The organism is Myxococcales bacterium (assembly GCA_016712525.1).
Lineage (GTDB): Bacteria > Myxococcota_A > Polyangia > Polyangiales > Polyangiaceae > JAAFHV01.
Genome location: JADJQX010000007.1, coordinates 1318191 through 1374357, shown reverse-complemented (window position 1 = coordinate 1374357; position 56167 = coordinate 1318191). Strand labels below are relative to the sequence as shown.

The following is a 56167-nucleotide window of genomic DNA, read 5'->3' as shown; positions in this document are numbered from 1 at the left end:
CACGATCGCGCCCGCGTACACGATGAGCTGGATCGCCGCGAGGAACTGCGCGTGGAGCGCGAGGAAGAGCCCCGCGATGTTCAAGATCATGAGCAAGAGGCCCATGGCGCCGCGGATGGGGTTCTTCGCAGCGACCGTGGCGATCGCTCCGATGACCGCCATGGTGGCGCAGATCCAGAAGTAGGCTTGTCCGAGATTCACGGGTGGTCCTTGGTTCCGAGGTTCGGTCCGCGTTGCGGGGCCGAGGGGCGGTGGCGTCGAGTCATTCGGCGGCTTGAGCGTGGGAAGGCAGGAAGCTCTCGCCCTCCACGACGAGGGTGGCGCGCTTGCCGGCCTTCGGGTCGCGGACGTAGGCCTCGAAGTCCTTACGGAACTTCTTCAGGAAGCCGAGCGCCGGCATCGCCGTGCCCTCGCCGAACGCGCAGATGGTGTTGCCCATGATGTTGTTGGCGACCTCGTGGAGCGTGTCGAGCTCCTGCATGGTGCACGTACCGTTCATGAGCTTCTCGCAGATGCGGAGCAGCCAGCCGGAGCCCTCGCGGCACGGCGTGCACTGGCCGCACGACTCGTGGCGGTAAAACTGCATGAGGTTGTGCATCGCGGCGACCGGGCTCGTCCCCTCGGCCATGACCGTGATGCAGCAGGTCCCCAGCATGGTGCCGAGGCCGCGCGCCGTGTCGACGCCCATGGGCACGTCGAGGATGCTCTTGCCGTGGTACTCGTGGAGCGGCGATTTCTCGTCCGGGGCGTTCACGAGCTCGTCGGCGCGGAGCACGGGGGTCGACGAGCCGCCGGGGATGATGGCCCAGAGCGGCTTGTCGCCGAGCACACCGCCGCCGATGTCGTAGATGAGCTCTCGAAGGGTCGGTCCGACCGCGAGCTCGACGACGCCCGGCTTCTTCACGTGACCGTTCACGCCGTAGAGGCGAACGCCGCCGTCCCCGATGTGGTGGAGGGCCGACTGCTTCGAGAACTCCTCGCAGCCCATGAGAAATGCGCTCGGGACCACGCCGATCGTCTCGAGGTTGTTCACCGTGGTGGGGCAGCCGAACGCGCCGACCTGGGCGGGGAAGGGGGGCTTCAGGCGAGGCTCGCCGCGGCGGCCCTCGAGCGAGTTCAAGAGCGAGGTCTCTTCGCCGCAGATGTAGGCGCCGGCTCCCGTGTGCACGTGAACGTCGACCGCGTAGTCTTTTCCGAAGGGCTTCGCGCCGAGGTACCCCTTCGCGCGTGCTTCCTTGATGGCGTCGTTCAGGCGGGCCTTCGACAGGTGGAGCTCGTCGCGGACGTAGATGTAGGCCGTGTGGGCGCCGATCCCGTAGCACCCGATGATGCACCCCTCGATGACCGCGTGAGGGTTCTGCTCCATGAGCGTGCGGTCTTTGTGGGTGCCGGGCTCGCCTTCGTCGGCGTTCAAGACGAGGTAGGCGGGCTTCGTCGGGTGGGGCCGCATGAAGCTCCACTTGATCCCCATGGGGAAGCCTGCGCCGCCACGACCGCGGATGTTGGCCTTCTTGGCCTCGTCCACGACCTGCTCGCGGGTCATCGAGGTGAGGACCTTCTTCGCGGCCTCGTAACCGCGGGCCTCACGCTCGTACACGGCCAACGTGTGGCCGTCTTTGATTCCGTAGACTTTCGTGAGTAGATTCGTGTGCTTGAGCATCGATGTCTCCGGTAGTTTCGAGGTGCTCAGCGACGGAGACCGTCGAGAATCGCGTCCACTTTTTCGGGCGTGAGGTTCTCGTGGTAGTCCTTGTCGACCTGAATCATCGGCGCGGTCCCGCAGCTCGCCAGGCACTCGGCCGTCCGTAGGGTGATGGCGCCGTCCGGCGTAGTCTCCCCCGCGTGGATGCCGAGCTTTTTCTCGCAGTGGTGCAGGAGCTCGCCGGCGCCGCGGAGGGCGCAGGGGAGGGTGCGGCAGACCCAGACCTGGTGCTTGCCGACCGGCTTCTGGTTGAAGAGCGTGTAGAACGTGACGACGCCCTGCACGTGGGCCATCGGGAGCTCGAGACGGGATGCAACGAAGGCCATCACGTCCTCGGAAACCCAGCCGTTTTGCTCTTGGCAGAGGTGCAGGAGCGGGATGCACGCCGCCATTTTGTTCGGGTAGCGGCCGAGGATATCGGTGAGGGTCTGTTCGCGTTCGGGGCTGAGCTCGAAGGGCATAACGTTGGGATGTCCTGGCGGCGGGTCGGGTGGTGGGACCGCGGGCGCGGGGCCGGGGCGGTGCCGAGGAGGCGGCGTGCGAAAGCCCCCTAAAAACCGCGCGAACGCTAGGCGGGTGCGATGCACCCTGTCAAGCAGGGATAGCGGCCCGAAGTGGCGGGAATCGCGCAACGAATGCGCGACGCGAAACGGCCGCGCTTCGGGCCACGAAACCCAAAAGAAGGCAATGGACTTGAGATTGAAGAAGCCCGGGGGATATCCTCCCGTCCGCGCCGGATGTCCGCATCCGTCACGTTTGCCTTTCACGGGCACGGGGCAGCCTTCTCTCGGAGGCCCCCGCGCCGTTTCGTCTCCCTTCTTTCGGAGGATCGATGTTCTGCCCCAACTGCGGGAATCAAAACGCGGAAGCAGCTCAGACGTGCGTCAAGTGTGGGTTCGCCCTGAAGGGATCCGCGGCACCGAAGTTCAAGGGCACGATGCTCATGATGAACGCGGAGCAAGGGGGCGCTCAGCCTCCCGCGGCTGGCGGCGCCGGTGCCGTCGGTGCGGCTCCCCGTCCGGCTGCCCCATCGAAGCTGAAGGGCACGATGGTCGGCGTCGCCCCGCCCTCGTTCGGTGCGGCGCCCGCGCCTCCGGAGGCCCCGCTCGACTTCGGCGCACCCCCCGCGGCACCGCCGTTCGCTCCGGCGCCCGAAGCGCCGGCCTTCGGCGGTCCGCCGCCCCCCGCCCCATCGCCGGACTTCGCCTTCGGGGCCACGGCGGTCGCCCCCGCGGGGATGGGTGATCCGAGCTTCGGTCAGCCGCCTCCGCCCGCCCCGATGGGAGATCCCGGTTTTGGCGCGCCCGCGCCTCAGGCCGGTTTTGGCGCGCCCGCGCCTCAGGCCGGGTTCGGTGCGCCAGCGCCTCAGGCCGGGTTCGGTGCGCCGGCGCCTCAGGCCGGGTTCGGCGCCCCTGACCCGATGGGAGGCGCTCCGATGGGAGGCGCTCCGATGGGAGGCGCTCCGATGGGAGGCGCTCCGATGATGGGAGGCGCTCCGATGGGCGGTCCTCCCATGGGAGGCGCCCCGATGGGTCCTCCGATGGGCGGTCCTCCGATGATGGGGGGCGCTCCGATGGGAGGGGGTGCCGGCGGAGACGTCAACACGACGCTCCCCCTCATCCTCGGCATCCTCTCGTGCTTCTGCTGCGGCATCAGCTTCGTGCTGGGCGTCGTCGCCATCGTGTTCACGCAGCAGGCGAAGAGCGCGAAGGCGTCGGGCGACATGGCGACCGCCCAACAGAAGGCGAAGCTCGCCACGATCCTCGGCGGCGTCGGCATCGGCATCGGCGTCCTCGTCGACCTCGGCTACTCGATCTCGATGCGCATGTGACGGCGCTCCGCGGCGCTCGGTCTCCGTTTCTCACGAACGGGACCGAGCGTCGGCGCGTGCCCGAGCCAGCTCGGCACGCCGAGCGACCGCGTGAAAACGGCCCACGACGTTCGGCCGCGCAAGCGCGTTTGCCTGCCGCGAACCGAAACGTGCGGGCCGAAACGAGGCCGACGCAGAGTCGTCGGCCTCGTTTCGTATTCGCGCTCAGACGTTGAAGCGGAAGTGCACGACGTCGCCGTCGCGCATCACGTACTCTTTGCCTTCGATCGCGAGCTTGCCGGCGTCGCGGCACTTGGCTTCGCTCCCGAGGCGAACGAGGTCCTCCCACCACATGACCTCGGCCTTGATGAAGCCCTTCTCGAAGTCCGTGTGGATGACGCCCGCGGCTTGAGGCGCCTTCGCCCCGACCTTGGTCGTCCAGGCCCGCACTTCGACCTTCCCGGCCGTGAAAAAGGTCAATAGATTGAGGAGTTTGTAGCCAGCGCGGATCACCGCGTTCAGGCCCGGCTCCGAGAGTCCGGCGGCCTCGAGGAACGCGGGGCGGTCGGCCGGCTCGAGCTGCGCGATCTGCTCCTCGAGGGCCGCGCACACGGCGACGATGGGCGCACCCTCCGACTCGGCGTGAGCCTTGAGCGCGCGGTAGTGCGCGTTCTTCTCGAGGTTCGCCTCTCCGAGGGACGCCTCGTCGACGTTGGCCACGTAGAACGCGGGCTTCGCCGTGAGGAGCTGCATCTCGCGCATGACCGTGGCCGTGTCGTTGTGCTCGGGGAGCACGAACGTGCGCGCCGGCTTGCCCTCGTCGAGGTGCTTGGCGAGGGGCTCGCAGATCTCGACCGCGAGCTTCTCGATGGCGCTTCCGCCCTTGAGCATCTTCTTCGCGCGCTCGAGGCGCTTCTGCACGGTCTCGAGGTCTTTCAGGCAAAGCTCGGTCGTGACCGTGAGGATGTCGCTCACCGGGTCGACGCGGTTCTCGACGTGGACCACGTTCGCGTCCTCGAAGCACCGCGCGACCTGGACGATCGCGTCGACCTCGCGGATGTGCGAAAGAAACTGGTTGCCGAGGCCCTCGCCTTTGGACGCCCCCCGCACGAGCCCCGCGATGTCGACGAAGTTCACGTGCGTGGGCACGATCTTCTCGGCGTGGATCACCGTGTCGAGCGCGGCGAGGCGCGGGTCGGGGACGACGACGACCCCGACGTTCGGCTCGATCGTGCAAAACGGGTAGTTTGCCGCCTCGGCCTTCGCCGACGACAGCGAGTTGAAGAGGGTGGACTTGCCCACGTTGGGGAGGCCGACGATGCCGACGGAGAGCGCCATGGGGGCGGGCGACTACCACGCCGCAGGCGCCATGACAACGCGCGCGGACACGGGCGTGCTCTGCCGACCTCGGGCGCGGTCGGGCAGGGCGCCGAGGCACGATTCTCGCCCCGCGCCACCGCGGGCGCCTTGATTTTTTCCGCGCGACGCAAGAAGAGAGAGCCGTGGCGACGGTAGGCGCGGTGCGTCCGGCATGGTTCGGTGGTCCCGAGGGGCGCGTGCATCTTGCACGCTTGTCCGTGTGTGCCGTGCTCGGTGTCGTGGCGGCGTTCCTCGCGGTGCCGCCTCGGGCGTCGAAGTCGGGGCCGGCGACGCCGACGCCCACCGTCTTGCTCGACAAGAAGCCGCTCCCGCTCGACGACGACGAGAAGACGCTCGAGGCCGCGCGATCGATCGCGCGTGACTACGTGTCGCAGCCGCTCACGATCAAGGTCGAAGGCGGTCGGTCCATCTCCCGGCCTCGGTCGGAGCTTGGCGCGCGCGTGGATCCTGCGCGGCTCTCGGCGATCGTGGCGCAGCTCCGCGATCCGCGCTCGGCGATGCGTCGCGCCCACGACGCCGTCGCGAGGGGCAGGGCGCTCGAGCTCCCGCTCCCGGTCAGCGTCGACGCCACGCGCGCCGAGGCGGCCCTCCTCACGGTGAAGGACGAGCTCGATCACGCTCCCCTCGACGCGCGCCTCGACTTCAAGACGCGCAAGGTGCTCCCCGACGCACCGGGCCAGCGTGTCGACGTGCACGCCACGCTGGCGCGCCTCGACGCGGCGATCTCCAAGGGGGAGGGCGAGATCGCGGCCGTGGTCGAGACGATCCCGGCGTCGCGCACCGCCGAGCAAATCCGAGAGGTCCGCTACGACGACGTGCTCGGCTACTTTACGACGAAGTACGCCCGCGACAACGCCCACGAGGCGCGGACCTTCAACCTCCGCATCGCCGCGTCGAAGCTCGACGGCCACGTGCTCATGCCCGGCGAGACGTTCGACTTCAACCAGATCGTCGGCCCGCGCGACGAGGCCAACGGGTACAAGGTGGCCACGGTCATCTCGCAGGGCGAGCTCGTGGACGGCATGGGCGGCGGCACCTGCCAGATCTCGGGCACCCTCCATGGGGCGGCGTTCTTCGCGGGGCTCGAGGTCGTCGATCGCAGGCCGCACACGCGCCCGAGCGGCTACATCAAGATGGGCATGGACTCGACCGTCGTTTACCCGACGATCACGCTCAAGTTGCGGAATCCATTCCCATTTCCGGTGGTGTTTCACGAGGTCGTCGAGAACGGCGAGGTCCGCGCCGAGATCCTCGGCCCACCCCGCACGAGGGACGTCACCTTCTTCCGGAAGGTGAACCAAGCGACCCCGTTCAAAGAGAAAGAGATCCCCGACGCGAAGATCCCGAAGGGCGAGCGCGTGCTCGTCCAGCGTGGCATCCCCGGGTTCTACGTCACGCGCTACCGCATCGTTCGCGACGGGCCGTTCGCCGCGCGCGAGAAGACGATCGACTCGTACCCTCCGACGACGCAGATCTGGCGCGTCGGCACGGGCGAGCCCGACAAGAGCTTCGAAGCGAAGGACGACTCCCACGCCGAGTACGTGGCCGACGAGCTCCTCACGATCACGCAAGGTCCGAGCGCGAGGCCGGGCTCGAGCGAGCGCGGAGGTGCTACGGTCGAGTCACGCGTGCCGGGCAAGTACGGCTCGTACGGGTGGACCGTGCGCGAGGGGTTCACCCAGGAGATCAAGCCGCGCGAGGGAAAAAAACGTGAGCCGAAAGACCCCGACAACCCAGGCGTCGACTGACCTCGGGTGGCTCGCCGCGCTCGCCGTGGTCGCGTCGACCGTGTTTCCCGGCTGCGCCTCGTACTACCAAAAGACCACCTTGGGCGACGTGGTGGTGCACACCATCACGCACGACCACGCGAACATGCACGTCGTGGTCGAGAAGGGCTCGGCCTTCGCGGTCGACTCGGGGCTCAAGGGCACGGCGACGTCGATGGAGATCGACCTTCGGGCCATCGGAGTCCCCCCCGAGTCGCTCAAGGCCATCGTGCTCACGCACGGGCACCACGACCACGCCGGCGGCGCCCGCTACTTCCAGCAAAAGTACAGGACCCGCATCGTCGCCGGTCGCGCCGATCTCGGCATGCTTCGCAGCGGGAAGAACGACCGGAGCTGCCCCGTGGGCGCGATCGCGCGCTTTCGCTACGAGACCGATTTCGTGCAGACGTTCGACCCCGTCGAGCCCGACGTCCTCGTCGACGGGCCGATGTCGCTCTCCGAGATCACGGGCACGAACGCGCGCATCGTGCCGGTGGGCAGCCACACTCCAGGGTCGCTCGCGGTCGTCGTGGGGAGGGCGGCGCTCGTCGGGGATCTGTTCCGCGGGGGCATCGTCGGGGACGGCGCCGAGGTGCATTTCTACATGTGCGACCTCGAGGGAAATCGCCGCACCATCCAGTCGCTGCTCGTGCGCGAAGCGGCCTCGGTCGACACGTTCTTTCCGGGGCATTTCGGCCCCATCCCGCGCGCCGAGGTCGTCGACACGTTCGTCTCGTCGCCCCCGTGAGCGTCAACGTTTAGGTCGAACGACCTATTTCGTCGCGGCGTCGCGAGCGCTCGCGTCGGCGACATTCGGGCCGGCGTCGCGAGGGCCGAGCGGGAAGGGCGGCGGGAGGTCGTGGCTCGGCATCGGCGGGGGAAGGAGCACCCCGGCGTCTTGGAAGGCCTCGATGGTGACGGGCTTGCCACCGGAGACGAGCTTGCCTTCGACGGTCACCTTCTCGAAGTACGCGAACACGCAGGCGCGCTTGTCGGCGACGTCGAGCGTGGACTTCACGCCGAGCGTGATCTTCTTGTTCTTGTCGGCGGTCTCGACGATGTCGAACGTGGCCGGCATGGGGCACTGCTCGACGGCCACGCCCGCAGGCGCGGGGAGAGTCTTGGCGCGGCAGGTGAGGTCGTTGTTGGGGAACGAGATCTTGCGCTCGCCCATCGAGCCCGACTGGAGCGCGTGCCCGTAGCACTCGATGGCGTCGCCCGTATCGAACCGCATGGCGACGTCCGTGTCGCTCCGAGGCTCGAGGGTGATCGTGCATTGACGCGTCCAGGTCGAGTCGGCTCGCCCACCCCCGCGGTAGGCGCCCTTGAACGTGCACGTGGCCGTGTAGGTGCCCGACAGGGGCTCTGGCTTGGAGCACGCGGCGAGCGCGAGCGTGGCGAGGACAGGGAGGATCGAGCGGGCGAGCGAGGAATTCATGGGTCGGGGAGGCCAAGGCGCGGTCGACACGCCGCGCGGCGCAAAGGACGCTACCATACGCCGCGTGTCCGCACTTCAAGGTCGAACCGTCGTTCTCGGGGTCACAGGAAGCATCGCCGCGTACAAGGCCGTGGAGGTGGCGCGCCTCCTTCGGAAGGCCGGCGCGAAGGTCGTCCCGGTGCTCACGCGGTCGGCCGAACGTTTCGTCGGAGCGGTGACGTTCTCGGGAATCACCGGACGAGCCGTGCACACCGACATGTGGGATGCGGGGGTTTCGGGCGAGCTCCACGTCATGCTCGCCGACGAGGCCGACGCGGTCCTCGTGGTGCCCGCCACGGCCGATTTCCTCTCGCGCCTCTCGCAGGGCCGCGCCGACGACCTGCTCTCCGCGGTGGTCCTGTCCGCGCGAGGCCCCGTGCTCGTGGCGCCCGCGATGCACCCGCGGATGTGGGCGCACCCCGCGACACGACGAAACGTGCGCACGCTCGCCCTCGACGGCAGAGTCGAGCTCGTGGGGCCCGTCGTCGGCGAGGTGGCCTCGGGCGACGTCGGGGAGGGACGCATGGCCGAGCCCGGGGACGTCGTGTCCGCGCTCGCGCGCGCGCTGGGGCCACGGGATCTCGACGGGCGGCACGTCGTGGTCACGGCCGGTCCGACCCACGAGCCGATCGATCCCGTGCGTTTCCTCGGGAATCGATCGAGCGGAAAAATGGGGTTCGCCATCGCATCGGAAGCCGCCCGCCGCGGCGCTCGCGTGACCTTGATCGCCGGGCCGACCGCCGAGCCGAGCCCCGCGAACGTGACGCGGGTCGACGTGACCACGGCGTTCGAAATGGGCCGTGCGCTCGGCGACGTGCTCGGACCCGAGGCGCTCGGCGCCGACCTCCTCGTCATGGCCGCGGCCGTGGCCGACTTTCGCCCGGCCGAGCCGAAGACGGAGAAGATCAAAAAAGCCGCCGGCGAGGGCGCCCCCGACCTCGCGCTCGTTCGCAACCCCGACCTCCTCGCGGCGATCGGCGCCACGCGCGCGGCGGAAGGTGCGGCGCTCGTGGGGTTCGCCCTCGAGACGGGCTCCGACGACGCCGTGCTCGCCTACGCCCGTAAGAAGCTCCACGAGAAGCGCGTGGACCTCGTCGTGGCGAACCGCGCCGACGAGGCTCTCGGGGGAGAATCGTCGCGCGTGGCGTTCGTGTCCGAAGCGGGCGCGTCCTGGTTGCCCCATGGGGAGAAGACGCACCTCGCGCGCGCGATCGTCGACGCCGCGAAGGTAGCGATCGAGGCGCGTCGGCGGTGACGAGCCTGCGAGAGGGCCCGTCGCGCGTGGGGTCGCTCGCTGCTCACGGTCGGGCGAGGCGCGCGAGCTCTTCGGCGAGGGTGGCGATCTCTCCGCGGAGGGCCACGGCGTGCGCGCCGGCGTCGAGGTAGCGAGCCACCCTGAGCTTCGGCGCGTCACACACGAGGATCGGGATTTTCGCGGTCTTCGGTGACTCGGCGAGGGCCCTCAGAATGGACACGACGTCGAGGCCCGGCAGCTGCGCGTCGAGCACGAGCGCGCCCGGGGGATCCGACGCCACGGCGAGGAGCGCCCCCGCGCCCGAGGTGGTCACCTCGAGGTCGACGTCGAGCGCCCGAAGCGCGCGCCGCAGGGGACGCACGTCGAGGTTCTGGCGCTTCGCGACGAGCACGGTGAGCTCACGGCCCGAAGCGAGCTTGGGCACGGGCAGACCTTCGGCGTCGCAGAACTTCGCGATCGCGTCGACCCGCACCCGGTGTTGCCCCCCCGGCGTGCGCACCCCCGGGAGCCGGCCCGTGCGGATCCACTCGGTCACAGTGCGCGAGCTTACGCCCCACGCGTTCGCGAGCACGATCGGCCGAATCAACCACGCCACGGCATGACGCTAGCTCACTTTCGCGCGCGCGTGGGCGTGCCGCTCACGGGCCGTCGACTACACGCACCTCGACGCGCACGACGCCGTCGCGGATCATCCCGAGGCGCTCGGCCGCGGCGCGCGAGAGATCGATGATCCGCGTCTGCTCTTTGCCGAACGGCCCTCGATCGTTGATGCGCACGCGCACCGTCGTGCCGGTGTCTACCCGTCGCACCTCGACCCACGTGCCGAGCTTGAGCGTGCGGTGCGCCGCCGTCATGCGGCGCGGATCGAAGATCTCCCCGCTCGCCGTCTTGTTCCCTGCGAGGCGGTCGCCGTACCACGTGGCGAGCCCCACCTCGTGCGGCCGCGCGTCGCGTGTGGCGCTCGCCTGATTCGCGAAGTCGAGATCCCCTCGGCTCGTCGTCGAGCTCGCCCGGAGGCTCGACGGATCGGTCGGCGGGTGGAACCCCGCGGTCTCCCGGGGAGCGCAACCCCAGGCCGACACGAAGGACAACGCGACGAGGTACGGGACGCGGCTTCGCATGCCCCGGACCTTAGCAGGGCGGCCCCCGCAGCCACCGTAACGCCCGCCCACGCGACAGGCTCCGAGCGTAACACCAGCGTAACGAACGGCCCCGCTGTTACGCCCTTGTTACGCCGGTACGGCGTTACGGCACACGACCAAGATCCTTTGATTTCATGCACTTATGGAAGGACGTCGTTTGGCACGGTGGGTGCTTAAGGGTGGTCACCGCGTCACTGCGACGCTTCGGAGGATGTCACGATGGCTCACGCGAAAACCCCCTGCACGCTGGACATGTTCTCGACCGACGAGGAGCTCGTGGCCGGGCTCGTGGCCAAAGACGCGGGCGCGTGGCGCGAGGTCCAGACCCGCTACGGCCGCATGATCACCCGCTGCATCGCGAAGGTCACCCGCCGCTTCGCGTCGCGCGTCGCCGAAGAGGACGTTCGCGAGATCGAGGCGACGTTCATGGTGTCGCTCTTCGCGAACGACATGCACAAGATCCGCTCCTTCGACCGCACGCGCGGTCACCGCTTCTCGAGCTGGCTCGGCATGCTCGCCATCAACTGCGCCTACGATCACCTCCGCAACGTGAAGCGCGAGCCCCTCAAGGAGACCATCGGGGAAGACTTCGAGCTCGCGGCCGACGCCGAGTGCCCCTTCGAGGCGGCCTCCAAGGGCCAGCAGGCTCGCATCGCGGCCGAGTCGCTCGCTGGCTTCAGCGAGAAGGACCGCACCTTCGCCGAGCTCTACTTCGTCGAGGGGCTCGCCCCCGAGGCCGTCGCTCGCGAGATGAACATCAGCGTCAAGACGGTCTACTCGAAGCGCCACAAGATCCAGGCTCGCCTCCAGGCGGCCCTCGCCGACCTCGCGGCCTGAGCCGACGGCCTCCCCCGAAACGAACGAAGCCCGGGCTCCTCCCCCGGGCTTCTTTCGTTTCGAAGGGGCGCGACCGGCGTCAGCCGATGGGCTCGACGTCCTCGCGGAACGTGCGCCCGCCCTCGACGTACGCGAGCACGGAGCCCTTCACCCACGCGACGTCCGACTCGGTGAGGGTCCGCACGACGCGGGCCGGCCGCCCCATCACGAGGCTCATGGGCGGGATCTTGGTGCGAGGCGTGACGAGCGAGCCCGCCCCGATGACGACGTCGTCACCCACCTCGGCCCCGTCGAGCACCGTGCTCCCCATGCCGACGAGCACCCGGTCTCCGATGGTGCAGCCGTGCACGAGCGCCATGTGCCCGACCGTGCAATCGTCGCCGATCGAGACGCCGTGCGAGCCCCCGGTCACGTGCACGACCGAGCCGTCTTGGATGTTGGTGCGCGCGCCGATGCGGATGGGCTCGAGGTCGGCGCGCACGGTCACCGAGAACCAAATGCTCGCGTCGTCGCCGAGGGTCACGTCGCCGATGACGGCGGCGTTGGGTGCAACATACACGCGTTCGCCGAGCGACGGACGGCGGTCTTTGTAGCGGTAGAGCATGGGTCAGTGACCTTCGGGGGCGAGGGGCAAGAGCCTCCGGCGCTTCTCGGGCGCCTTTCGTGGGGGCACGGCGCGGAGGCGGGCCAGGGCATCCGCCGTGGGCGTGCCCGCGAGGGAGTGTTTGTAGGCGCGATCGACGATCACCTCGACGACCTCGCCGACCGGCGAGAGCCCCTCGGGCACCTCGACGTGCACGATGAAGCTCTGCTCGGTCCGCCCCTCGAACGTTCCGGATTTGCCCTTGCTGGCGCCGTGCAGGAGGACCTTCTGCGTCGTGCCGACGAGGCGCGAGAGGTGTGCCCGTCCGAGCTCCTCGGTGACCTCGAAGAGCCGGGCGAGCCTCGACGACTTCTCCTCCTCGGACACGTCGTCCCCGAGCTTGAGGGCCGGGGTGCCGGGGCGCGGCGAGTACTTGAAGGCGAAGACCTGCGTGAAATCGACCTCGCGGATGAGCGAGAGCGTCGCCTCGAAGTCTTCTTCGGTCTCGCCCGGGAAGCCCACGATCACGTCGGTCGAGAGGGTGAGAGGCTCCCCCTGGGTGGCTCGAGCGTCGCGCAGGGCGAACACGCGCGCCACGTACTCTTCGCGGGTGTAGCGCCGGATCATGCGCCGGAGCATGCGGTTCGAGCCCGACTGGACGGGCATGTGCACGTGGCGCGCGAGCACCCCGAGATCGCGGTGAGCCGCGACGAGCGACGCCGTGGCGTGCCGCGGGTGGGGGCTCGTGTACCGGAGGCGGACGAGCCCTGGTACGTCACGCGCAATGGCTCGTAAAAGCTCAGGAAATTGGGATTCGTCCGGGTCGTCGCTCGCGGGCGGGGGCAGCTCGGGATCCCGAAAGCTGTCGACCGTCTGCCCGAGGAGCGTCACCTCGCGGGCGCCCGCCGCGACCCAACGCGCGACCTCGGCCACGATCTCCGACGACGGGCGGTAGCGCTCGGGGCCGCGCGTCGTGGGGACGATGCAGAACGAACACCGTTCGTCGCACCCCTTCATGGTCGTGACGAACGCCGAGACCGGCGCCTCGCCCCCGCGCGGCTCGGCGGCGAGGAACCGAGGGGCGTCGAGATCGAACACGGTGCGCGCGACACGCACGCCGCCCGAGGCGTGATCGAGCACGAGCGCGGGGAGCTCGGCGATGTTGTCCGGGCCGATCACGATGTCGACGTAGGGCATCCGCGCGAGGATCTTCTCGCCCTCTTGTTGCGCCACGCAGCCGGCCACGGCGACGCACAGATCCGGGCGGCGGGCCTTCAGCGGGGCGAGCTTCCCGGCCTCGCTGCGCAGCTTCTGCTCGGCGCGCTCGCGCACGCTGCACGTGTTGAAGACCACGAGGTCGGCGCTCTCGACGTCGTCCGAGGGCGACCATCCGTGCGCGCGGAGGGTCTCCTCCATGCGATCGGAGTCGTGGACGTTCATCTGGCACCCGAACGTTTGGACGACGTAGCGGCCGGACATGACGCGCGGTGTCTAGCACTCCTCGGAGCAAGTGCCGGCGAATTGTCCGCACCCGCTTCCGCGAGGCGGTATGCTGCGCGCCCCGGAGCCCCCATGAACGTCGTCTCTTCGGCCGTCGGGCCGGCCCGCCTCACCTCTGCGCTCGGCCTCGCTCTCGCTCTCGCCCTAGCGGCGGTCGCCTGCAAGAAGGACCCTCCCGTCGACTCCTCGCCGAAAGACGCCGCCCCCACGACGGGGAAGGCCGGCGTCGTGGCGTCGTGCGACATGACCACGGTCGTCGGTAGCTGCAACGAGTACGCGAAGCTCTCCATGGGCCTCGAGAAGGGCCTCTGCCAAGGCCTCAAAGGCACGTTCGCCGAGGGAGCCCAGGCCGGGTGCCCGACGAAGGACGAGGTGGGCCGCTGTACGATGAGCGACGGCGAGGTGCGCCACTACTACGGTCTCGCCGTCGGAGCCCACGGCTTCACCGCCGCGGATGCCGAGAAAGATTGCGTCTCTTCCCCCGAAATCGGGGGGAAGTTTTCGCCTGCTGCCCCGTAACGAGGTGCGGCGCCGTCGCGCCGTTTCGAGAGAGGAAGATCGCCCGTGAAGAAGCTGTCGCTGCTTGGTCTCGTGATGCTCGTGGGTCTCGCCACCACCGCGTGTGGCAAAAAAGATGGCGCCGCCGGCGGCGACGGGGGTGGCGGCGGGGAGAGCGCGGGCGGCGGTGCCGTCAAGGCGAGCTGCGAGCTCGCCAACAAGTGCACCGAGTTCACCAAGGGGGGCCTCGGCCTCGATCTCCAGAAGGGCCTCTGCGAGGGCCTGAAGGACCCGAACCACAAGTCGGAGTGGCGCGACGGAAAGCCGTGCGACCGGGCGAAGGCCTTGGGCACGTGCGCGATCGCCGAGTCGGGCGAGACCGAGTACTACTACCCGAAGACCGACGCCGACGAGATCTTCGGCTACGGCACCTTCGACGACGCCAAGAAAGACTGCGAGAGCGATCTCGTGAAGGGCAAGTTCACCCCGACGGCGAACTTCAAGTTCCCGCCGATGAAGGTGAAGGGCGTCTGCACGAGCGCCAAGTTCAAGACCTGCGAAGAGGCCCTCGCGCTCCACGGCGGCATCATGAAGTCGAACTGCGAGGGCAGCGAAGGCAAGTGGGCCGAAGGCGAGGGCAAGTGCCCGACCGAGAACGTCATCGGGACGTGCGAGGCCGACGACGGCAAGATCTTCTACGCAGCCGGCTACGGCTACGAAAAGCCTGCGCCCTACGTCACGGTCAAGAAGAAGGCCGAGGACGACTGCAAGACGCACGGCGACAAGGCGAAGTACACCGAGATGCCCGGCGCGGCCGACATGAAGCCGGCCGGCGCGGCGGCCGCCCCCGCAAAGGGTGCGCCCGCGAAGAAGAAGTAAGCTCTCCTTACTTCTCGTAAACCTCGACGCGGCGCGGGTTTTTCCCGTGCCGCGTCGGCATTTTTCGCTAGCCTTAGGTCCGCCATGCCCAAGTTCGAAACCCTCGTCGACATCTTCGAAAACTCGATCGCCACCTACCCGGAGAACGATCTCTTCGGCACGAAGAAGAACGGGGTATGGGTCTGGACCACCTACCTCGAGTTCGGCAAGCAGGTCGACGCCGCGCGCGCCGGGCTCGCCGCGCTCGGCATCGTGCGCGGGGATCGCGTCGCGATCGTGTCGAACAACCGGGTCGAGTGGGCCGTGCTCGCGTACGCCTGCTACGGGCTCGGCGCGGCCTTCGTGCCGATGTACGAAGCGCAGCTCGCCAAAGAGTGGGAGTTCATCACGAGGGACTGCGCCGCGAAGGTGCTCGTCTGCGCGACCGACGCGATCGTCGAGAAGGCCAAGTCGTTCGTCGGTGATCTCCCGGCCCTCACCCACGTCGTCAGCCTCGATCCGGCCACCAAGGCGAGCGACGACGGCAAGATCGTCCCGTACAAGTCGCTGCTCAACGCCGACAAGAAGGTCCCGTCGATCCGCCCGTCGAAGGACGACATCGCCGGCTTCATCTACACGAGCGGGACGACCGGCAACCCCAAAGGCGTCCGCCTCTCGCACTACAACATCGCGAGCAACGTGAGCGCGGTGCACGACAAATTCCCGATGAGCGCCGCCGACCGGTCGCTCTCGTTCCTCCCGTGGGCGCACGTCTTCGGGCAGACGTGCGAGCTCCACGCGCTCTTCTCGATGGGCGCGTGCCTCGCGCTCTGCGAGTCGGTCGACAAGATCATCGACAACCTCGCCGAGACGCAGCCCACGCTCCTCATGAGCGTGCCTCGAATCTTCAACCGCATCTACGCGGGTGTGCAAAAGCAGATCTCCGAGCGCCCCGGCTTCGTGCAGGGCATGGTCAAGGCGGCGCTCGCCGCGCGAAACAAGCAGCGCGCGGGCGAGGAGCTCGGCCTCCAAGAAGGGCTCGTGCTCGCCCTCACGGACAAGGTCGTCTTCTCCAAGGTGCGCGCGCGGTTCGGCGGTCGCCTGCGGTACGCCTTCTCGGGTGGCGCGGCGATCTCGAAGGACGTCGCCGAGTTCATCGACGGCCTCGGCATCACGGTCTACGAGGGGTACGGCCTCACCGAGACGAGCCCCATCGTCTGCGCGAACTACCCCGGCGCGCGCAAGATCGGCAGCGTCGGAAAGCCCCTCCCGGGCATCACGGTGAGCCTCTCGCCCGAGAACGAGCTCATCGTGCACGGGCCCAACATCATGAAGGGCTACCACGACCGCGAAGAAGAGAACCGCGCCGTCTTCACCGAAGACGGGGGCTTCCGCACGGGCGACATGGCCCGCGTGGACGACGAGGGCTTCATCTTCATCACGGGCCGTATCAAGGAGCAGTACAAGCTCGAGAACGGCAAGTACGTGGTCCCCACGCCCATCGAAGAGCAGCTCAAGCTCTCGCCGTTCGTGCTGAACGTCATGGTCTACGGGGACAACCGCCCGTACAACGTGGGCCTCGTCGTGGCGAACGTCGCCGCGGTGCGCGCGTGGGGCCAAGAGCACGGCGTCTCCGAGAGCGACGACGAGAAGCTCCTCGCGCTGCCCAAGGTGCGCGAGCTCTTCAAATCGGATCTCGAAAAGTACGCCGATAAGTTCAAAGGTTTCGAGGGGATAAAGGATTTTGCCCTCATCTCCGAGGACTTCACGACCGACAACGGCATGCTCACCCCGAGCCTCAAGCTGAAGCGCCGCGCGGTGCTCGCGAAGTGGCAGTCGGTGATCGACGGCATCTACGCCAAGAAGAAGAGCAAAGAGGGCGCGTCGGCCTCGGCCTGATCGGGTCGGGCCCCGCCCGCGGGGACCTGCATTCGTGGGGCACGCGGAGGGCGTGCCTGCGCGGCGGTCATCGTCCCCGGCCGAGCCTCGTTCGCCGGCCGAGCGCGACCAGGAGGACCCACGCCGCGAGGGTGAGCATGGCGCCGCCGTTGGCCGCGCGCGGCCCTTCGGTGCATCCGCTCTCCGCGCCGTCGCTCGAGGGAAGGGGAGGTGTCGCCGCGTCGACCGGGCCCGCGTCGGGGCGGGCGACGGTGGGGCCGACACACCGACCGGCGCGGCAGACGAAGGGGGCGCACGCCGTGTCGTCGGCGCAGGCCGTCCCGAGCGCGCGGCAGCCGTCGTCGGGCACACACTGGAGATCCCCGGCCTCGGTGGTGGGCCGGCAGGTGTGCCCAGGTCCGCACGGGTGAGCGGTGTCGCACGCGCGGGTACACACGAGCCCATCCCCGACGTCCGTGCAGCGCGCCGCGCCTCCGGCGTTCTCGCACGCGCCGGGCTCGCGGAGGCAGCCGACGCAGGCCGCGCGCGGTGTGCCTCGTCGCTCGCACCGCCCGGCGAAACACGAGAAGTCGACGGGGCAGGGCACCTCGGGGCAGCCTGCCGCGCCTCGCCCCGCGTAGAGCGCGCAGACCCCGGCCTCGTCGTCCGCCTCGAGCGTGCGCGCGCGGAGCCCCGAGATCGCCGCGGCCATCGTCGCCGTCGTGTCGGTCGTGTGCCCGAGCCCGAGCACGTGCCCGAGCTCGTGGACGAGCACCGAGCGAAGATCGACCGCGCCGTCGCGCCCGTCGGTGGCGAACGTATGGTCGACTCCGTTGACGTGAACGTCGGCGTCGAGGAGAGCTCCCCGCCCGTCCACCTCGACCACGGTCTGCGCGAGGGCGCGCGGCACCAGCTCCGCTGGCCATGAGCCGTCGTGAAAGACCACGTGCGCTCTGCCGTCGCCGGTCTTCGGGGCGGCGTCGCGCTCGCTCACGACCTCGAATCGAAACCCGGTGCAGGGCACCTCGGACCACGTGCGCGCGGCCACGCCCACCTCGGCCTCGGCCCGCGGTCCGTCGAGCGGGCCGAACGGGACGCCCACGACGAGCCTCACCCCCCCTGAAGCCCACGTCCCGTCGGGGACCTGGCGCGTATACGCCCGCGGCGACGAGGCCGAGCTCGCCACGACGACGATGGGAGGCGGGAGATCCAAGGCATCCATGGCGGCGCGAACGGCCCTCCGAAGGCCGTCGCGAGTGCTAGCCTAGCGCGCCACGATGCGTGTCGCCGCCGTTCAGCTCTCGAGCCAGTCGAGCCTTGCCCACAACCTCGAGCACGTCACGCATTGGGTCGGCCTCGCGGCTCGCTCGGGCGCCGAGCTCGTCGTCCTCCCGGAGAACTTCGCGTACTTCGGCGAAGAGGCCGAAAAGTGCGCCCTCGCCGAGTCGATCGAGGACGGCACGGGGCCCATCGTGTCGACGCTCGTGTCTCTCGCGCGTACCCACGGGGTCGCCATCGTCGGCGGGGGCATGCCCGAAAAGAGCGCCCACCCGGACCGCCCCTACAACACCTCGGTGTTCGTCGGTCGTGATGGGCAAGTACTCGGAAAGTATAGAAAAATCCACCTTTTTGACGTGGCCCTGGCCGACGGGACCGAGCTCCGTGAGAGCCGCGCCACGCTCGCCGGCGACGAGGTCTCGGTCACCCCGTTCGGCGACCGTCGCGTCGGCATGACGGTCTGCTACGATCTGCGCTTCCCCGAGCTCTATCGGAAGCTCGTCGACGCCGGGGCCGAGCTCGTGACGGTGCCCGCGGCCTTCACGCTCACGACCGGAAAAGACCACTGGCACGTGCTCCTCCGCGCACGGGCCATCGAGCACCAGGTGTTCGTGGTCGCGGCCGCGCAACACGGCACGCACCCGAAGGGGCGGCGTACGTACGGCAAGAGCCTCGTCGCCGACCCATGGGGCGACGTGATCGCGCAAGCGGGGGAGGGCCCGGGCCTCGCGATGGCCACGCTCGACTTCGACTACCTGGCTCGCGTGAGGCGGGAGCTGCCCTGCCTCACCCACCGGCGTCTCTGAGGGAGGCGGAGGCCCTCGCGTTACGCCGGGTTCGGTCAGGGGGCCTTCGAGCCGTACTTGGTCTTGTACGGGGCCTTGTACTCGTCGTGGCAGCCCTTGCACGTGGCCTTGGCGCCGGCGAGGTCGCCCGCCTTCGCGGCTGCTTCCCCCTTGTCCGACAGGGCCGCCCACTTCGTGTACTCGGCCTTGCCGTAGGCCTTCGTCTTGGCGAGGAGCGGGGCCATGGCCTTCGTGTCCTCGGCCGAGGTCGCGGCGCCGAGCTTCTTCATGAGGTCCTTGAGCTCGGCGTTCGGAGCCGCGGAGGCCGTGGGGGCGAAGGCAAAGGCCGAAGCGGCGGCGAGGGTGAGCGCCGCGAGGAAGGTCCGAGAGGTCGTCATGCCCGGATCGTACGCAATACGCGCGGGATGGTTACGCCCTTTGGCGCCAAATCAGCGTTCGGCGCGAGAGAACGGTGGCCCGGGCGGGAGGCCGTCAGGGATCGCCACGTCGGCGCAGGTGATCCCGCGCGACGTCGGCCCACGGGCCGGACGGCTCGAGCTCGAGGTAGCGGCGCCAGTGTGTCTTCGCGCGTCCGCTCTCGCTCATGCTCTCGAGCGCCATGGCGAGGTTGAAGTGCGCGTCCGAAAACTTCGGATCGGCCTGGATCGCGCGCTGAAAATACGGCACGGCGCGCGCGGCGTGGCCACGCTCGAGCATCACGTAGCCGAGGTTGTAGTGGGCCTCGGGCTGGCGCTCGTCGAGCTCGAGGGCCTTCCGGTAGAGCTGCTCCGCGCCGGCCTCGTCGCCGCGCCGGAAGCGAATGTTGCCGAGGTTCGTGTAGGCGATGGAGAGCTTCGGATCGAGCTCGATGGCCTTCTTGTAGAGCGCTTCGGCCTCGTCGTACGAGCGCGGGTCCTCGTCGAGCGCGCTCGCGCGGACGTAGAGATCGTAGGCCGTGCGCGATCGGCTCTTCGCCGTCTCGGGGCGCAGCACGCGGACCACGTCGTCGCGGAGCGCGTTGACCTGGAAATCGAGGATCATTTGGCCGGTGACCGGCTCGAACGCGCCCCCATCGGAGCGCACGACGACCCGCGCTCCGTCGCTCACGATGCGGAGCTCTTGGAGGGGACGCGTCACCCTCGGCAAGGTGTTCCGCAGCGCCCCGATCGCCTTGGCGACGTCCCGGATCGTGACGTGGCTTCGCAGCAGCTCCGTCGTGGCTCGCAGGGCGATGAGATCCTGGAAGGTGTAGGCGCGCGCCCGCCCTCGCACGCCGGAGGGCGACACGATCCCGTTGCGGTCGAGCGAGCGGAGAAACCTCGGCTCGAGCCCGAGCAGCTTCTCGACCTCGCGCGCCGTGAACACGTCGGCGAGGGGCTCGGTCCCGTGGGCGGTCTCGTGGAGCTCGCTCGGGGGGCTCTCCTGTCGCGACTGTCGCGGCTCGGGCTCGCCCTCGCGGACGCGGCCACCACCCTTGCCGAACTGCACTCGGATGATCTCGGCCGTCGGCGGCGTCTGCTTCGGAGGTTCGTTCTTGCGGGGCATGGGGAAGGGCGGGGTCACGGCGACGGCTCGGAGGCGGAAGGCCGGCGACCCGGGCTCTCTATCAAGGCTGCCTCGACCTCCACGTCAACCCTCAGGCCCCGCGGATGGGGCAAAAAACGTAGCTCGCACTGGACGGGCCCGAGAGAGGCCGGGGCCCGGGACTGGGCCTCGTTCCGCGCGAGCCGCGTCGCGCGGAGCCTCGCGTGGAGGTCGCGCGCGGCGAGGTCGTGGGGGGCGAACGGCGCGGTCGCCTCGGGCGGGAGCGGGACGATGAGGCTCGTCGAGCCGTACCACCGTCGCCGGCCGCCCTCGTCGCGCACAGCGCCTTCGCTCACCGAATCGGCCGCGTCGAACGCTCGGCGCCAGACGGCGTCGCTCGTGCGGACCGAGCTCGTGTGGAGCACGAGCTTCGTCGTGGCTTTCGCGAGCCCGGGCCCCGCGGGGAGGCTTGGCCGGGTCACGTCTTCGGGGCGCACCATCGTCACGGGCCGATCGTGGACGGATCGTGCCCGTTCGGGAAACTTTCTGTCCTACTTTTTCCCACCTTGTGCGCCGTTGCAGGTCAACGCCGCGCCGAGCTCGTTGGACGTGACGACCTTGTCGCCGTTGGCGTCCGAGAAGGCGACGTTCGACTCGCAGAGCGTCTCTTTGCCCTCGATGGTGATGCCACCCGCGACGCGGTTCGCGACGAGCTTCGCGTTGTTGCCGTTGATGACGAGCTTCCCGAAGATGGTGCACTCGGCGATGACGACGTTGTTGCCGTTGACGGTCACGTCGCCGAGGACGTCCGACAGCACCAGCGTGCCGTTGTTGCCGTTGATGGTGACGTCCTTCTGGACCGTGGTGCCGCGCATCGAGAAGTTGTTTCCTCCTGCGGTCACGCTCCCGCCGATGACCGACAACCCTGCGCCCTGGCCGTAGACCGTGACGTTGTTCCCGTTCGCCGACACGTTGCCGGTGATGTCGGCGCCGTCGGCCGTCCCGTCGAGGGTCACGACGCCCCCGTTCTCCTTCGCGAGATCGACGTCGCCCTGCGCGTCCTTCGGAGGTGTGCCCTCGGCGAGCGGCGGGTAGCACACGATCTCGACGACGTTGCCCTTGGAGTCGACGATGACGTCGGCGCGCGCGCCCTCGCCGCACTTGTCCTGAGGCTTCACGCACGAGGCGCCGACCTGGATGCAGTCTTGGCCGTCGGGGGTCACGAACACGGCGCGCTTGCCGTCGCCCACGACGACCGTGCGATCGCTCGCGCCGGTGTAAGCGTCCCCGAGGTCCTCGGAGCCACAAGCGCCCACGGCGAACGCCACGAGACCGATGGGGAGGAGCGCGGCAGTACGAAGCTTCATGATGGTGACCTCCGAAGCGATGCGGTTACCCCCTCAGTGTCCCCCTCGGATCGCGGTCCGCCAATGGTCGACGATCCGACCACGCCCGCCCGCTCGCTCGTCGTCGCGCGATCGCGTCGCGCTGGTCGGCAGGTCGACCAGCTTCGCGCGCGTCGATCTCAGGCGAGCACGCGGAGGCTTCGTCCCGCGAGCACGGCGTTGTGGCTGCCCACCCGGTAGCCCTCGAGGTCGAGCGTCACGTAGACGAAGCCCGCGCGTTTGCCGGCCTCGACGATCGCCTCGCGCTGCTCGAACGCCGCCGCGAGCTCGCTCTTCTCGACCTCGACTCGCGCGAAGGCGCCGCGATCGTCCGGGAGGCCGTGCCAGCGCACGCGCACCTGACGGAGACCGAGCGCTCGGAGGCTCGCCTCGAACGTGGCGATCTGCTCGAGGCGCTCGCGCGTCACTCGCGTGCCGTAGGGTAGGCGGCTCGAGAGGCACGCGGCCGCGGGTTTGTCCCAGACCCGGAGGCCCATCAGCGCGGCGAGCCTGCGGACCTCCGCCTTGCCGAGCCCGGCCTCCACGAAGGGGCTCCGCACCCCCGCGTTCTTCGCGGCCTCGAGGCCTGGGCGATAGTCGCCGAGATCGTCCGTGTTCGTGCCGTTCATGATCGCCGCGAGGCCCCACTCGGCCTGCTTCTTCTCCGCGACGCGATAGAGCTCGCTCTTGCAGTGGAAGCAGCGATCGGCGCCGTTCTGGGCGTAGCGCTCGTCGTCGATCTCGCTCGACGCGACGAGCTCGTGGCGGGCGCCGATCTCGCGCGCGAGGGTGATCGCGTCGTCGCGCTCCGAGGGGGCGAGGCTCGGGCTCACGGCGGTCATCCCCACGGCGTTCGAGCCGCGCAGGGCGTGCGCCACGGCGAGCACGAGCGCGCTGTCCGTGCCGCCCGAGTAACAGACGAGCACGGACGGCACGTCGTCGAAGGTCGCGACGAGGCGATCGAAGGCGGGATCGGACGGAATTCGGCTCACGAATCCAAGCTCTTAGCAAAGAACCCCCGATTCGGCTTGCGCGGCCCATGTGTGCTGATAGGATGTTCAGTATGTCGGCGGCAACGGCGCTCCACGCCTTCGAAAAGCTCACGACCCTCGGTGTGCATCTCGGCGATCGGCGCATGGCCGCGTCTCAGGTGCTCGACCTCGACTGGCCCGAGCTCGCGCGAGTCTTGCCCGATGGGGGGCTGCCCCGTGGGGTCACGGAGCTCTCGGCCCCTCACGCCCATGGAGGGGGGACGACCGTCACGCTCGCCGCCATGCGGGCCGCGCAGCGCGCGGGGAACCATGTGCATTGCGCATGGATCGAAGCCGAGGGGGCGCCGAGCCTCTACGCTCCGGAGGTGCTCGTCGGTGGCGTCGATCCCGAGCGTCTGCTCGTGGTCCGCGCGCCGCGCGAGGCTCTGGGGCGCGTGGCCTTGAAGGCGCTCGCGACCGGAGCGTTCGCCGTCGTCGCCGTCGCTCAGGGGGCGAACGAAGGCCCTCGGCCCCGCGGGCTCGACGAGCGCGCCGTGCGTCGGCTCGCGCTCTCCGCCGAGGACGTGGGGGCCCGCGTGCTCCTCCTCACGGACGCCTTCTCCGCACACGGATCGTGGCCTACCGCGCTGCGCCTCGAGCTCGAGCGGCTCCCCGAGTCGATCCACGTCCGCGTCGCGCGCGAGCGTCGAGGCCGCACGGGGCAGGCGAGGTCGATCTCCCTTCGTTCACGCCCCGTGGGCCGTTCCGAGCCCGCGCCCACGCTCGCGCCCGTCCACGCGCTCACTCTCCCGTCCGCGAGGCCCTGATGCGCGTCGTCGCCATCGTGCTCCCGAACCTCGCGCTCGAGGTCGTCCGTCTCGTCCCAGGGGCCCCGCTCGAGGGCGAGCCCCGTCCGGCGCGGGCCGTCGTGCTCGCTTCGCGCCCCGACATGGACGAGTCCTCGCTCACGGGCAACGTCCGGATCCACGCGGTGTGCGAGAAGGCGCGCGCCGCCGGCATTTTGCCAGGGCAGACGATCGCCGCGGCGCGGGCACGCCTCGCGTCGCTCACGGTGGGGCTCGTCACCGAAGAGGCCCTCGTGCGCGCCCTCGAGCGCCTCGCCGAGTCGTCGCTCGCGTTCGGAGCCACGGTGGCGTTCGCGCGAGGTACGGCCGGTGACGACACGGTCTGGGTCGACGTCACCGGCTGCGCCCATCTCTTCGCCGACCCGAGGCCTCACGAGCCCGGCGTCGAGCCCGCCGAGCTCACGGGCGAGGCGCGCTTGCTCGAACGCCTCGAGAGCATGGTTCGAGCCTCGGGCCACGCCTGCCGCCTCGCGCTCGCCGGGGGGCCCCGTGTGGCGAGGTCCATCGCGACGGCCCTCGTGGGCACGTCCACGTCGCACCTCCTCGTCCCTCACGGGCGGGATCACGAGGCGCTCTCGGAGCTCCCGATCGAAGGTCTCCCGCTCGACGAGCCCACCGTGCGCACCCTTCGCCGCCTCGGGCTCCGTACCGCGCGCGATCTGCTCACGCTGCCACGAAAGGCGCTCGGCGCTCGGCTCGGCACCGAGGCCGCGCGCCTCTTGCCCCTCCTCGAAGGCGACGATCGCACCCCGCTCACCCCGTACGTCCCTCCGAAGTGCCCCTCCGAGACCATCGAGCTCGAGTACGGGACCGACTCGCTCGAGGCCCTCGGGTTCGTGGTCGCCACGCTCACCTCGCGCCTCGCGTCCAGGCTCGAGGGCCGCGGCGTCGGTGTCACGAAGCTCTCGCTCGTCCTCGAGCTCGACGCCCGCGCCCGTCCCGACGACACGCTCCCCGCCGGGCCGAGGCCGCGTCGCACGCGTCGCACGCTCACGCTCACGCTCCCCGTGCCGATGTCGAACCCCAAGGAGATGCGTGTCCTCCTTCGAACACGCCTCGAGCGCACGCTCTTGCCCGCGCCGGTGCTCGCCCTCACGCTCCGCGCCGACGAGCACGCCCCGCGTCCCGAGGTGCCCCGGTCGCTCTTCGAGCCCGAGAGCCGCGAGGCGCGCGCGCTGCCTCTGCTCGTTGCCGAGCTCTGCACCGAGCTCGGTGAGGCCTCGGTCGGAAAGCTCACCTTGGGCGACTCGTGGTCTCCCTCCGAGCGCTCTACCCTCGTGCCGTTCTTCGCCAAGGTCCCCGTGCGCCCCGCGTACGATCCCGGGCCTTCGCTCTCTCCACAGGCCTCTCCCGAGCCGTCGTGTTTGCTCCCCGAGCCCATGCCCGTGTCGCGCCGGCTCGTCGTCCCGTTTCGTTTCGTCGCGCGGTACGAGTCGCTCGCGTGGTGGCGCGAGGCTTCGGGCCCCCGCGACGTCGTCGCCGCCACGGTCGAAGGCCGCCCGGCGTGGGTCGAGCTCGACAAGACGCTGGGGGCCGCCAGGGTGCTCGGATGGCTCGATTGACGCGCCTCGACGTCACGAGAGGCGTCCCGTGGTCATTCGAACGACCGCCCCGTTCACTTCGATAAGTGCCAAAAAGTTGCGATATTTCAATAGGTTCGGGTCGCATGTGGTCGCTTGTGGTCCCACATGTATGTCTCTTGTCCTTGCACAGTGCACAATGTGTGGTTTACACGCACGCCAACCACGAAACACGGCCGGGGAACGCCCCGAGCCCCTCTCGAAAGCCCTCCCCATGACGACCTCGATCGACCCGAAGTCCCTCGCTGCCCACGTCCTCGTCGCGCTCGCCTCGGCGCAGCGCGCGCGCCGCGTCGTCACCGCACAAGACCTCGCGACCGACCTCGACGTCCGCAAGGCCGACGTGAAGCACGTCGTCGCACGGCTCCACCACGAAGGCCATGTCGACGCGCTCCGCATGCGCCTCTCGCTCTCGGGCCTCGCCCTCGCGACGGCGCTCGGCACGTCGTCCCTTCGCCCCATCCGCGCCCTCTCGGCCGCTCACGTCGTCGCTGCGTGAAGCGCCGCGCTCCGCTCCCGCGCACGTGCGTGGGGCCCGCGGCGCTATCGACGGCTACGATTCGGGGCCCGTTTTCGCGGGCGGCGCCGCACTCCGACGACGCTCAGGGGCTCGAGGAATCGGGTCGAATGCCCGGCGGAGCTACTCCGGAGCGTCCAGGCAGCAGCGGAAGCCGATCGAGTAGTCGCGGTAGGTGCGGGCGTGCGCGGTCGTTCGGTAGTGGCACCCCTCGCCGTTGATCTGCACGTCTTGAAAGTACCCTCCGGCGAACATGCCGTTGCCGTTCGGTAGCTCGTCCGAGACCCACTCGTGTGCGTTCCCGACGAGGTCGAAGACGTCGAGCTCGTTGTGGCACGTGGCCCTCTCTCCGGTATGCGTGAACGTGCCCGACACCTCGCCGAGGCGTGGGTCGTTGAGCTTCGTCCAGACCGACGGATCCACGCCCGGGGTCGGGCCGCTCGAGCCCTTTTTTCCGCGGCCCTTCTTCCCGCCCTTCTTGGTCGAAGGTGCGCCTTTCTTGGCGCCGACCCGCGCCTTCCCGCCCTTCGTTTTCCCTTGGCTCTTCGCGCCCTTGGCGGAGGTGGGGGCCGTCGCTGTCCCGTGGGCGTGGGTCGGCAAGAGCGCTCCCGGGAACACCACGGCGATGGGGCTCCGTCCGTCGTCGTTGCAGGTGCCGGCCGCCCGGCGCTCTCCGTACGGGTAGGCGAGCTTTCGGCTCCCCTCGCACGCGGTCATCCACTCGGCGTGCGAGCAGAGGCGCTTTCCGGCCGCCGAGCACGCGTCCTCGGCCTGGTGGGCGCTCACGTACGTCTGCGGGAACACCCCGGGCTGGGACACGGCGCGGAAGTCTTCGGTGTCCTCGGGGGTGCGGTTCGGTGGGTTCGGCACGAGCCTGCCCTCGGGGCTCATCACCACGATCGACGCCTCCCATCGGTCCATGCACACGTGCGGCTCGATCTCGGCCATTCCGTCGGGGCAGCTCCCCTGGGCCGCGAACGCCGCGCGTCGCGGGAGGGCATCGCTCGCGTCGGCGTCGCTCGCGTCGGCGTCGTTCGCGTCGGCGTCGTTCGCGTCGGCGTCGTCCGCGTCGGCGTCGTTCGCGTCGACGAGAGCGCCCGCGTCGTGAGGCGCCTCGGGGACCTTGGGCGTCGCGCAGGCGCCCGCGAGCCCGAGCCCTACCGAGAGGAGCGTGACGAAACGTGCGACGCGCATGCCCGTCCCTTACCGCGTCGGACGAGGCTTGCCAAAGCCCTACCGGAGCGCCCGGAGCTCACGTGAAACGCCGGGCCATCGGCGGAGGCTCGCTCGGCGGGGCCTCGCCGTCGAGCGAAGCGTGGTGAACCCGCACGATTTCCAGGCCGTCACGGAGATCGTGAGCGTCGGCGTAGGCTCGCTCGAGGTCGAGCACGAGGCACCGCCGCTCTTCGCGGAACGCGCCGAAGAGCACGGGGCACACCTGGTTTTTCCCCTCCCAGAAGATGCCGCGTTCGTCCTTGTCGTGCCCATGCACGACGAACGTGAGCGGGAAGGGGAGCGTGCGCGAGAGCTTCGTGAGCAAGCGGGCCGTGCGCGCCTCGGGCTGGCCGTACGAGCCGAGCAAGGTCGCGAGCACGCGCCTCTGGTAGGCGTCGTTGCGCGCGGGGTCGAGGTCGATCGTGTCGAGATCCTCGAGCCGCTCGAGTGTGTCGTCGGGTGAGCCGTGGCAGACGAGCGCCCCGCAGGGGAGCGCCACCGCGAGCCGTGCCCGTGCGAAGAGGGCCGAGAGCGCGGCCCGCTCGCCGGAGCCGAGGCGCGCCTCGAGCGCCGCTACCTCGTCGGCGTGGAACTTGGCCGTATGGGGCCCGCCGACGTGCCCATGGTCGTGGTTCCCGAGCAGCACGTGCACCCGGTCCGGGTAGCGCGCGACGAGCTCGGACACCTCGCGGACGAGGCGCGCCGAGTCGTCGGGGTAGCCGTAGAGCGGGTGGTGCGACGCGGCCGTCGTGTCGTCGGGGCCGTGCACGAGGTCCCCCGCCAAGATCCAGTGGGTGTGAGGCTCCTCGGAGACCAAGGCCTCGAACCGCGCGGCGAGGGCCTCGAAGTCGGCGAGGTTGCCGTGCAAATCGGTCGACACGAGCGCGCGCCCACGAGCCGGCAGCACGAGGTGTCTCCGCATGCCGTCAGGATAGGCCGCCCCGATCGTGCCCTGGTCGAAATTCGGCCGAATTTCCCATGCATCGTGCACATCCTCCGTGTCTTGACTGATCGTGCGTTCAGGTACATGGTCCATCTCGAACGTGAGAAGCCCACGCCTCGATCCGTCGTCTCGCATGCCGTTGCCGGGCGCCTCGCTGCCCGAGGCCGACCACGAGGTGCTCGAAGCCATCACGAAGCTCCGCGAGGCCCACGCCGCGCGAAGGCCGGGGTTCGTCGAGCTCGTCGCGCGCTCGTCGTTCAGCTTCCTCTCGGGGGCTTCGTCGCCCGAGTCGCTCGTCGAGGCCGCGGCCAAGGCAGGGTACGACACGGTCGGCCTCACGGATCTCCATGGCCTCTACGGCGTCGTGCGCGCTCACGAAGCGGCCAAAAAGTTCGGCGTTCGGCTCGTCGTCGGGGCCGAGCTCGTGTGCCCGGTCTCCTCGGGCGGCAGCTCGGCGTCTCGCATCTCGGCCGAGTCGTCGCAAGGGGCCGTGCACGTCGCCGTGCACGTCGAGAGCCACGAAGGCTACGAGAGCCTCTGCCGTATCCTCACGCAGGCCCACGCCCTCCGCCCACGCGACGATCGCAAGCGCGCCGAGGTCATGCTCTCGTCGCTCGCCGAGCACGCACGAGGCCTCTTCGCCACGCTGCTCGACCCCGACCCTCACGCCGCCGAGGTGCTCTTGGCTGCGTTCGGTCCCCGCGCGAGCCTCGGCGTCACCATGCGCCTCGATGGTCACGATCGCGAGCGGCTCGCCCTCGTGACCGCCCTCGAGCGAAGGTTCGCGATGCCCGTGCTCGCCACGAACCGCGTCCTCTTCGCGCACAAACACGATCGCCCCACGTTCGACGTGCTCACGTGCATCCGCGAGAAGACCACCCTCGAGCGCGCGGGGCGCTTCTTGCTGCCCAACGCCGAGGCGCACCTGAAGACCGAAGAGGCCATGGCGAAGCTCTTCTCCGCGAACCCGGCGTGGCTCGCGCGTTCGCGCGCCGTGGCCGACGCCTGCACGTTCTCGATCGGCACGCTCGCCTACCATTTCCCGTCCGACGCCTGCGTCGAGGCCCGCGAGACCCCGGACGACGCCCTCCGTCGCCTCACGTACGAGGGGGCCGCCTCGCGCTACCCGTCGGGCGTCCCCGAGGGGGTGCGCGAGCAGCTCGAGAAGGAGCTCGCGCTCATCCGCAAAATCAATGTAGCTCCCTATTTTCTCAGCGTGAGGCACGTGGTCGACATGGCCCGTCGCCGCGACATCCTCTGCCAGGGGCGCGGCTCGGCGGCCAACAGCGCCGTGTGCTTCTGCCTCGGCATCACGGCCGTCGATCCCGCGCGCTCGTCCATGCTCTTCGAGCGCTTCCTCTCGGCCGAGCGCGCCGAGCCTCCCGACATCGACGTCGACTTCGAGCACGAGCGCCGCGAAGAGGTCATCCAAGAAATCTACGCGACGTACGGCCGCGACAGAGCCGCCATGGTGAGCGAGGTCGTCTCGTACCGTGGCAAGTCCGCGTTGCGCGAGGTCGGCAAGGTGCTCGGGCTCTCTCCGGAGCAGGTCGATCGGTTGAGCGCCGTCGTCTCGTTCTGGGACGGGCCGAACGCCGTCGAGCCCCTCCGTCTCGCCGAGGCCGGCTTCGATCCGCGCGACCCACGGCTCCGGATGGTGATCGATATCTCATCGAAAATACAAGGGTTTCCGCGCCACCTGTCGGTGCATGTGGGGGGCTTCGTGCTCTCCTCGCGTGATCTCTCCGAGGTGGCTCCGGTGGAGCCTGCCACCATGGAGGCGCGCACCATCGTCCCGTGGGACAAGGACGACGTCGACGCCCTCGGGTTCTTCAAGGTCGACGTGCTCGCGCTAGGCATGCTCACGGCCATCCGCAAGGCGCTCGAGCTCGTGAAGGACGATCCGGTCTTCGCCGGGGCCTCGAACGCCATCGATCGTCTCGCGGCCATCCCCCCGGAGGACCCGGCCGTCTACGACGCCCTCTGCCGAGCCGACACGGTCGGTGTGTTCCAGATCGAGAGCCGCGCGCAGATGGCCATGCTGCCGCGCCTAAGGCCTCGCTGCTTCTACGATCTCGTGGTCGAGGTCGCCATCGTTCGCCCGGGGCCCATCCAGGGCGGCATGGTGCACCCGTACCTCCGCCGTCGAAACGGCGAAGAGGCCGTCGAGCCACCGCATCCGCGCCTCGCGAGCATCCTCGAGCGAACGCTCGGTGTGCCGCTCTTCCAAGAGCAGGTCATGCAGATCGCCATCGCCGGTGCCGGCTACACGGGCGGCGAGGCCGACCAGCTCCGCCGCGACATGGCCGCTTGGAAGCGCCACGGGGGGCTCACCAAACACGAGGCGCGCCTCGCCGAGGGCTTCGCGAAAAATGGCATCCCCGAGGCCTTCGCCAAGCGCCTCTACGAGCAGATCAAGGGCTTCGGGGAGTACGGCTTCCCCGAGAGCCACGCGGCGAGCTTCGCCCTGCTCGTGTACGCGAGCGCGTGGCTCAAGGTGCACCACCCCGCCGCGTTCGCGGTCGCGCTCCTCAACAGCCAGCCCATGGGGTTCTACTCGCCGTCGAGCATCGTCGAGGACGCCAAACGCCACGGGATCACGGTGCTCCCCGTGTGCGTCCATGCAAGCTCGTGGGACTCGACCCTCCAAGACCCACGCACGTTCCGCATCGGCCTGCGCGAGGTCCGCGGTCTCCCCGAAGAGGTGGGCGCGCGCATCGTCGAGGGGCGAGAGCATGTGCTTTACACGAGCGTCTCCGATCTCGAGCTTCGGGCGGGGCTCCGCAAAGATCACCTCGTCGCGCTCGCCGAGGCTGGGGCCCTCGACGCCATCACGACCACTCCCGAGGGCCGAGGGTCGCGGCGTCGGGCGGCGGTGTGGTCGGCCCTCGCACCCAAAGAATCACCTCTCTTCGCGGCCGCGCGTACCTCCCATCGCGCCGAGCCGGCCCCTCCGTCGCTCGACATCGCCCCCCTCTTGCCCAAGCTCTCGCGCGAGGAGCAGCTCCTCCTCGACTACGAGCGCACCGGGCTCTCCGTGGCCGATCACCCCATGAAGATCGTGCGCTCGAGGCTCCCCTCGGGGGTCTTGTCGTCGGTCGAGCTCGCGCGCGCACGCCATGGGTCACGCGTGCGGAGCGCCGGCGTCGTTTTGTGCCGTCAGCGGCCCATGACGGCGAGCGGTGTCGTGTTCGTCACCCTCGAGGACGAGCACGGCTTCGTGAACCTCGTGCTCTTCTCGAAGACGTACGAGAAGCTCCGGCACGTGGCGACCACCTCGAGCATGCTGCTCGTCACGGGCAAGGTCGAGCGCCAGGCCGAGGCGTCCGAGGCCCCATGCGTGTACGTGGTGGTCGAGGGCCTCGAGCGCCTCACCTTGCGAGGCAAAGAGGTGCCGAAGGTGAGCCGTGATTTCCGCTAATGCCCATGAAAAATGCGGTTTTGAGGCCGATCTCTCCCCAAGCTTGCGTATGCTTCACGGTAAGAAGACCGTGCCCTCGACCGACCCGAAAGAAGCCCTGCTCGTCTTGCTCGAGGTCACCCGTGAGCTCGCCGAGCGCCGCCCTCTCGAAGAGTCCCTGTCGGTCGTCACACGAGCCGCGGTGCGTCTCGTCGGCGCCGACCACGCGAGCGTGCGCCTCCTCGACTCGACCCGCACCGAGCTCCTCTGCGGGGCGCGCACGGGCTCGGGGGCCGAAACGCGCCCCATGACCTTCCGCCCGGGCGAGGGGTTCATCGGGCTCTGCGTCACCGAGCAAAAGGCCTTCCGCATCGGCGACGTCGCGAGCGACGCGAGGTTCGTCCCGCAGCCCGCGCAGTCGTCGTTCGTCATCGGCTCGCTCATGTGCGAGCCCATGTGGTCCTCGGGCGAGGTGGTCGGCGTGCTCTCGGTCACGTCCCCCGAGCGAGAGGCCTTCTCCGCCGACGATCAGCTCCTCCTCCGTTTGCTCGCGAACTGCTCGTCTCCGCCCGTCGAACGTGCACGCCTCGAGCGGCTCGCCACGTTCGACGACCTCACGCTCGCCATGAGCCACAGGTACCTCGTCCCCCGCATGGCCGAGGAGATCGAGCGGGCCACGCGCACGGGCTCCGAAATGTCCATTTTGTTGATGGATCTCGACCACTTCAAGAACGTGAACGACGAGCACGGTCACGCCGTCGGCGACGCCGTGCTCCGCGCCTTCGCCGACCGCGTTCGTAAGCTCGTACGCAAGGTCGACGTGCTCGTCCGCCGCGGCGGCGAGGAGTTCGTCCTCGTCATGCCGCGCACCGGCAGCACGCAGGCCCTCGCCACCGGCAAGCGCATCCAAGAGAGCCTCGAGCGCGAGCGCCTCGTCACGCCCAAGCTCTCCCTCCGCAAGACGGTCTCGATCGGGGTCGCCACGTGGGACGGGCGCGAGTCGCCCGAGTCGCTCGAGCGCCGTGCCGACATGGCCATGTACGAGGCGAAGCGCTACGGTCGAAACCGCGTGGTCGTGTCCACCCGCGAGTCGACCACCGATCTCGGCCCCGACAGCGAAGGCTGACGTTACACCTCGAGGGGCACCTCGAGCGTCTCGTCGTTCTCGAGCGTCTCGCCGCGCTCGGCGCTCCTCAAGAGCCGCCACACGTGCCTGCCGATGACGTCCACGTCGGTCGACGTGAAGTGCTCGCCGCCGAAGCGATGGATCGTCTCGGTCTGCGCCTTCAAGATGACCGCGTCCTGTTGGAAGACGCGCATCGCGAGCGGCTTCACGAGCGGTGCGATGGCCTGGGACGGCACCCGGGTGCGAAAGCTCACGACCGCGTAAATGCGCGTAACATAATCGGAAACTGGGGTCATGACCGAGTCGACCCGGAAGTGGTTCTCGCTCCCGATGCGGTACTCCACCTGCGCCACCGAGGGCAGAATGAACCTGTCGAAGTGGCTGACGATGCCCCCCGACGGCGACAGGATCTTCGCGATGACGCCCTCGGGCCTCGGCTCGCCCACGTACTCGGCCTCGACCCTGTCGCGCGTGCGCCGGATCTTCGCCGTGATCGTGATGCCTCGGCTCTTCGACCGAAAGAGCCCGCGATGCAAGAACGCCGTGTGGGGCACGTCGAGGGCGTTCTCGATGGCCGAGTAGAGCGTGCCTTCGGCGCTCACGACCTGCGTGACCGTGCTGTACCCGGGCGCGTCCTTGTATTCGAACTTGTGCGGCCTCGAGGTCGGCTTTTGCCCCTTCTCGTCGAGCGGGGTCGAGTAGACCCACACGAAGCCGTCCTCCTCGAAGGTGGCGAAGGCCGTCGCGCGCTGGCCTTTTTGGCCGCAGTCGCCCTTGAACGTGGGGATGGCGCGGCACTCGCCCGCGCCGTCGAAGCGCCAGCCGTGGTACGCGCACTCCACGGTGCCGTCGCTCGCCGTCTTGCCGATCGAGAGCGGGACGTTCCTGTGGGGGCAGCGGTCGAGCAGCGCGCACGCACGCCGCTCACGGTCCCGAAAGAGCACGAGCTTCGTCCCGAACAGCTCGCGCTCGATGGGCGAGTCTCCGAGCTCGCTCGAGAGCGCGACGATGAACCAGTGGTTCGGGATCCGCACGACCGACGCGCGCCCCTTGCGGAGCGGAACGAGGCCCTTGTGCGCGGTGAGGTCGTCTTCGGTCTCCGACATGCCGAGGAGCCTAGGGCATGCCGCGCCCCAACGACAACCACGACCCTGGTATTTCCCTGGAAATGGCGCGAGGGGCGCACGGGATGCGCTCCCGTCCGCCCCTCGACGCTTCGCCTTGCGTGGGCCCTCAGGCGACGGCCACGGTCTCGCTCGGCCGCTTGTCGGCCGCGGCGTCGTTCAGGGTCACGCTGACGAGGCGCGACACACCCGACTCTTGCATCGTCACGCCGTGGAGGACGTCGACCATCTGCATCGTGCGCTTGATGTGCGTGATGAGGATGAACTGCGACCTGTCCGTCATGCTCCGGATCATTTCGTTGTATCGTGCAACGTTCGCCTCGTCGAGCGGGGCGTCGACCTCGTCGAGGATGCAGAACGGCGACGGTTTGATCTGGAAGATCGCGAAGATGAGCGACACCGCCGTGAGCGCCTTTTCGCCGCCGCTCATGAGCTCGATGCTCGCGAGCTTCTTGCCCGGGGGCTGCGCCAGGATCTCGATGCCGGTCTCGAGCATGTCGTCGGGGCTCGTGAGTCGGAGCGACGCTCGACCTCCGCGGAACATCCGCGGGAAGATCTCCTGGAAGCGCGCGTTCACCTGGGTGAACGTCTCCTCGAAGAGCTTCTTCGACTCGCGGTTCATCTGCTCGATGGCCTTCGTGAGGTCGGCGAGCGCGCCGTCGAGATCGGCCTTTTGGTCGCTGTAGAAGGCGTAGCGCTTCTCGGCCTCTTCGTGCTCGCGCATGGCGTCGAGGTTCACGCTGCCCATGCGCTCGATGAGGCCGAGCAGCTCCGAGATGCGGGAGCGGGTCTCGTCGTCCGGCGGGGGGCGCATGTGGTAGTCGCCCACGACCCGCGGCAGCACGAGCCCGCGGAACTTCTCGGAGACCCCGTCGAGCAAGTGCTGGAGAGCGATCGAGCGCTCGCGGAGGGCCATCTCGTGGGTCACGAGCGCCTCGCGCGCCGCGTCGGCCGTCGCGCGGAGATCGCGGAGGACGGCCCCGCGCTCCGACAGCTCCGCGCGCACCCCCTCGAACACCGAACGTGCCGCGGAGAGCGCCGCTTCGGCCTCACGCTGGGCGTCGAGCGCCGTGTGGAGCTCCGCCTTGTGGAGGTACATTTGGCCGGCCGTCTCGCCGAGCTCCCTCGCGCCGTCGGCGAGCTGCGTGATGAGGCGACCGTGGCGGTCGGCGAGCTCGGCGAGGCTCTTCTCGAGGCGCGACGCCGTGCCGCGCGCGGCGAAGAGCTTCTCGCGGGTCCCGGCCACACGGATGCGGCGCTCGGTCACGTGGGCACGCCGGGCCTCGACCTCGCCGTTCCACGACGCCGCGAAGGTCTCGGCCTCCTCGACGGCCCGCTCGGCCGCGGCGAGGGCCTCGCGCGTCTCGGCGAGAGTGAGCGAGGCGACGTCGCGTTCGTCGACCGCCTCGGAGAGCGCTTGCCGCAGCTCCTCGATCTCGTCGGCGAGGGCCGCGACGCGCGCGTTCGCTTGGGTGAGCTCGGCCTCGGCCGCGCGCAGATCTTTTTCCACGCGGACGAGCGCGAGCTCCCCTTCGTGGGCGCGCTGTCGCGCGAGATCGAGCGCGCCTTGCGTCTCGGTGATCGCGTGGCGCAGCGCTTGGTGGGTGTGGAGCTTCTCGGTCACCGCGGCGTCGAGGACCACGACCTCGTCTCCGAGCTCGCGGGCCTCGCGCTTCGTGTCGAGCATGTGGGCGGCGACGTCCTCGCCGGTGCCGCCGGAGATGCGCCCGTCCGGCGTGAAGACCGCGCCGCACACCGTCACGGCCGCGGCGCCGTGGCTCGCCACGAACGCGCGCGCCGAGGCCACGTCGTCGGCCAAGACGACCGCCCCGACGACGCTCCGAACGAGGGCCTCGTCCTCGGCAGAATATCGAACGAAATCGATGAGATGGCCGCGAATGCCCGGAGCGCCTTCGACGCTCACGAGCGCGGCCTTGGCCGACGCCGGCGGCGTCTGGGGGACGACCGTGGCGCGCCCCTTCTTCTCCTCGCGCATCCGATCGAGCAGCTCGACGGCGCGCTCGGGGTCGGACACGACCACGTCGTGGAGCCGCTGCCCGAGCCACGAGGCGAGCGCGGTCGTCACTTCGTGCTGGGCCTCGATGCGGTCGGCGAAGAGGCCGAGCACCGCCGGGTCTTTCGTCGCCACGAGAGCGCGCGTGCCCGCGCCGACCCCCTCGAGGCGCGCCTGCACCTCGAGAAGGGCCTGCATTCGCGAACGCTTCCGCTGCGCCTCGTGTTTGGCCTCGTCGAGCGCTCGCTCGCTCGCCACGACCTCGTGCTTGAGCTCCGCGAGGCGCGCCTCGAGGGCCGTGCGCTCCTCGGCCGAGAGGGTCTTTCCGTCGCGCGCGCCCTCGAGCTCGCGTGTGAGCACGTCGACGCGGCTCACGAGGTCGGCCGCGACGATCTCGAGCTCGGCGCGCGTGAGCACCTGCTTCTCGAGCCGCATCGTGGTCTCGGTCTTGCGCCGCTCGAACCCCTCGAGCTTCGCTTCTCCGCTCGCGATCTTGGCGCGTGCGTCGGCCGCCGCGGCGCGGGCCTCGGCCACGGCTTTTTGTGCGCGCTCCTGCTCGGCCACGACCTCCGCGAGCTTCGCCTCTTCGGCGCGCGTCTCTTCGGCCTGGGCCCCCTCGTCCTTCGAGAGGGACTCGAGCTCGGTCGTCACGATGGCGAGCTCTTCTCCGAGCGCGCCCTGCTGCGTCGACACGGCCGACAGCTCCGCCTCGGCGTCGGCCTCGCGGCGGCGCAGCGCCTCGATGCGATCCTTGGCACGCGAGAGCGCCGACTCTTCGGCGCGGACGGCGTTCTCGGCCGCGAAATTCTGGGTCGTCGCGGCCTCGAGCGCGGCCTCCGCGTCGTGGGCCCCGAGGCGAGCGGCCTCGAGCTCGGCCTCGCGCGCAACGAGCGCCGCGCGCGCTTCGTCGTGGGCGAGCGTGTGCTCCTCGACCGCGGCCGACTCGAGCTTCACCCAGCCGGTGAGCTCGAGGTACCGGTGCGACGCCTCGTAGAGCTGGAGATCTTCGACCTCGGTTCGGTAGGCCACGTAGCGTTCGGCCTTCGCGGCCTGGCGCTTCAGCGAGCCGAGGCTCCGCTCGATCTCGGCGATGATGTCGCCCACGCGCAGCAGGTTCTGCTGGGTGAGCTCCATCTTCTTTTCGGCCTGCTTCTTCTTCGACTTGAACTTCGTGATGCCCGCGGCCTCTTCGATGAGCAGGCGGCGATCCTCGGGCTTGGCGCTCACGATGAGGCCGATCTTGCCCTGCTCGACGATGCTGTACGCCTTGGTGCCGACGCCCGTCCCGAGGAAGAGATCGGTCACGTCCTTGAGGCGCACCTGCGTCTTGTTGATGAGGTACTCGCTCTCGCCCGTGCGATAGAGCCGGCGCGTGACGGCGATCTCGGGGTAGTCCTTGTATTCGATCGGCAGATCGGCGCCGTCGTTGTCGTTCTCGAAGGTGAGCGTGACCTCGGCCACCTCGGCCCCCGGGCGCGACTCGGACCCGTTGAAGATGACGTCGTCCATGGCGCGACCGCGGAGGTTCTTCGCGCTCTGCTCGCCCATCGCCCATCGGATGGCGTCGACGATGTTCGACTTACCGCACCCGTTCGGCCCGACGATGCCCATGACCGCACGGTCGAAGTGCACCACCGTGCGATCGACGAAGGACTTGAACCCGGAGAGCTCGAGGCGTTTGATCTTCATATCGACTCCGAAGCGAAACCCGTTCGCTCGCGAAACAAGAGGCGCCGTGACGATAGGCGGGGCGTCATGTCACTTCACATAGGGTCACGGCCTATGTGAGGGTTACGCCGCGGGAGCGGGAGCCGCAAGCGCGTTTTCGGTGTATTTTCCCTGGAAAGCCTGTGGAAAAGTGGCTCGCGAAGGCCAGGCAAAGGGTCTCCGAAATCGTCGCGCCGCGCGGGTCGCCTCGCCCTCACGCGATCGCCATCTTCGGAGGGTCGGAACACGACGCGTGGTGGCATCGTTCTTGACTTCGCGGAGGAACGCTTTAAGTCGCGAGGCACGATGCCCACCTACGAGTACGCGTGCACCTCTTGTGGTTTTGCCTGGGAAGCCGTGCAAAAAATTTCCGAGGCCGCGCTCACCGATTGCCCGCAGTGCAAAGCCGCGTCCGCGAAGCGCCAGATCAGCGGCGGCAACTTCATCCTCAAGGGCGGCGGTTGGTACGCCGACCTCTACTCGTCGTCCGGAGGCTCCAAGAAGGCCGAGTCGTCGGGGACGAGCCCCTCCGCGAGCGCGCCGAAGACCGAGTCGGCCCCCTCGACCGAGGCCGCCAAGCCCGCCGCCGCGGCTCCGGCCGCCACCCCCGCCGCCAAGCCGAGCACCTGACGCTCGTCACGGCTCCCACGGAAAAAGCAGCGCGCGACACCCCGCGTTCGTGAGCCCGACCTCGGCCGCGGCCCGCGCGATCGCCCACGCGACCATCGACCCACGAGCCTCACCGTCCGGCCTCGGAGTTGACGGCCGCTCGGCACCGCCTCGTTCTGCGCGCGCCACGAGCGCCTCACGAAGCGCGACGTGGTACGCCCTTTGGGCCTTGGCCCACGTCGGGAGCGGCGCCCCGGCGCACCGGGTCTCTTCGAGCTCCTCCATGCGTCCTCGGAGCGTCTCGGGCGGGAGCCTCTCGAGCTCTCGCAGGGCGCCGGGGAAACGTTCGGCGAGCGCCCGAAGCTCGTCGCGTGGGGGAGGGGCGTCGGGCGCCTCTGCGCGGCGTGCGCGGAGCGCGAGCATCGACGCGTGTTTTTCGATGAGGTCGGCCAACGTCATGGGGGCTACCGAATTCGGGCGAGGCGCCCCATGGTACTCTTTAGCCCCATGAGCGACGACAAGCGCGCGACCGAAGACCTGCGTCACGAAATGGCCGAGATCGACCTCCAGATCCTCGCGGCCGTGGAGCGTCGGGCGAAGCTCGCCCGGGGCCTCGGCAAGCTGCGCCCCGAGGGCCAACCCGCGTCCCTGCCGGCCGACACCGCACGTGCGATCGAGGCCCTCGCCGCGCGCGCCTCGGGCGAGCTCTCTGCCGAGTCCGTCCGCGAAATCTTCAGGGAAATCCACGGGGCCTGCGCGTCCCTCGAGCTCGGTCTCGCGGTGGGATATGTCGGCTCGGTGGGGGGCGCCGCCTACCTCGCGGCGAAGAAGCGGTTCGGTCGTCCGACCCACCTCCAAGCCTTCGCGACCGCCGCCGACGCGATCGCGGCCACCGCGGCTCGAAAGGTCTCCTTCGTCGTCGCCCCATTCGAAACGCGCGACGAGGGCGTGGTCCAAAAGACGCTCGGGGCCCTGCTCGAGACCGACCTCAAAATCGTCGCGACCTTCGACGCGACCCCCACGCTGAGGCTCGTCGGGGCGGGCGCGGCGACGGCGGCCGTTCGGCGCGTCTTCGTCGCCATCGACGACCGCGCCGCGGCGAGGGCCATTCTCCTCGGCTTCCCCGACGCGGCCGTGGTCGACGTGCCGAGCGCCGAAGAAGCGTGCATGCGCGCCAAAGCCGAAGGCGGCGAGGCCTCCGCGATCGCCGACGAAGCGTACGCGGCCACGTTCGGGCTCGCTCCGATCGACGCGGCCTCGGTCCCCGTCGAGATGCCTCTCGAGCGTGTCCGTTATGCCGTCATCGGCGCGCGCCCCTCCGGCCGGACCGGCACCGACGCGACGAGCCTCGCGTTCGCCGTGTCCGACTCGCCCGGCGCGCTGCTCGAGGTGCTCCGGCAATTCGCCGAGCGCGGCGTGAACCTCACGAAGATTCAGTCGAGGCCCACGGCGGGCGAGGGTTGGGGCTACCTCTTTTTCGTCGAGCTCGTCGGGCACACCACGGATCGGAACGTGGTCTCGGCGCTGGAGGACGTGAAGCGCCAAACCCGCTTTTTCAAGCTCCTCGGCTCCTACGCCGCCACATGAGCTCTCGGTCCCGGGGAATTCCGGGCCCGTGCGTACGGTTTGACAGGCGTCCGGGCCGAGCTGGTACCGTCGAGACGAAGATGATCCGCACTGCGCTCTCGAAGCTCGTCGTCCCCCTGGCCCTCGTCCTCGGTGCCGTGCCGTTCGTCGGCTGCGGGGGCGAGCCCGCCCAAGCGCCGAGCGCCCAGGTCGACCTCGACTCGGACCCGGTCGCTCTGCTGCCTTCGTCCGCGATCGCCTACGCCCGACTCGACGCCAAGGCCTTCTTCGCGAGCCAATCGTTCGGGCCCGACCTCGCCAAGGCCGCCGAGAAGGGCTCGCCCCTCGGCGAAGAGGCCGGTTTTCTCCCCTCGCGGGACCTCGAGGTCGCTCACGTCGGCATCTACTCGACCCAAGGGGCCGACGTCGCCGCCGTGCTGACCGGTCACTTCGACGCCGCCAAAATGAAGGCGGCCGCCGACGCCCACATGCGCGCGCGCTCGGGCTCGGCCATCGTCGCGTCCCAGTACGCCGGGCGTGACGTCTACACGGTCGACAACGTCGGCATCACGGTCCTCACACCGAAGACGGCCGTCGCGGGGACCGAGACGGGGATTCGCCGCGTGCTCGACCGCATCCGGGATGGCCGCATCAAACACGACGCCCCCCCGTGGGTCGACGAGACCCTCAAGATGCACGGGGCCGTCCTCTCCATCGCCGCGGACGCCCAGTCCCAGCCGGGCGCCTCGGAGTCCCTCAAACAGCTCCCGTTGCCGTGGCTGACGAGCGCCCAAAAAGCTCGTGTTCTCATGGACTTCAACGCGCCTGGCTCGAACCTCGCCGGCACCCTGAGCTACGCGGACGAAGGGCAAGCGGGGCAAGCGGCGCAGGCCCTCAACAACGCCGCCGCCACGGCGCGCATCTTCGCCCTCATCGGCCTCCAGTTCCGCGACTTCAAAGTGACGACCGAGAAGACCGACGTGCAGGTGCGCATCTCGGTCGACGACCAGAGCCTCCGCACGATGGCTCAGGGCCTGCCGCAGTGGCTCGGCCTGCGCTGAGCCCGGCGTGCTGCAGCCCGGGCTCGTTTCGGCGATTGCGTCGTGGCCCGCGAGGCCCCATGCTCTCCCGATAGGACCCGCGAGCCACGCGCGAGCGCGACCCGGGCCCGGCACACGAGGAGTTTGGTCATGTTCGGACGTTCCACGGGCCTCGAGAAGGCGGCGCAGGCGCTCGCTACGGCAGGCGGGGTCGCTCACGCGGCGTTTTTCATGCTGTTCGTCTACCGAATCTTCGGGACGAGCTGGCTCTACCTCGTCCTCGCGGCGCTCGCGCTCTTCGGCATGGGGGCGAATTTCGTGGGCTTCATGCTGATCAAACACGGGGGGCGCGCCGCGGCCCGCAAGTACGGCATGTGGTGCATCGCCGCGTCGACGGCGGACGCCGCGCTCCTCCTGCTGCTCGCCTCGATCCTGGGCGCGTAAGCCCAAAAAGGCTCGAAAAGACCAACGAATTCGGTGCTTTCCCCGCGTGTGTCGCGGGGCCGGGCCGTTGCCCCTTCGGGGCGGCCTCGGTTCGTGGATCCCCGGGGCGCTCGGTCGATGTAGCCTGGAACGATGGCTCAAAGGCTCGTCGTCCAACCCCAATCGAAGCCGCTCGTGGGGAGCGTCCCCGTACCGTCCGACAAGAGCATCGGTCACCGCGCCCTCCTCGTCGCGGCGTTGACGAACGGAACCTGCGAGATTCGCGGGTTCTCGCACGGGGAGGACAACGTCTCGACGGGCCACGCCCTCCGCGCCATGGGCGTGCCCATCGAGGGCCTCGACGACAGCACCTCGAGCGTCGTGAGGGTGCGAGGGGTCGGGCTCTTCGGGCTCGGGGAGCCGAAGAACGCGCTCGACTGCGGCAACTCGGGCACCACGATGCGGCTCCTCTGCGGCCTGCTCGCGGCGCAGCCGTTCGTGAGCACGCTCGTGGGCGATGCTTCGCTCTCGCGGCGGCCCATGCTGCGTGTCGCGAAGCCACTCCGAGAGCGCGGCGCGCGCATCGAGGGCGCGCCTCACCCGAAGCGGGCGGGGGACATCACCGCGCCGCTCGTCGTCGGCCCTTGCTCGGAGGACGCGCCCCTACGCGCGCTCCATCACTCCTCGGAGGTGGCGAGCGCGCAGGTGAAGAGCGCCATCTTGCTCTCGGGGCTCTACGCCCACGGAGAGACGGTCGTGCACGAGCCGGTCGTGTCTCGGGACCACACCGAGCGCCTGCTCTCGTCCCTCGGCGTGCCGATCCAAACGGTGGGCTCCGTCGTCTCGCTCGACCCGGCGGGCTGGAACGGCCAAATGCCGGGGTTCGAAGTGGACCTCCCGGGGGATCCCTCGGCCGCCGCTTTCCTTCAGGTCGCCGCGAACCTCGTCCCGGGCTCGAACGTGACGGTCCGCGCCGTGTGCAGCAACCCGACGCGCACCGGGCTCTTCGAGATCGCGCGGGACATGGGGGCGGGCATCGAGGTGAGGCCGCTCGGCGACCGAGGGGGAGAGCCCGTGGCCGACGTGCTCGCGTGGCACGCGCCCCTGCGTGGAGCGAACGTGGGCGGCGAGCTCGTGCCGCGCTCGATCGACGAGATCCCGGTGCTCTGCGCGCTCGCTGCCCGCGCCTCGGGCACGACCCGCATCCGTGACGCCGAAGAGCTGCGCGTGAAAGAGAGCGACCGCATCGCGACCATGGCCGAGGTCCTCCGGGCGTTCGGGGTGGTCTGCGAGGAGCTCCCGGACGGCCTCGAGATCCAAGGCACGGATGCGCCCCTCCGGGCGTGCCGCGTCGACAGCCGCGGGGACCACCGCATCGCCATGACGGCCGCGGTCCTCGGGCTCCTCGCGGACGGGCCATCCACGATCGACGACGTGGGGTGCATCGCGACGAGCTTCCCCCGGTTCATCGGTACTCTCCGCGCGCTCGGAGCCACGCTCGACGTCCACGACGGGGAATGAGCGCGCGCGGCCACCGCAAGCGCTCCGGGTAGGAAAGAGGCCGACCCACGATCCGTCGTCGGCCCACGAAGCGCCCGCGCGGGGCTTCTCATGTTCGACGAGGTCGGCTAAAGGGGCCTCGTGAGCCGCCCCAAACCGGTCATTGCCATCGATGGCCCCGCAGGCGCGGGGAAGAGCACCGTCGCTCGTAACCTTGCAAAAGCCTTGGGGTTTTTGCTCGTGGATACGGGCGCGATCTACCGCGCTGTCGCCCTCGCGGCGACCCGCCGTGGCATCGATCGAAAGGACGGGGCCGCCGTCGCGCAGCTCGCCTCCGATCTGCTCGGTCGCGAGGCGCTCGTCTTTCGACGAGACGCGGAGCTCGGCATGCGCGTGGTGCTCGAGGGCGACGACGTCTCCGACGAGATCCGCACGCCCGAGATGGGCATCGGGGCGAGCGAGGTGTCGGTGCACCCCAAGGTGCGCGAGGCGCTGCTCGGTATCCAGCGTCAGGCGGGGGCCGAGGGTGGGGTCGTGCTCGAAGGGCGCGACATCGGCACCGTGGTCTTCCCGGACGCCGAGCTGAAATTCTTCCTTACCGCGAGCCCCGAGGTCCGCGCCCAGCGGCGCCACGCCGAGCTCGTGCAGAAGGGCAACGCGCCGACCTACGAGGAGACGCTCGAGGCCGTGCGCGCCCGCGACCATCAAGACGAGTCCCGCGCGGTGGCCCCGCTCCGTCGCGCCGCCGACGCCGTCCTCGTCGACTCGTCCGCGCTCGACTTCGACGGTGTCGTGGCCGAGATGCTCACGACCGTCCGCGCCAAGCTCGAAGGGTAGCGGGCCGCGCGTGGCGCACGAGCCGAGCTCGTCTCCTTGGCGCGGGAGAGCCCGGCGCGGCGCCGTCCGAGCCACCCTCTCCTTCGTCGTGTTGGGCATTTTCGCCGGGACGGCGGCCGAGGGCTGCCGCGAGCCGGGCGGGCCGCAACGAGCCGCCGCGCCGGCCCCGATCGACGCGGACGCCGTCGTCGAGCCGAGCTCGCCCATCGTGCTCGCGATGCGCCCGATGGCGCTCCGCCGTGACGAGGTCTGGGGTCCGATCGTCCAGACGCTGTCGAGGCTCGCGGCGTCGCGTGGGGTCACGGGGACACGTGAGCTCGAGGCGTTCGAGTCGGCAGACGAGGTCCACATCGCCGTCGACGACGCGCCGTCCTCGGCGGACGTGCTCGACGTGGGGGGCGGCGTGGTGGTGCTGCGTGGCGTCCGCGCGGACCTCGTCCCCGAAAAGATGCTCGACGGAGACGGCAAGCTGCTTTTCAAGTCGGGGAGGGCGAGGGGAGACGTGACCGAGCACGAGGGCTACGCCGACGAGCCGATCTCGCTCTTCGTGCTCCCGAAGCGCACGTGGGTGGTGGCGTCGGGGCGCGCGGTCTCGCGTGCACGCGGCATCTTCGCCGACGCACGCCCGCGTCGCGCCCGCCTCGACCTCGACCCCGAGGCTCTCCTCGAGCTCCGCATGGACGGCGCGAGCCTCGTGCGTCGTGTGCCTCGCCTCGAGAAGGGGGAGCTCGCGCTCGGCCGGCGCCTCGTCGACGCGCGCGTGATGCTCCGCCCCGGTCGCGGTGGGGTGATGCTGCTCCTCCGCTACGCCGACGTCGACGCCGCGGCGTGGGCCGAGAACACCGCGACGCGCGTGGTGAGCGCGTTCGCGCGTCGCCTCGAAGGTCCGCTCGCGTGGCTCGGTCAAGCCACGGTGGTCCGCGAGGGCACCGTCGTGCGCCTCCGCGCCGAAGCGCCCGCCGCGTTCGTCGCCGCGCTGAAGAACATCGACGTGGCCGAGCTGCTGGGGGGCACCCCGCTCCCGTCGAGACCGGACGCCGGCGCGGCGCCCGTGCCCTGATCTCGGCACGGGCGCACGCAACGTTTCGTATCTTCAGGCCTTTTTGGCGGGCCCAGCCTTCTCGTCCTTCTTCTTGTCGTCCTTCTTGGGCTCGTCTTTCTTCTTCGCGTCGTCGCCCATCGTGAGCTCGGCGATCGAGTCTTGGAGCTTGATGCGAGCGACCATCGCCTGCTCCTCGAGCTCGACGATCTGGACCGTGATCTTCGACACCTTGTCGCTCGTCTCGGAGAGCTTCTTCTCGAGGCTCTGCATCATGGGGCCCGCGCTCTTCACCATCTTGAGCGTCACGATCTGGGCGTGGAGCTCGTCCATCCGGGCCTTGTACTCACCGAGCTGCTCGCGGGCCGTGGACTTGCGCTGCTCGATGTTGGCGAGCTCGAGCTGCTCCTTCACGATCGTCTGCACGGCCTCCTTGAGGGGGCCTTGCGCGAGGTCCGACGAGACGAACGCGCGGATCATCTCGAGGCCCTCGCGCGTACGAATGTCCGTCGTCTGCGTGACCGGCGTCGACTCCTCGATGACGAGCTCGATCTTGGAGCGCGGCCCGACCTCGATCGGGAAAACATGGGCTTGGCCGACACGCTCGGCCTTCGCGAGCTTCTCGTCGAGGGTGTAGCCCTTCGGCACCGTGTGGCGAACGAACACGAGGGCCTTCTCGTCGGCGCGGTTGTGGAGCACGAGGGCCGTCCTCCGGGTGTGCTTGGTCTCGGTCGAGAACACACCGCGCTGTGCGCTCAAGATGCGCGACACCGTGTCTTTCGCGTCGATCTTCTTCTCGACGAGCACCTGCCGGTCGAGCGCGAAGGGCACGAACGCGATCGACTTGGCGGGGATGGGCTCTCCGATGCCTTCGCCGATGAAGCGCCCATTTCCGTACACCGTGACCGGCCCCGATTCGAGCTGCGAATCCGTGGGGTTACGGAACCGCACCGCCTTGAACGCGAAGTCCCCGTTCCCGCGCTCCGACTCCGGATCGTAGAGGTAGACGACGCTGCCGTCGGTCTTCCCTTGGTACATCGAGACCATCGCGGAGCTGCCCTTCGGGACGCTCATCGACGTCTCGCTCTCGAAGTGCGCCGTGCCGACGGGCTCGCCGGGGCCTTGGGCCTCGCCCGTGGCGACCGTCGTCGTGGCGCCGCCCTTTGCGCCGGCCGGTGGCGTCGCCGGTTTCGGGGGTTGTTGAACGAAGCGCACGCCGCCGTTCTTGCCGGGGGCTTCGCCCTTCCCCACGGCCACGACACGGTTCGGGTCCACACCCTGGCGGACGAGCTCTTCGCGGGCCTTGTTCGCGCGGTCGAGGGAAGCCGTTTGTTTGTCGCCGTCGGTCGGTTTTGCGAAGCCCTCGATGATGACGACGTTCTGGTTGCCTCGGAGCTGTCCGGCGAGGTTCTGGAGCTGGTTCTGCGGCATGGGAGCCTGCTGCGCGGGCTCGGCGGGCGGCGGAGGAGGAGCGGCGGCGCCGGCGGCCGCGCGCCCGTACCCTGCGCCCGACCCCGAGCCCGAGGTGGCCCGCTTGGTCGCCGGCGCGGCCTGAGCCTGCGGTGCGCGCGACGGCGCCGCCTTCCTCCGCTCCATGTCGACCGTGCTCTCGGCCGTGAGCTTCTCGTACATCCCGTGGTCGCGCGGGCCCACGTTCGCCGCGAGCGCGTCGTCCGACAGCTCGGCCACCATGCCCATGTTCCGCTCGTCCCCGCCGCCGTACACCGAAGCCCCCGAGGGCGGCGCCACGGCGAAGAGCTGCTCGCCCTGGAGCTGCTGGCGCTGCACGAACCGGAAGCCTCGGAGATCGAACCGGAACGCCATCGCCGAGCTCGAGCCGACGCCGAGCTTCACCTGCTCCCAGTCCTCGCCGGAGGTGTTGTCGACGACGGCCCAGGCTTGCAGCTCGAGCTTTCCGTCGCTCCCGACCATGATGCGGTACGTGGGCTTCCAGGCCGGCGCCTCGGTCACGTACGAGAGCTTCACCTTGTGTGGCCCCGAGCCTGGCAGGTGCACCTTGAGGTCGATGGTCGAGCCGCCGCCGTGCGGGTACGAGACCGGCGCGGGCTTGCCGGTGGACGAGTCGACCACGGTGAGCGACTTCAAGAAGTCGTCGACCTTGTCGTTCGGGGCCACGAGCCGGAGGGTGTCGTTCTCGACCGTGGCGTCCCGCTCGTAGTAGGCGACGCCGTTCCGGTACACGATGATTCGGCCGAGGGCCGCGTCCGACTTCACGTAGCTCGTCGTACCCGCGCCGCAGCCCGTGGTCGCGAAGGTGCTGCCCGCGAGGGCGAAGGCGAGGAGAGGCGAGATCGAAAGCCGGGGAAAGCGACGCATGCGGTGGGCTCCGTGACGGTGAGAGGACAACAGGGAAGGGCGAGCCCTTGGCTCGGGCGCGGGTTCGACGGACGGGCGGCGAAGAAGATCCATCGCCGACCTCGAAGCGCCGCCCAGCCACGATGTTCTGCGCGATTCGGGCCCGTGGGAAGCTCGGTCGACCGTACGCAAGGGGGTCGCTCCGCCCCCCGGCTTTCCCGCAAAGCTCGCGCCGGGGCCCTCGTCGACCGGTTTTTTTGCCGAAACCCCTTTGACCGCGCGTGGCACGTGAGCTAGACGCCATGCCCCCCGAGAGGGGCCAATGGGCCTCCGGTGGGGAGAAAGGCGCCTCGCGCATTCCGGCGCGAGGCTGAGAACACGGGTAACCCTCACACAATGTCCACCGAAACCATCACCCAGACCGGCGGAGGAATGGATTCCTTCGCGGCTCTCTTCGAAGCCAGCCTCCAGGGCGGAGACTTCGGCAAAGAAGGCGAAATCGTTCAAGGCACCGTCGTCGCCGTCCAGCGCGACAACGTGGTCATCGACATCGGCGGCAAGAGCGAAGGCATGATCGCGCTCTCCGAGTTCGCCGATGGCTCGGGAGAGGTCACCGTCAAGCCGGGTGACCGCATCGACGTCTACATCGAGTCCCGCGAGAACGACGACGGCCTCGTCATGCTTTCCAAGGAGAAAGCAGACAAGATGAAGGTCTGGGACGAGATCTCGAGCGCGTGCGAACGCGACGAGCTCATCGAAGGCACCATCAGCCAGCGCGTGAAGGGCGGCCTCTCGGTCACCATCCGCGGCGGCGTGAAGGCCTTCCTCCCCGGCTCGCAGGTGGACCTCCGCCCGATCCGCAACTTGGACAAGCTGATTGGTCAGACCTATCAGTTCAAGGTCATCAAGTTCAACAAGAAGCGCGGCAACATCGTGCTCTCGCGTCGTGTCCTCCTCGAGAAGGAGCGCGACCAAATCAAGACCAAGACCCTCGAGACCCTCGAGGAGGGCAAGGTCGTCCGCGGCGTCATCAAGAACATCACCGAGTACGGTGCGTTCGTGGACCTCGGCGGCATCGACGGCCTCCTCCACATCACGGACATGTCGTGGGGCCGCGTGAACCACCCGAACGAGGTGTTCCAGGTCGGCGACGAAGTGACCGTGAAGGTCCTCAAGTACAACCCGGAAACCGAGCGTGTTTCGCTCGGCCTCAAGCAGACGCAAGAGGATCCGTGGAACCACGCCGAAGAGGCGTACCCGCCGGGCAAGAAGGTCCACGGCAAGGTCATGTCGATCACCGACTACGGCGCCTTCGTGGAGCTCGAGCCGGGTGTCGAAGGCCTCATCCACGTGAGCGAGATGAGCTGGACCAAGAAGGTCAAGCACCCGTCGAAGCTCCTCGAAGTGGGCCAGGCGCTCGACTGCCAGGTTCTCGAAGTGGACGCGAAGTCGAAGCGTATCTCGCTCGGCTTGAAGCAGCTCGAGCCCGATCCCTGGACGCTCTTCACCGAGAAGTACCACCCCGGCGACAAGATCGGCGGCAAGGTGCGCAGCATCACCGACTACGGTGTCTTCATCGGCATCGAAGAAGGCGTGGACGGCATGGTCCACAAGTCGGACCTCTCGTGGACGGCCAAGGTCAACAACCCCGCCGACATGTTCCACAAGGGCGACGACGTCGAAGCGATCATCCTCTCGATCAACCACGACGAGAAGAAGGTCAGCCTCGGTGTGAAGCAGCTCTTCGACGACCCGTGGCCCACGATCTTCTCGGAGTTCCCTCCGTCCAAGGTCGTCGACTGCAAGGTCATCTCGACGGTCGACTACGGCGTGTTCGTTCGCATCCGCGACGGCGTCGAGGGTCACATCCCGACGAGCGACATCGTCGAGCCCAAGAACGAGGACGGCACGTCCAAGGCCCTCGAGATCGGCGACGAGCTCAAGGCCGAGATCGCCAACATCGACACGCAGGATCGTCGCCTGACGCTCTCCATGCGCATCGGTGAGGCCGCGGCTGCCCCGCAGAAGCAGGCCCCGCGCGAGACCAACATGCCCAAGAAGGCGACCGAGGAGTCGAAGGGCAACACCATCGGCGAGCTCATCAAGCAGAAGCTCGGCAACCTCACGATCGACAAGAAGGACGACTGATCGTCGTTCGACCCTCGTGTCCACGTACGGGCCGCTCTCCGAAAGGGGGCGGCCCGTCCGCTTTGTACGCCCAGCATGGGCCCGGCCACGCGGGGGCTCGGCCGACTTTCCGAAGGCACCGCTCGCGGGGCTCGCACCGCGCGCGAAGTCGTGGTTTCGTGGCGAGACCGCACGATGAGCCAAGACACGCCACCGGCCAAAAAGAGCCTGCTTCGGCCCGTATTTCTCTCCGTCTCCGCGGTCGCGGTCGTCACCGTCGTGGTCGCCGCGCGCGAGGTGCTGCTTCCGTTCGTCCTCGCGCTCGTCATCGCCTACGTGCTCACGCCGTTCGTGGCGTGGTTCGAGAAGAAGAAGGTCAAACGCGCGGCGGCGATCCTGCTCGTCTACGCCATCGTGCTCGGCTCGCTCTTCGGGTTCCTGTGGGCGATCGCGCCACGTATGGGGCGCGAGGTGGGGGGCCTTCGCAAGGAGCTGCCGGCCCTCGCGCAGAAAGCCAACTCGGAGTGGGTGCCCAAGATCCAAGAGAAGCTCCGGGCAGCGGGTCTCGTGTCGGCCGAGCCGGCCCCCGCAGACGACGAGCCACCCCCCGAGAAGCGCCCCCCGGCGGCCGTGGTGAAGCCTCTCCCCGACGGCCGCTACGAGATCGAAATCGGTAGTGGTTTCGCGGTGATGCCCGAGAAGAACGGGTTCGTCGTGCAGCCCACGAAGGAAGAGCCCAAGGCCCGCTTCGACTTGAACAAGGCCATCTCGGGCAGCCTGAAGAAGAGCCTCGACTACGCCGGCACGCACGCCGGCGAGCTCGTGAAGGTCGGTCGCGACATCGTGGCCGCCGTGAGCCGGGGCATCTTCGTCTTCGGCATCACGCTCATGCTCGCCGCGTACCTCATGCTCACGCGCGAGAAGATCCACGAGTTTTTCCGCTCGCTCGTGCGGCCTTCGAGCCGGCCCTCGTTCGACGTGCTCGTCGCGCGCATCGACCGCGGCCTCTCCGGAGTCGTCCGCGGGCAGCTCATCATTTGCCTCGTGAACGGCGTGCTCTCGGCGATCGGGTTCGCCATCGTCGGCCTGAAGTATTGGCCCGTGATGGCGCTCGTCGCCACGGTGTTCTCCCTCGTGCCCATCTTCGGGAGCATCGCGAGCTCCGTCCCGGCGGTGGCGCTCGGCCTCACGCAGAGCCCCGGGGTCGCGTTCTTCGTGCTCGCCTGGATCGTCGGGATCCACCAGGTCGAAGCGAACTTCCTGAACCCGAAGATCATGGGCGACGCGGCCAAAATCCACCCGGTCCTCGTGGTGTTCTCGCTCCTCGTGGGCGAGCATTTCTTCCACACGGCCGGCGCGCTCCTCGCCGTCCCGTGCATGTCGATCGCGCTGTCGCTCTTCGCGCACTTCCGACAGATCGCCCAAGACTCGGACCCGGAGATGAAGGGGGAGCCGCTCACCGCACCCCCTCCGCCCGCGCCGTGAGCGGGCAAACGCCGGTATTTCGAGCCGCGGCCGTCGGCGCGGTTGCAGGGCGTGCGCCTACCGGCTAGAGCCCCCGCCGTGGCAGACACGATCGAGAAGAAGGCCGACAAAAAGGGCGACTCCAAGGCGATCGGCTCGGGCCTCGCCGCGCGCATCGAGCGCGCCGAGGCCTCCAAGAAGGGCCAGAAGAAGAAGAGCACCGCCGAAATCCAGAAGGAAATCCGCGATCTATCGAAGCCGAAAGAAGAGACTCGGCCCCCGGTCGACCTGAAGAAGGTCTACCTCCGCATCGCGGGCGTGGTGGCCGTGCTCGGCGTCGTCGCCTTCATCGTGCCTCCTCCCTACGGGAACTACGCGAAGGGCGTGTTCGCGGCGGTCCTCGTCTTGGCCGTGGGCGTGTCGATCTGGCTCGACCGGTACGTCAAGAAGACGGTCGCCCTCGGCGAGCTCGTGCGCGGCGCCGACACCGACGAAGGCCGAAAAGAAGCCCTCAAGGCCATCTCGGAGAAGTTCGGCAAGGGCGATACGCAGGCCCTCCTCGCCCGCGCGCAGCTCGAGATGCAGGAAGATCCGCGCAAGGCGCAAGCCACGCTCGAGTCCATCGACCTCGACAAGCAGCTCGCGCCGATCGCCGGCCAGGTCCGCGCGATGCGCGCCATGATCCACCTCACGCACGGGGAGACGGCCGAGGCGAAGCCCCTCGTCGAGAAGCTCGAGCTCGACAAACAGCAAGAGCCGAAGACTCGCGTGATGTTCGCCACGGTCGCCGGAGAGACGTGGGCGCGCACGGGGCAGGCCCAGAAGGCCCTCGACACGCTCGATCTCTTCAACCCCGACGACCCCGAGCACGAGGAGCTGCGCGCCCAGATGTGGCGCGCGCGTGCCTTCGCGTACGCGGCGCTCTCCGATCAGAAGGGCGTCGGCCGCGCCCTCCGCAAGCTCGCCGACATCAACGTGCAGCTCCTCGGCATGTTCGTCGGGCAGAAGAAGATCCATCCTCTGCTCGAGAAAGAGGCTCGCCAGCTCGTGCAGAAGCTCGGCGCGATGCCGCGCCCGAAGGTCACCCGCGTGATGAAGTGACGTCGCGCGCCGGGCGGTTCAGCCGAGCCCGGCGAGGTGGGCGCGCGCGCGTGCCCTGAGGGCGACCTCGGGGAGCAGCTCGGCGTCGCTCACGACGGCCACGTCGGGGGCGTCCACCTCGAGGAGGGTGCGGACGAAGCGGCGCGTGTCGCGGGCCGAGAGCACGACGGGGGCCGCGCCGCCTTCCCGGCACTCGCTCACCGCGCGGAGCAGGGCGGCCGTGACGTCGCGGAGCTGCGCGGGGGGAAGCGCGAGCACGGTCTCGGCGCCTTGGCGCGCCGTGCCGCGGCGGAGGGCGTCCTCGACGAGCGGGTCGACGAGGACCACGTCGAGCTCCCTCGCGCCCTGCGTGAGCTTGTGGGTGATGGCGCGCCGCAGATGGCCCCGGGCGACGTCGGCGAGCGCGCGTGGATCTCGCTCGTCGCCCGCACGAGGCGCGATGGCCCCGAGGATCCCCTCGAGATCGCGGCACGAGACCCCCTCGTCGAGCAGCCTTCGGAGCACGTCCGTGAGGAGGCTCACGGAGATCGGCTTCGGCACGGAGCTCCGGACGATCGGAGACTCGCCCGCAATCGTGTCGAGCATGCGCTGCACGTCCGCCGGGCCGAGGAGCTCCGCCGCGCGCTTTCGAGCGACGGCCTCGACCGCGCGGGCGACGTCGTCCGCGGCAGACTTGGGGTCCGCGAGGGTGAGCCGCAGGAGGGGCACCTCGAAGAGCGCGATCGCGGCTTCGTTCGTCCCGAGGGTCGAGACGGGCTCGCAGGCGATGGGGCGGAGGGGGAGGCCGAGCTCGGCGAAGAGGCTGTCCCGGAGCGCCTCGAGCCTTGCGTCGATGGCTCGGCCGGAGGAGGCGAAGAGCCCAGGGCCGACACGGATCGAGATCGGCTTCACCTGTGCAAGAAAACGTTTTGATTCCGAAGCTTTGTGGGTGCTTTTTGCGCGGGCTCCGGCGCCCCAAGCGGCGGCGAGGGAGAGGAGCCCGAGGGCGGCGAAGGGCGCGAGCGGGAGACCCGGGACGAGCCCGAGCAGGAGAACGAAGACGCCGGTCGTCGCGAGGGCACGAGGGGAGGCCGCGAGCTGGGCCACGAGCTCGTCGCCGAGGGACACCTCGGCCCTCGCCGTGCGGGTCACGAGGATGCCCGCGGCGGTCGAGAGCACGAGCGCCGGAACCTGAGAGACCAGCCCGTCGCCCACCGCGAGGAGCACGTACTTCGCCACCGCCTCTTCGATCGGGAGGCCGCGCTGGGCCACGCCGACGACGAGGCCGAAGACGACGTTGACGATGGCGATGACGACCGTCGCGATGACGTCTCCCTTCACGAACTTCATCGCGCCGTCCATGGCGCCGAAGAATTGGCTCCGAAGGCCGAGCTCCTCGCGCCGCGCCCGCGCCTCCTCGGGGGAGATGGTCCCGGCGCGGAGCTCGGCGTCGATGGCGAGCTGGCGGCCCGGGAGCGCGTCGAGCGAAAACCTTGCCGACACCTCCGCGACGCGCTCGGCCCCTCGGGCGATCACCACGTATTGCACGATGGTCAGCACGGCGAACACCACGGCGCCCACGAGCACGTTCCCTCGAACGACGAACCCTCCGAAGGCACGAATCACCGAGCCGGCGTCCCCCTGGAGGAGGATGAGCCGGCTCGACGAGACGTTGAGCGCGAGGCGAAACAGGGTGGTGAGGAGGAGCACCGTCGGGAAGGCCGAGAGGCTCGCCGTGTCGCGCGCGTAGAGCACGATCACCATCACCGCGACCGACAGCGTCACGTTGGCCGCGAGGAGCACGTCGAGCAGCCACGTCGGCAGCACGAGGACGAGCATCGCCACGGTGGCCAAGACGAAGGTCGCGAGGGCCATTTCGCGGAGGCCGCGCGACGCCGGGGAAGGGAGGGGGGGGCTCACGGCCGAGAGACTAAATCAACGCGACGATCTTCGTGCGACGCGCGCACCCGCGATGCCGCCCGTTTTTATGGTTGGCGCGTAAAGTGACTGTGGACGGGCGCGCTGGGGAGGGTGAGGGGACGCTTCGGGCAGGGGGTCCGGGAGAACGTGTCGGAGAAACGCATGTCCGGGCGGCAGGGTCGGCCGTTGCCTGGCCCTCAAAAATCCCTCTCTCCGCGGGGTAGCTCCCGATTTCACGCCCTCTCGAGAGGACTCCGGGTATAGTTCCATCCCTGCCATGGAGCCTCCGCGCACCAGTCAACCCCCCGCCGCACCCCAAGGGGCCCGCAAGTTCAAGCGAATGGGCTTCGGGCTGTCCGACGTCGGGCGCAAACGCAAGTCGAACGAGGACGCCTACTTCTTCGACGACGGCCTCGGCCTCTACATCGTCGGTGACGGAATGGGCGGCCACGCGGCTGGCGAAATCGCGAGCCAGGAGGCCGTCGAGACCGTGTACGGCATGGTCAAGCGGGGGATCCCGAACCTGCGCGAGCTGACGAGCCCGCCCGACGAGGCGATGGTGCGCGCCGCTTTCCGCGTGATGGAGAGCTCCATCCAAGCCGCGACCTACATGGTCTTCTCGATGGCGGAGATGGACCGCGGCAAGAGCGGCATGGGGACGACCGTGAGCGCCCTCCTCGTCCTCGGCGATTTCGCGATCACCGCCCAGGTCGGCGACAGCCGCATCTACCGCACGCGCGCCGGCACCGTGGAGCAGCTCACCGAAGATCACACGCTCATCGCGTGGCAGATCAAGCAGGGCCTCATCACGCCCCAAGAGGCGCAGCGCTCTCCCCACCGCAACGTCATCACGCGCGCCGTCGGCAACCGCGACTACGTGCAGGTCGACACCGGCCTCGTCGAGCTTCAAAAGGGGGACCGGTTCCTCCTCTGCAGCGACGGGCTCCACGGTTACCTCAAAGACGAGGACGTGTGCCCCGTGGTCGATCTCGGCCAAGAGAACGCCGTACGAAAATTCATCGACCTCGCGAACGAGCGCGGTGGCAAAGACAACATCACCGCCATCCTCGTCGAGATCGACTGACCTCTGCAGGCCGAAGGGACGACCGCAGGTCGGCCACGCCATCGAAGCCGGAAAGTTGACCCTTTCCGAGCGACCTTGATAGGGGGAAAAAGTGCCCTTCGTTCGGCCTCGAGCCGGCGGTGGGCGTGGCAGCCCTCCGTGTCCAGCGTGACACAGCGGGTCGCCCATACTGCACGAAATCGTTGGAGTTTTCGGGTGGCTTGGGACGTGAATCACGGGCCCCGCGAGGTGACACGATGAAAAAGATCGGCGGACGAATTGGCGTTCTCATGGGTGGCGCGAGCGCGGAGCGCGAGGTCTCGCTGCGGTCGGGCGACGGGGTCGCACAGGCCCTCGAGTCGCTCGGTCACGAGGTGGTTCGCATCGTCCTCGATCGTCCCGAGACGTTCGCCGAGGCCATCGTGAAGGCCCGCATCGACGTCGCGTTTCTCGCGCTCCACGGTCGCTACGGCGAGGACGGCTGCGTGCAAGGCCTCCTCGAGCTGCTCCGTATCCCGTACACTGGCTCGAGCGTGCTCGCGTCGGCCCTCGCGATGGACAAGCTCAAGGCGAAGGAGCTCTTCCGCCTCCACAACGTGCCGACGCCGCCCTACTTCGTCGCCGACGAGTCGACCCTCGAGGGGCTCGCCGAGACCCACGAGAGCTTCGGCTTTCCCGCCGTCGTCAAGCCCCGCCGCGAGGGCTCGTCCGTCGGGCTCGCGATCGCGAAGGACCTCCCCGAGCTCGCCGCGGGTATCCGCGCGGCGCTCGACCACGACGACTCGGTCCTCGTCGAGCGATTCGTGAAGGGCATGGAGGTGCACGTGGCGCTCCTCGGTGGCCGTGTCCTCGGCGCGATCGAGGTCTGCCCGAAGAGCGGCGTCTACGACTACGCCTCGAAGTACACCCCCGGCGCGACCGAGTACGTGGCTCCCCCGCGGCTCCCGACGACGCGCCTCCGTGGGGTCATGAACCTGGCCGAACGTGCCGCGAAGGCCCTCGGCTGCACGGGCGCCTGCCGCGTCGATCTCCTCGTCACCGAGGGAGAGAACGAGTACGTGCTCGAGGTCAACACGCTCCCCGGCATGACGAGGACCTCGCTCCTCCCCAAGATCGCCGAGCAGGCCGGAATCGACTATCCGACCTTGTGCGACCTCATCCTCGACCAGGCTCGCCTTCATGGGCCGCAAGAGGTGGCGCCGTCGTCTGCCGTTCGAGTCGCCGCCGAGCCCAAGGTGACGCGCGTGCGTCGCGCGGGCTGAATGGTCGACCGGGACGTCCACAAGCGCTACCTCGACTACCGCGAGTCGTACGAGTACTTCGCGCGGGGTGAGCCGCGCATGTCACTCGAGGAGTTCGCCCCGCTCGACGCCGAGCTCCGCGCCCTCTCGGCCCGGGACGACCTCGACGACGAGGACGAGGTCCGGAAAGAGACGCTCGCCCGCCTTCTTTACCGGGACTGACCAAGCGCTCGTTCGAGGTCGCGAAGGTTCTCTCTCCCTCGCCGAATTGCGCGCTATCCTCGTAGGTCTTGGACGAGCAGCTCCCGCGACTCCTCTCCGGCCGCTACCGCCTCGATGCCCGACTCGGGCAAGGAGGAATGGGGGTCGTGTACCGCGGGCTCGACCTCGTCATGCAGCGCCCCGTCGCGGTCAAGCTCGTACGGACGCGCGAGGGCGTGCGGATCGACGAGGCCATCACCGGGAGGTTTCTCCGCGAGGCGAAGCACACGGCGAGGATCGTCCACGAGAACATCATCGACGTCTTCGATCTCGGCCGGAGCGAGGAGGGGGATCTGTTCTTCGTGATGGAGCTGCTCGAGGGGCAGACCCTCTCGCAGGTGCTCCAGACCCAAGAGCGGCTCGATCCCGAGCTCGCCGTGCACGTCGGCGCGCAGATCGCGGACGCCCTCGACGCGGCGCACCGCGGTGGGATCGTCCATCGGGACCTCAAGCCCGCGAACGTGATGCTCGTGTCGCGGGGGCAAGATCCGGCGTTCGTGAAGGTCCTCGACTTCGGCGTCGCGAAGGCGCACTCGGCGGGGGAGGCCGAGACGGCCCTC

50 protein-coding genes (2 of these 50 only partly in view) are annotated in these 56167 nt (G+C 69.2%); 28 read left to right on the top strand and 22 right to left on the bottom strand.

The genetic code is table 11. The features are described 5' to 3' along the window. The 3 genes from IPK71_22935 to IPK71_22925 all read right to left on the bottom strand — a co-directional run. On the bottom strand, nucleotides 1–201 hold the 5' portion of the coding sequence (locus IPK71_22935) for an NADH-quinone oxidoreductase subunit J (GenBank protein MBK8216597.1). It extends 390 nt beyond the left edge of the window; the window shows 201 of its 591 coding nt (coding positions 1–201); the start codon lies at nucleotides 199–201; its stop codon lies beyond the left edge, outside the window. Between the two features lie 61 nt (nucleotides 202–262). Next, a complete protein-coding gene (nuoF, locus tag IPK71_22930; protein MBK8216596.1) occupies nucleotides 263–1660 on the bottom strand; it encodes an NADH-quinone oxidoreductase subunit NuoF in 1398 nt (465 codons plus the stop codon). Between the two features lie 26 nt (nucleotides 1661–1686). Then, on the bottom strand, nucleotides 1687–2163 hold the full coding sequence (locus IPK71_22925) for an NAD(P)H-dependent oxidoreductase subunit E (protein ID MBK8216595.1): 477 nt from the start codon (nucleotides 2161–2163) through the stop codon (nucleotides 1687–1689). A gap of 371 nt (nucleotides 2164–2534) precedes the next feature. Between IPK71_22925 and IPK71_22920 the strand changes: the two genes are divergently transcribed. Next, nucleotides 2535–3533, top strand: coding sequence for a CD225/dispanin family protein (locus IPK71_22920; GenBank protein ID MBK8216594.1), 999 nt, complete (start codon nucleotides 2535–2537; stop codon nucleotides 3531–3533). Nucleotides 3534–3737: 204 nt separating this feature from the next. Here the strand turns inward: IPK71_22920 and ychF are convergent, their stop codons facing one another. Continuing rightward, nucleotides 3738–4850: a redox-regulated ATPase YchF gene (gene ychF / locus IPK71_22915; protein ID MBK8216593.1), complete on the bottom strand. Its 1113-nt coding sequence runs from the start codon at nucleotides 4848–4850 to the stop codon at nucleotides 3738–3740. Nucleotides 4851–5083: 233 nt separating this feature from the next. On the opposite strand from ychF, the gene IPK71_22910 reads away from it, so the two are divergent. Both IPK71_22910 and IPK71_22905 read left to right on the top strand, forming a co-directional pair. Continuing rightward, on the top strand, nucleotides 5084–6640 hold the full coding sequence (locus tag IPK71_22910) for a VanW family protein (protein ID MBK8216592.1): 1557 nt from the start codon (nucleotides 5084–5086) through the stop codon (nucleotides 6638–6640). Continuing rightward, nucleotides 6603–7406 (top strand): MBL fold metallo-hydrolase, encoded by an 804-nt coding sequence (locus tag IPK71_22905; protein MBK8216591.1) that lies wholly within the window; start codon nucleotides 6603–6605, stop codon nucleotides 7404–7406. Before IPK71_22910 ends, IPK71_22905 begins: the two co-directional genes overlap by 38 nt. A 24-nt stretch (nucleotides 7407–7430) precedes the next feature. Here IPK71_22905 and IPK71_22900 read toward each other — a convergent pair whose 3' ends face one another. Then, on the bottom strand, nucleotides 7431–8096 hold the full coding sequence (locus IPK71_22900) for a hypothetical protein (GenBank protein MBK8216590.1): 666 nt from the start codon (nucleotides 8094–8096) through the stop codon (nucleotides 7431–7433). On the opposite strand from IPK71_22900, the gene coaBC reads away from it, so the two are divergent. After that, nucleotides 8095–9390 carry a bifunctional phosphopantothenoylcysteine decarboxylase/phosphopantothenate--cysteine ligase CoaBC gene (gene coaBC / locus IPK71_22895; GenBank protein ID MBK8216589.1) on the top strand — a complete coding sequence of 432 codons (1296 nt, stop codon included), beginning with the start codon at nucleotides 8095–8097 and terminating at the stop codon, nucleotides 9388–9390. The genes IPK71_22900 and coaBC overlap by 2 nt on opposite strands. A 43-nt stretch (nucleotides 9391–9433) precedes the next feature. On the opposite strand, the gene IPK71_22890 is transcribed toward coaBC, so the two are convergent. Together IPK71_22890 and IPK71_22885 are read right to left on the bottom strand one after the other, a co-directional pair. Further along, nucleotides 9434–9985, bottom strand: coding sequence for a helix-turn-helix domain-containing protein (locus tag IPK71_22890; GenBank protein ID MBK8216588.1), 552 nt, complete (start codon nucleotides 9983–9985; stop codon nucleotides 9434–9436). Nucleotides 9986–10028: 43 nt separating this feature from the next. Next, nucleotides 10029–10511: a septal ring lytic transglycosylase RlpA family protein gene (locus IPK71_22885; GenBank protein MBK8216587.1), complete on the bottom strand. Its 483-nt coding sequence runs from the start codon at nucleotides 10509–10511 to the stop codon at nucleotides 10029–10031. Nucleotides 10512–10751: 240 nt separating this feature from the next. On the opposite strand from IPK71_22885, the gene IPK71_22880 reads away from it, so the two are divergent. Continuing rightward, entirely contained in the window at nucleotides 10752–11369 is a 618-nt protein-coding gene (locus tag IPK71_22880) for a sigma-70 family RNA polymerase sigma factor (GenBank protein MBK8216586.1), read from the top strand. A 79-nt stretch (nucleotides 11370–11448) separates the two neighbouring features. Here the strand turns inward: IPK71_22880 and IPK71_22875 are convergent, their stop codons facing one another. Together IPK71_22875 and miaB are read right to left on the bottom strand one after the other, a co-directional pair. Next, nucleotides 11449–11973, bottom strand: coding sequence for a gamma carbonic anhydrase family protein (locus tag IPK71_22875; protein MBK8216585.1), 525 nt, complete (start codon nucleotides 11971–11973; stop codon nucleotides 11449–11451). A gap of 3 nt (nucleotides 11974–11976) precedes the next feature. Continuing rightward, entirely contained in the window at nucleotides 11977–13431 is a 1455-nt protein-coding gene (gene miaB / locus IPK71_22870; GenBank protein ID MBK8216584.1) for a tRNA (N6-isopentenyl adenosine(37)-C2)-methylthiotransferase MiaB, read from the bottom strand. A 93-nt stretch (nucleotides 13432–13524) separates the two neighbouring features. Between miaB and IPK71_22865 the strand changes: the two genes are divergently transcribed. From IPK71_22865 to IPK71_22855, 3 genes are all read left to right on the top strand, one after another. Further along, the gene (locus IPK71_22865; protein MBK8216583.1) at nucleotides 13525–13971 is read left to right on the top strand and encodes a hypothetical protein; all 447 of its coding nucleotides are present in this window, start codon (nucleotides 13525–13527) and stop codon (nucleotides 13969–13971) included. A 45-nt stretch (nucleotides 13972–14016) separates the two neighbouring features. Then, entirely contained in the window at nucleotides 14017–14829 is an 813-nt protein-coding gene (locus IPK71_22860; protein ID MBK8216582.1) for a hypothetical protein, read from the top strand. Nucleotides 14830–14913: 84 nt separating this feature from the next. Continuing rightward, a complete protein-coding gene (locus IPK71_22855) occupies nucleotides 14914–16707 on the top strand; it encodes a long-chain fatty acid--CoA ligase (protein ID MBK8216581.1) in 1794 nt (597 codons plus the stop codon). Between the two features lie 67 nt (nucleotides 16708–16774). Here IPK71_22855 and IPK71_22850 read toward each other — a convergent pair whose 3' ends face one another. Further along, nucleotides 16775–17908: a matrixin family metalloprotease gene (locus tag IPK71_22850; protein ID MBK8216580.1), complete on the bottom strand. Its 1134-nt coding sequence runs from the start codon at nucleotides 17906–17908 to the stop codon at nucleotides 16775–16777. A gap of 55 nt (nucleotides 17909–17963) precedes the next feature. On the opposite strand from IPK71_22850, the gene IPK71_22845 reads away from it, so the two are divergent. Then, complete coding sequence (locus IPK71_22845) at nucleotides 17964–18770, top strand: carbon-nitrogen hydrolase family protein (protein ID MBK8216579.1); 807 nt, start codon at nucleotides 17964–17966, stop codon at nucleotides 18768–18770. Nucleotides 18771–18805: 35 nt separating this feature from the next. Here IPK71_22845 and IPK71_22840 read toward each other — a convergent pair whose 3' ends face one another. The 5 genes from IPK71_22840 to larE all read right to left on the bottom strand — a co-directional run bounded on the left by IPK71_22840 (nucleotide 18806) and on the right by larE (nucleotide 22650). Continuing rightward, on the bottom strand, nucleotides 18806–19147 hold the full coding sequence (locus IPK71_22840) for a hypothetical protein (protein ID MBK8216578.1): 342 nt from the start codon (nucleotides 19145–19147) through the stop codon (nucleotides 18806–18808). Between the two features lie 94 nt (nucleotides 19148–19241). Continuing rightward, entirely contained in the window at nucleotides 19242–20294 is a 1053-nt protein-coding gene (locus IPK71_22835) for a tetratricopeptide repeat protein (GenBank protein MBK8216577.1), read from the bottom strand. Nucleotides 20295–20308: 14 nt separating this feature from the next. Then, a complete protein-coding gene (locus IPK71_22830; GenBank protein ID MBK8216576.1) occupies nucleotides 20309–20779 on the bottom strand; it encodes a hypothetical protein in 471 nt (156 codons plus the stop codon). A 45-nt stretch (nucleotides 20780–20824) separates the two neighbouring features. After that, nucleotides 20825–21640 carry a hypothetical protein gene (locus tag IPK71_22825; protein MBK8216575.1) on the bottom strand — a complete coding sequence of 272 codons (816 nt, stop codon included), beginning with the start codon at nucleotides 21638–21640 and terminating at the stop codon, nucleotides 20825–20827. Nucleotides 21641–21798: 158 nt separating this feature from the next. Next, complete coding sequence (gene larE / locus IPK71_22820; GenBank protein MBK8216574.1) at nucleotides 21799–22650, bottom strand: ATP-dependent sacrificial sulfur transferase LarE; 852 nt, start codon at nucleotides 22648–22650, stop codon at nucleotides 21799–21801. Between the two features lie 71 nt (nucleotides 22651–22721). Here larE and IPK71_22815 point away from each other — a divergent pair, with 71 nt between their 5' ends. From IPK71_22815 to IPK71_22805, 3 genes are all read left to right on the top strand, one after another. Further along, nucleotides 22722–23456, top strand: coding sequence for a hypothetical protein (locus IPK71_22815; GenBank protein ID MBK8216573.1), 735 nt, complete (start codon nucleotides 22722–22724; stop codon nucleotides 23454–23456). Next, nucleotides 23456–25057 carry a DNA polymerase Y family protein gene (locus IPK71_22810; protein MBK8216572.1) on the top strand — a complete coding sequence of 534 codons (1602 nt, stop codon included), beginning with the start codon at nucleotides 23456–23458 and terminating at the stop codon, nucleotides 25055–25057. The genes IPK71_22815 and IPK71_22810 overlap by 1 nt, the downstream gene beginning before the upstream one ends. 232 nt (nucleotides 25058–25289) lie before the next feature. Beyond that, nucleotides 25290–25574 carry an Rrf2 family transcriptional regulator gene (locus IPK71_22805; protein ID MBK8216571.1) on the top strand — a complete coding sequence of 95 codons (285 nt, stop codon included), beginning with the start codon at nucleotides 25290–25292 and terminating at the stop codon, nucleotides 25572–25574. A 141-nt stretch (nucleotides 25575–25715) separates the two neighbouring features. Here the strand turns inward: IPK71_22805 and IPK71_22800 are convergent, their stop codons facing one another. Further along, nucleotides 25716–26786: a hypothetical protein gene (locus tag IPK71_22800; GenBank protein ID MBK8216570.1), complete on the bottom strand. Its 1071-nt coding sequence runs from the start codon at nucleotides 26784–26786 to the stop codon at nucleotides 25716–25718. Nucleotides 26787–26844: 58 nt separating this feature from the next. Beyond that, nucleotides 26845–27729 carry a metallophosphoesterase gene (locus IPK71_22795; protein ID MBK8216569.1) on the bottom strand — a complete coding sequence of 295 codons (885 nt, stop codon included), beginning with the start codon at nucleotides 27727–27729 and terminating at the stop codon, nucleotides 26845–26847. Between the two features lie 154 nt (nucleotides 27730–27883). Here IPK71_22795 and IPK71_22790 point away from each other — a divergent pair, with 154 nt between their 5' ends. Next, entirely contained in the window at nucleotides 27884–31171 is a 3288-nt protein-coding gene (locus tag IPK71_22790) for an error-prone DNA polymerase (protein ID MBK8216568.1), read from the top strand. 49 nt (nucleotides 31172–31220) lie between these two features. After that, entirely contained in the window at nucleotides 31221–32276 is a 1056-nt protein-coding gene (locus IPK71_22785; protein MBK8216567.1) for a sensor domain-containing diguanylate cyclase, read from the top strand. 2 nt (nucleotides 32277–32278) lie between these two features. On the opposite strand, the gene IPK71_22780 is transcribed toward IPK71_22785, so the two are convergent. Then, the gene (locus IPK71_22780; GenBank protein MBK8216566.1) at nucleotides 32279–33382 is read right to left on the bottom strand and encodes an aromatic ring-hydroxylating dioxygenase subunit alpha; all 1104 of its coding nucleotides are present in this window, start codon (nucleotides 33380–33382) and stop codon (nucleotides 32279–32281) included. 127 nt (nucleotides 33383–33509) lie between these two features. After that, complete coding sequence (smc, locus tag IPK71_22775; protein ID MBK8216565.1) at nucleotides 33510–37103, bottom strand: chromosome segregation protein SMC; 3594 nt, start codon at nucleotides 37101–37103, stop codon at nucleotides 33510–33512. 324 nt (nucleotides 37104–37427) lie between these two features. Between smc and IPK71_22770 the strand changes: the two genes are divergently transcribed. Beyond that, nucleotides 37428–37751: a zinc ribbon domain-containing protein gene (locus IPK71_22770; GenBank protein MBK8216564.1), complete on the top strand. Its 324-nt coding sequence runs from the start codon at nucleotides 37428–37430 to the stop codon at nucleotides 37749–37751. Nucleotides 37752–37757: 6 nt separating this feature from the next. Here the strand turns inward: IPK71_22770 and IPK71_22765 are convergent, their stop codons facing one another. Then, a complete protein-coding gene (locus IPK71_22765; protein MBK8216563.1) occupies nucleotides 37758–38189 on the bottom strand; it encodes a hypothetical protein in 432 nt (143 codons plus the stop codon). 48 nt (nucleotides 38190–38237) lie between these two features. Between IPK71_22765 and IPK71_22760 the strand changes: the two genes are divergently transcribed. From IPK71_22760 to IPK71_22735, 6 genes are all read left to right on the top strand, one after another. Further along, complete coding sequence (locus tag IPK71_22760; GenBank protein MBK8216562.1) at nucleotides 38238–39317, top strand: chorismate mutase; 1080 nt, start codon at nucleotides 38238–38240, stop codon at nucleotides 39315–39317. An 80-nt stretch (nucleotides 39318–39397) separates the two neighbouring features. Then, the gene (locus tag IPK71_22755; GenBank protein MBK8216561.1) at nucleotides 39398–40357 is read left to right on the top strand and encodes a hypothetical protein; all 960 of its coding nucleotides are present in this window, start codon (nucleotides 39398–39400) and stop codon (nucleotides 40355–40357) included. Between the two features lie 129 nt (nucleotides 40358–40486). Next, nucleotides 40487–40780 carry a hypothetical protein gene (locus IPK71_22750; protein ID MBK8216560.1) on the top strand — a complete coding sequence of 98 codons (294 nt, stop codon included), beginning with the start codon at nucleotides 40487–40489 and terminating at the stop codon, nucleotides 40778–40780. Between the two features lie 132 nt (nucleotides 40781–40912). Continuing rightward, the gene (gene aroA, locus IPK71_22745) at nucleotides 40913–42280 is read left to right on the top strand and encodes a 3-phosphoshikimate 1-carboxyvinyltransferase (GenBank protein MBK8216559.1); all 1368 of its coding nucleotides are present in this window, start codon (nucleotides 40913–40915) and stop codon (nucleotides 42278–42280) included. Nucleotides 42281–42400: 120 nt separating this feature from the next. Then, nucleotides 42401–43096 (top strand): (d)CMP kinase, encoded by a 696-nt coding sequence (locus IPK71_22740; protein ID MBK8216558.1) that lies wholly within the window; start codon nucleotides 42401–42403, stop codon nucleotides 43094–43096. Between the two features lie 88 nt (nucleotides 43097–43184). Beyond that, the gene (locus IPK71_22735) at nucleotides 43185–44156 is read left to right on the top strand and encodes a hypothetical protein (GenBank protein ID MBK8216557.1); all 972 of its coding nucleotides are present in this window, start codon (nucleotides 43185–43187) and stop codon (nucleotides 44154–44156) included. Nucleotides 44157–44189: 33 nt separating this feature from the next. Here IPK71_22735 and IPK71_22730 read toward each other — a convergent pair whose 3' ends face one another. After that, entirely contained in the window at nucleotides 44190–46472 is a 2283-nt protein-coding gene (locus IPK71_22730; protein ID MBK8216556.1) for a DUF4139 domain-containing protein, read from the bottom strand. A gap of 411 nt (nucleotides 46473–46883) precedes the next feature. Between IPK71_22730 and IPK71_22725 the strand changes: the two genes are divergently transcribed. The 3 genes from IPK71_22725 (at nucleotide 46884) to IPK71_22715 (ending at nucleotide 51143) form a co-directional block, all read left to right on the top strand. Continuing rightward, entirely contained in the window at nucleotides 46884–48599 is a 1716-nt protein-coding gene (locus tag IPK71_22725) for a 30S ribosomal protein S1 (protein ID MBK8216555.1), read from the top strand. A gap of 174 nt (nucleotides 48600–48773) precedes the next feature. Continuing rightward, nucleotides 48774–50063 carry an AI-2E family transporter gene (locus IPK71_22720; GenBank protein MBK8216554.1) on the top strand — a complete coding sequence of 430 codons (1290 nt, stop codon included), beginning with the start codon at nucleotides 48774–48776 and terminating at the stop codon, nucleotides 50061–50063. Between the two features lie 78 nt (nucleotides 50064–50141). After that, nucleotides 50142–51143: a hypothetical protein gene (locus IPK71_22715; protein ID MBK8216553.1), complete on the top strand. Its 1002-nt coding sequence runs from the start codon at nucleotides 50142–50144 to the stop codon at nucleotides 51141–51143. An 18-nt stretch (nucleotides 51144–51161) separates the two neighbouring features. Here the strand turns inward: IPK71_22715 and IPK71_22710 are convergent, their stop codons facing one another. Further along, nucleotides 51162–53042, bottom strand: a complete 1881-nt coding sequence (locus IPK71_22710) for an FHIPEP family type III secretion protein (GenBank protein ID MBK8216552.1) — start codon at nucleotides 53040–53042, stop codon at nucleotides 51162–51164. A gap of 340 nt (nucleotides 53043–53382) precedes the next feature. Between IPK71_22710 and IPK71_22705 the strand changes: the two genes are divergently transcribed. From IPK71_22705 to IPK71_22690, 4 genes are all read left to right on the top strand, one after another. Then, nucleotides 53383–54126: a serine/threonine-protein phosphatase gene (locus IPK71_22705; protein ID MBK8216551.1), complete on the top strand. Its 744-nt coding sequence runs from the start codon at nucleotides 53383–53385 to the stop codon at nucleotides 54124–54126. A 236-nt stretch (nucleotides 54127–54362) separates the two neighbouring features. Continuing rightward, complete coding sequence (locus IPK71_22700; protein ID MBK8216550.1) at nucleotides 54363–55367, top strand: D-alanine--D-alanine ligase; 1005 nt, start codon at nucleotides 54363–54365, stop codon at nucleotides 55365–55367. Beyond that, nucleotides 55368–55568, top strand: coding sequence for a hypothetical protein (locus IPK71_22695; GenBank protein MBK8216549.1), 201 nt, complete (start codon nucleotides 55368–55370; stop codon nucleotides 55566–55568). Between the two features lie 68 nt (nucleotides 55569–55636). Next, nucleotides 55637–56167, top strand: the start of a protein-coding gene (locus IPK71_22690) for a serine/threonine protein kinase (protein MBK8216548.1). It continues 1038 nt past the right edge of the window; only the first 531 of its 1569 coding nucleotides appear in the window; it begins with the start codon at nucleotides 55637–55639; the stop codon falls past the right edge of the window.

What these genes read in the sequence shown, in the direction of transcription:
- IPK71_22730 (MBK8216556.1), bottom strand. Translation starts at nt 46,472, where the DNA reads ATGCGTCGCTTTCCCCGGCTTTCGATCTCGCCTCTCCTCGCCTTCGCC.
- IPK71_22815 (MBK8216573.1), top strand. Translation starts at nt 22,722, where the DNA reads ATGTCGGCGGCAACGGCGCTCCACGCCTTCGAAAAGCTCACGACCCTC.
- IPK71_22765 (MBK8216563.1), bottom strand. Translation starts at nt 38,189, where the DNA reads ATGACGTTGGCCGACCTCATCGAAAAACACGCGTCGATGCTCGCGCTC.
- IPK71_22865 (MBK8216583.1), top strand. Translation starts at nt 13,525, where the DNA reads ATGAACGTCGTCTCTTCGGCCGTCGGGCCGGCCCGCCTCACCTCTGCG.
- miaB (MBK8216584.1), bottom strand. Translation starts at nt 13,431, where the DNA reads ATGTCCGGCCGCTACGTCGTCCAAACGTTCGGGTGCCAGATGAACGTC.
- IPK71_22840 (MBK8216578.1), bottom strand. Translation starts at nt 19,147, where the DNA reads ATGACGACCTCTCGGACCTTCCTCGCGGCGCTCACCCTCGCCGCCGCT.
- IPK71_22845 (MBK8216579.1), top strand. Translation starts at nt 17,964, where the DNA reads ATGCGTGTCGCCGCCGTTCAGCTCTCGAGCCAGTCGAGCCTTGCCCAC.
- IPK71_22920 (MBK8216594.1), top strand. Translation starts at nt 2,535, where the DNA reads ATGTTCTGCCCCAACTGCGGGAATCAAAACGCGGAAGCAGCTCAGACG.
- IPK71_22810 (MBK8216572.1), top strand. Translation starts at nt 23,456, where the DNA reads ATGCGCGTCGTCGCCATCGTGCTCCCGAACCTCGCGCTCGAGGTCGTC.
- IPK71_22885 (MBK8216587.1), bottom strand. Translation starts at nt 10,511, where the DNA reads ATGCGAAGCCGCGTCCCGTACCTCGTCGCGTTGTCCTTCGTGTCGGCC.
- IPK71_22900 (MBK8216590.1), bottom strand. Translation starts at nt 8,096, where the DNA reads ATGAATTCCTCGCTCGCCCGCTCGATCCTCCCTGTCCTCGCCACGCTC.
- IPK71_22875 (MBK8216585.1), bottom strand. Translation starts at nt 11,973, where the DNA reads ATGCTCTACCGCTACAAAGACCGCCGTCCGTCGCTCGGCGAACGCGTG.
- IPK71_22925 (MBK8216595.1), bottom strand. Translation starts at nt 2,163, where the DNA reads ATGCCCTTCGAGCTCAGCCCCGAACGCGAACAGACCCTCACCGATATC.
- IPK71_22700 (MBK8216550.1), top strand. Translation starts at nt 54,363, where the DNA reads ATGAAAAAGATCGGCGGACGAATTGGCGTTCTCATGGGTGGCGCGAGC.
- IPK71_22750 (MBK8216560.1), top strand. Translation starts at nt 40,487, where the DNA reads ATGTTCGGACGTTCCACGGGCCTCGAGAAGGCGGCGCAGGCGCTCGCT.
- IPK71_22705 (MBK8216551.1), top strand. Translation starts at nt 53,383, where the DNA reads ATGGGCTTCGGGCTGTCCGACGTCGGGCGCAAACGCAAGTCGAACGAG.
- nuoF (MBK8216596.1), bottom strand. Translation starts at nt 1,660, where the DNA reads ATGCTCAAGCACACGAATCTACTCACGAAAGTCTACGGAATCAAAGAC.
- IPK71_22785 (MBK8216567.1), top strand. Translation starts at nt 31,221, where the DNA reads ATGCTTCACGGTAAGAAGACCGTGCCCTCGACCGACCCGAAAGAAGCC.
- coaBC (MBK8216589.1), top strand. Translation starts at nt 8,095, where the DNA reads ATGGGTCGGGGAGGCCAAGGCGCGGTCGACACGCCGCGCGGCGCAAAG.
- IPK71_22880 (MBK8216586.1), top strand. Translation starts at nt 10,752, where the DNA reads ATGGCTCACGCGAAAACCCCCTGCACGCTGGACATGTTCTCGACCGAC.
- IPK71_22755 (MBK8216561.1), top strand. Translation starts at nt 39,398, where the DNA reads ATGATCCGCACTGCGCTCTCGAAGCTCGTCGTCCCCCTGGCCCTCGTC.
- IPK71_22795 (MBK8216569.1), bottom strand. Translation starts at nt 27,729, where the DNA reads ATGCGGAGACACCTCGTGCTGCCGGCTCGTGGGCGCGCGCTCGTGTCG.
- IPK71_22720 (MBK8216554.1), top strand. Translation starts at nt 48,774, where the DNA reads ATGAGCCAAGACACGCCACCGGCCAAAAAGAGCCTGCTTCGGCCCGTA.
- smc (MBK8216565.1), bottom strand. Translation starts at nt 37,103, where the DNA reads ATGAAGATCAAACGCCTCGAGCTCTCCGGGTTCAAGTCCTTCGTCGAT.
- IPK71_22835 (MBK8216577.1), bottom strand. Translation starts at nt 20,294, where the DNA reads ATGCCCCGCAAGAACGAACCTCCGAAGCAGACGCCGCCGACGGCCGAG.
- IPK71_22855 (MBK8216581.1), top strand. Translation starts at nt 14,914, where the DNA reads ATGCCCAAGTTCGAAACCCTCGTCGACATCTTCGAAAACTCGATCGCC.
- IPK71_22725 (MBK8216555.1), top strand. Translation starts at nt 46,884, where the DNA reads ATGGATTCCTTCGCGGCTCTCTTCGAAGCCAGCCTCCAGGGCGGAGAC.
- IPK71_22850 (MBK8216580.1), bottom strand. Translation starts at nt 17,908, where the DNA reads ATGGATGCCTTGGATCTCCCGCCTCCCATCGTCGTCGTGGCGAGCTCG.
- IPK71_22805 (MBK8216571.1), top strand. Translation starts at nt 25,290, where the DNA reads ATGACGACCTCGATCGACCCGAAGTCCCTCGCTGCCCACGTCCTCGTC.
- IPK71_22825 (MBK8216575.1), bottom strand. Translation starts at nt 21,640, where the DNA reads ATGAAGCTTCGTACTGCCGCGCTCCTCCCCATCGGTCTCGTGGCGTTC.
- IPK71_22770 (MBK8216564.1), top strand. Translation starts at nt 37,428, where the DNA reads ATGCCCACCTACGAGTACGCGTGCACCTCTTGTGGTTTTGCCTGGGAA.
- aroA (MBK8216559.1), top strand. Translation starts at nt 40,913, where the DNA reads ATGGCTCAAAGGCTCGTCGTCCAACCCCAATCGAAGCCGCTCGTGGGG.
- IPK71_22790 (MBK8216568.1), top strand. Translation starts at nt 27,884, where the DNA reads ATGCCGTTGCCGGGCGCCTCGCTGCCCGAGGCCGACCACGAGGTGCTC.
- IPK71_22760 (MBK8216562.1), top strand. Translation starts at nt 38,238, where the DNA reads ATGAGCGACGACAAGCGCGCGACCGAAGACCTGCGTCACGAAATGGCC.
- IPK71_22695 (MBK8216549.1), top strand. Translation starts at nt 55,368, where the DNA reads ATGGTCGACCGGGACGTCCACAAGCGCTACCTCGACTACCGCGAGTCG.
- IPK71_22780 (MBK8216566.1), bottom strand. Translation starts at nt 33,382, where the DNA reads ATGTCGGAGACCGAAGACGACCTCACCGCGCACAAGGGCCTCGTTCCG.
- ychF (MBK8216593.1), bottom strand. Translation starts at nt 4,850, where the DNA reads ATGGCGCTCTCCGTCGGCATCGTCGGCCTCCCCAACGTGGGCAAGTCC.
- IPK71_22800 (MBK8216570.1), bottom strand. Translation starts at nt 26,786, where the DNA reads ATGCGCGTCGCACGTTTCGTCACGCTCCTCTCGGTAGGGCTCGGGCTC.